This window comes from Aromatoleum tolulyticum, assembly GCF_900156155.1.
In the GTDB taxonomy this organism is placed as follows: domain Bacteria; phylum Pseudomonadota; class Gammaproteobacteria; order Burkholderiales; family Rhodocyclaceae; genus Aromatoleum; species Aromatoleum tolulyticum.
Genome location: NZ_FTMD01000008.1, coordinates 1 through 57671 on the forward strand (window position 1 = coordinate 1; position 57671 = coordinate 57671).

50 protein-coding genes, 1 tRNA gene and 2 rRNA genes (1 of these 53 running past the window's edge) are annotated in these 57671 nt (G+C 64.2%); 39 read left to right on the forward strand and 14 right to left on the reverse strand.

Annotated features, from left to right (window positions below; all coding sequences use genetic code 11):
- The 10 genes from BW991_RS12815 to BW991_RS12860 all read left to right on the forward strand — a co-directional run.
- Positions 1-79: ribosomal RNA gene (locus BW991_RS12815) — 23S ribosomal RNA — on the forward strand; the annotation flags it as partial.
- Between the two features lie 89 nt (positions 80-168).
- A 5S ribosomal RNA gene (gene rrf / locus BW991_RS12820) occupies positions 169-282 on the forward strand.
- Between the two features lie 156 nt (positions 283-438).
- Positions 439-1398, forward strand: coding sequence for an alpha/beta hydrolase (locus BW991_RS12825; protein ID WP_084205073.1), 960 nt, complete (start codon positions 439-441; stop codon positions 1396-1398).
- Positions 1399-1583: 185 nt separating this feature from the next.
- Positions 1584-2969 carry a TIGR03013 family XrtA/PEP-CTERM system glycosyltransferase gene (locus BW991_RS12830; RefSeq protein ID WP_076602516.1) on the forward strand — a complete coding sequence of 462 codons (1386 nt, stop codon included), beginning with the start codon at positions 1584-1586 and terminating at the stop codon, positions 2967-2969.
- 92 nt (positions 2970-3061) lie between these two features.
- Positions 3062-5143 (forward strand): XrtA/PEP-CTERM system histidine kinase PrsK, encoded by a 2082-nt coding sequence (prsK, locus tag BW991_RS12835; protein ID WP_076602517.1) that lies wholly within the window; start codon positions 3062-3064, stop codon positions 5141-5143.
- The gene (gene prsR, locus BW991_RS12840) at positions 5140-6498 is read left to right on the forward strand and encodes a PEP-CTERM-box response regulator transcription factor (protein ID WP_076602518.1); all 1359 of its coding nucleotides are present in this window, start codon (positions 5140-5142) and stop codon (positions 6496-6498) included. The genes prsK and prsR overlap by 4 nt, the downstream gene beginning before the upstream one ends.
- A gap of 1 nt (position 6499) precedes the next feature.
- Positions 6500-9295 (forward strand): XrtA/PEP-CTERM system TPR-repeat protein PrsT, encoded by a 2796-nt coding sequence (prsT, locus tag BW991_RS12845; RefSeq protein WP_076602519.1) that lies wholly within the window; start codon positions 6500-6502, stop codon positions 9293-9295.
- A gap of 52 nt (positions 9296-9347) precedes the next feature.
- The gene (locus BW991_RS12850) at positions 9348-10628 is read left to right on the forward strand and encodes a nucleotide sugar dehydrogenase (protein ID WP_076602520.1); all 1281 of its coding nucleotides are present in this window, start codon (positions 9348-9350) and stop codon (positions 10626-10628) included.
- Positions 10629-10669: 41 nt separating this feature from the next.
- Positions 10670-11629 (forward strand): lytic transglycosylase domain-containing protein, encoded by a 960-nt coding sequence (locus BW991_RS12855; RefSeq protein ID WP_076602726.1) that lies wholly within the window; start codon positions 10670-10672, stop codon positions 11627-11629.
- 35 nt (positions 11630-11664) lie between these two features.
- The gene (locus BW991_RS12860) at positions 11665-12414 is read left to right on the forward strand and encodes a S1 family peptidase (RefSeq protein WP_076602521.1); all 750 of its coding nucleotides are present in this window, start codon (positions 11665-11667) and stop codon (positions 12412-12414) included.
- A gap of 3 nt (positions 12415-12417) precedes the next feature.
- On the opposite strand, the gene BW991_RS12865 is transcribed toward BW991_RS12860, so the two are convergent.
- Both BW991_RS12865 and BW991_RS12870 read right to left on the reverse strand, forming a co-directional pair.
- Positions 12418-12492, reverse strand: a tRNA-Arg gene (locus BW991_RS12865).
- A 63-nt stretch (positions 12493-12555) separates the two neighbouring features.
- Positions 12556-14610: a site-specific recombinase gene (locus BW991_RS12870; RefSeq protein WP_076602522.1), complete on the reverse strand. Its 2055-nt coding sequence runs from the start codon at positions 14608-14610 to the stop codon at positions 12556-12558.
- A 115-nt stretch (positions 14611-14725) separates the two neighbouring features.
- Here BW991_RS12870 and BW991_RS12875 point away from each other — a divergent pair, with 115 nt between their 5' ends.
- A complete protein-coding gene (locus BW991_RS12875) occupies positions 14726-16633 on the forward strand; it encodes an ATP-binding cassette domain-containing protein (protein ID WP_076602523.1) in 1908 nt (635 codons plus the stop codon).
- Positions 16634-16642: 9 nt separating this feature from the next.
- Here the strand turns inward: BW991_RS12875 and BW991_RS12880 are convergent, their stop codons facing one another.
- The 3 genes from BW991_RS12880 to BW991_RS12890 all read right to left on the reverse strand — a co-directional run bounded on the left by BW991_RS12880 (position 16643) and on the right by BW991_RS12890 (position 19083).
- Positions 16643-17554, reverse strand: a complete 912-nt coding sequence (locus tag BW991_RS12880) for a hypothetical protein (protein ID WP_076602524.1) — start codon at positions 17552-17554, stop codon at positions 16643-16645.
- 19 nt (positions 17555-17573) lie between these two features.
- Entirely contained in the window at positions 17574-18149 is a 576-nt protein-coding gene (locus BW991_RS12885) for a LemA family protein (protein ID WP_076602525.1), read from the reverse strand.
- Positions 18150-18228: 79 nt separating this feature from the next.
- A complete protein-coding gene (locus tag BW991_RS12890) occupies positions 18229-19083 on the reverse strand; it encodes an HDOD domain-containing protein (protein ID WP_076602727.1) in 855 nt (284 codons plus the stop codon).
- 159 nt (positions 19084-19242) lie between these two features.
- Here BW991_RS12890 and BW991_RS12895 point away from each other — a divergent pair, with 159 nt between their 5' ends.
- The 3 genes from BW991_RS12895 (at position 19243) to BW991_RS12905 (ending at position 23478) form a co-directional block, all read left to right on the forward strand.
- Positions 19243-20241, forward strand: a complete 999-nt coding sequence (locus tag BW991_RS12895; RefSeq protein ID WP_076602526.1) for an oxidoreductase — start codon at positions 19243-19245, stop codon at positions 20239-20241.
- A 23-nt stretch (positions 20242-20264) separates the two neighbouring features.
- A complete protein-coding gene (locus BW991_RS12900) occupies positions 20265-21446 on the forward strand; it encodes a GGDEF domain-containing response regulator (RefSeq protein WP_076602527.1) in 1182 nt (393 codons plus the stop codon).
- A gap of 139 nt (positions 21447-21585) precedes the next feature.
- The gene (locus tag BW991_RS12905; protein ID WP_076602528.1) at positions 21586-23478 is read left to right on the forward strand and encodes a propionate--CoA ligase; all 1893 of its coding nucleotides are present in this window, start codon (positions 21586-21588) and stop codon (positions 23476-23478) included.
- A 107-nt stretch (positions 23479-23585) separates the two neighbouring features.
- Here BW991_RS12905 and BW991_RS12910 read toward each other — a convergent pair whose 3' ends face one another.
- Positions 23586-24353: a PEP-CTERM/exosortase system-associated acyltransferase gene (locus BW991_RS12910; RefSeq protein ID WP_076602529.1), complete on the reverse strand. Its 768-nt coding sequence runs from the start codon at positions 24351-24353 to the stop codon at positions 23586-23588.
- Positions 24354-24591: 238 nt separating this feature from the next.
- Between BW991_RS12910 and BW991_RS12915 the strand changes: the two genes are divergently transcribed.
- The 5 genes from BW991_RS12915 (at position 24592) to BW991_RS12935 (ending at position 29770) form a co-directional block, all read left to right on the forward strand.
- Entirely contained in the window at positions 24592-25482 is an 891-nt protein-coding gene (locus BW991_RS12915) for a ThiF family adenylyltransferase (protein WP_076602530.1), read from the forward strand.
- Positions 25475-26548: a nitroreductase family protein gene (locus BW991_RS12920; protein ID WP_076602531.1), complete on the forward strand. Its 1074-nt coding sequence runs from the start codon at positions 25475-25477 to the stop codon at positions 26546-26548. Before BW991_RS12915 ends, BW991_RS12920 begins: the two co-directional genes overlap by 8 nt.
- Positions 26549-26613: 65 nt before the next feature.
- The gene (locus BW991_RS12925; protein ID WP_076602532.1) at positions 26614-28263 is read left to right on the forward strand and encodes a GMC oxidoreductase; all 1650 of its coding nucleotides are present in this window, start codon (positions 26614-26616) and stop codon (positions 28261-28263) included.
- Entirely contained in the window at positions 28260-29060 is an 801-nt protein-coding gene (locus BW991_RS12930; RefSeq protein WP_076602533.1) for an SDR family NAD(P)-dependent oxidoreductase, read from the forward strand. Before BW991_RS12925 ends, BW991_RS12930 begins: the two co-directional genes overlap by 4 nt.
- A 38-nt stretch (positions 29061-29098) precedes the next feature.
- Positions 29099-29770: a DapH/DapD/GlmU-related protein gene (locus BW991_RS12935; protein ID WP_076602534.1), complete on the forward strand. Its 672-nt coding sequence runs from the start codon at positions 29099-29101 to the stop codon at positions 29768-29770.
- A gap of 71 nt (positions 29771-29841) precedes the next feature.
- Here the strand turns inward: BW991_RS12935 and BW991_RS12940 are convergent, their stop codons facing one another.
- Positions 29842-30846: a PEP-CTERM sorting domain-containing protein gene (locus BW991_RS12940; RefSeq protein ID WP_084205076.1), complete on the reverse strand. Its 1005-nt coding sequence runs from the start codon at positions 30844-30846 to the stop codon at positions 29842-29844.
- A gap of 620 nt (positions 30847-31466) precedes the next feature.
- Here BW991_RS12940 and BW991_RS12945 point away from each other — a divergent pair.
- Positions 31467-33113, forward strand: coding sequence for a hypothetical protein (locus tag BW991_RS12945; protein ID WP_139335932.1), 1647 nt, complete (start codon positions 31467-31469; stop codon positions 33111-33113).
- Positions 33114-33296: 183 nt separating this feature from the next.
- Here BW991_RS12945 and BW991_RS12950 read toward each other — a convergent pair whose 3' ends face one another.
- Positions 33297-34298 (reverse strand): glycosyltransferase, encoded by a 1002-nt coding sequence (locus BW991_RS12950; protein WP_139335933.1) that lies wholly within the window; start codon positions 34296-34298, stop codon positions 33297-33299.
- 228 nt (positions 34299-34526) lie between these two features.
- Positions 34527-35294: a lytic transglycosylase domain-containing protein gene (locus BW991_RS12955; RefSeq protein WP_084205077.1), complete on the reverse strand. Its 768-nt coding sequence runs from the start codon at positions 35292-35294 to the stop codon at positions 34527-34529.
- Between the two features lie 243 nt (positions 35295-35537).
- Here BW991_RS12955 and BW991_RS12960 point away from each other — a divergent pair, with 243 nt between their 5' ends.
- From BW991_RS12960 to BW991_RS13005, 10 genes are read left to right on the forward strand one after another with little or no spacing between them, the layout of a single operon-like run.
- Positions 35538-36713 carry a type II secretion system F family protein gene (locus BW991_RS12960; RefSeq protein WP_076602538.1) on the forward strand — a complete coding sequence of 392 codons (1176 nt, stop codon included), beginning with the start codon at positions 35538-35540 and terminating at the stop codon, positions 36711-36713.
- The gene (locus tag BW991_RS12965; protein ID WP_076602539.1) at positions 36710-38383 is read left to right on the forward strand and encodes a GspE/PulE family protein; all 1674 of its coding nucleotides are present in this window, start codon (positions 36710-36712) and stop codon (positions 38381-38383) included. The genes BW991_RS12960 and BW991_RS12965 overlap by 4 nt, the downstream gene beginning before the upstream one ends.
- The gene (locus BW991_RS12970) at positions 38364-39092 is read left to right on the forward strand and encodes a hypothetical protein (protein ID WP_076602540.1); all 729 of its coding nucleotides are present in this window, start codon (positions 38364-38366) and stop codon (positions 39090-39092) included. The genes BW991_RS12965 and BW991_RS12970 overlap by 20 nt, the downstream gene beginning before the upstream one ends.
- Before the next feature lie 11 nt (positions 39093-39103).
- On the forward strand, positions 39104-39631 hold the full coding sequence (locus tag BW991_RS12975) for a hypothetical protein (protein WP_076602541.1): 528 nt from the start codon (positions 39104-39106) through the stop codon (positions 39629-39631).
- On the forward strand, positions 39631-40302 hold the full coding sequence (locus BW991_RS12980) for a hypothetical protein (protein WP_139335934.1): 672 nt from the start codon (positions 39631-39633) through the stop codon (positions 40300-40302). The genes BW991_RS12975 and BW991_RS12980 overlap by 1 nt, the downstream gene beginning before the upstream one ends.
- Positions 40299-40811, forward strand: a complete 513-nt coding sequence (locus BW991_RS12985; RefSeq protein ID WP_076602543.1) for a hypothetical protein — start codon at positions 40299-40301, stop codon at positions 40809-40811. The genes BW991_RS12980 and BW991_RS12985 overlap by 4 nt, the downstream gene beginning before the upstream one ends.
- A 53-nt stretch (positions 40812-40864) precedes the next feature.
- Complete coding sequence (locus tag BW991_RS12990) at positions 40865-43222, forward strand: secretin N-terminal domain-containing protein (protein ID WP_076602544.1); 2358 nt, start codon at positions 40865-40867, stop codon at positions 43220-43222.
- A gap of 7 nt (positions 43223-43229) precedes the next feature.
- Positions 43230-43697: a type II secretion system protein gene (locus BW991_RS12995; protein WP_076602545.1), complete on the forward strand. Its 468-nt coding sequence runs from the start codon at positions 43230-43232 to the stop codon at positions 43695-43697.
- Between the two features lie 7 nt (positions 43698-43704).
- The gene (locus BW991_RS13000) at positions 43705-44088 is read left to right on the forward strand and encodes a type II secretion system protein (protein ID WP_076602546.1); all 384 of its coding nucleotides are present in this window, start codon (positions 43705-43707) and stop codon (positions 44086-44088) included.
- Positions 44075-44662, forward strand: a complete 588-nt coding sequence (locus BW991_RS13005) for a type II secretion system protein (protein WP_244551687.1) — start codon at positions 44075-44077, stop codon at positions 44660-44662. Before BW991_RS13000 ends, BW991_RS13005 begins: the two co-directional genes overlap by 14 nt.
- 108 nt (positions 44663-44770) lie before the next feature.
- On the opposite strand, the gene proB is transcribed toward BW991_RS13005, so the two are convergent.
- From proB to rplU, 4 genes are all read right to left on the reverse strand, one after another.
- Positions 44771-45886, reverse strand: coding sequence for a glutamate 5-kinase (gene proB, locus BW991_RS13010; RefSeq protein WP_076602729.1), 1116 nt, complete (start codon positions 45884-45886; stop codon positions 44771-44773).
- Between the two features lie 62 nt (positions 45887-45948).
- The gene (cgtA, locus tag BW991_RS13015) at positions 45949-47136 is read right to left on the reverse strand and encodes an Obg family GTPase CgtA (RefSeq protein WP_076602547.1); all 1188 of its coding nucleotides are present in this window, start codon (positions 47134-47136) and stop codon (positions 45949-45951) included.
- An 86-nt stretch (positions 47137-47222) separates the two neighbouring features.
- Positions 47223-47486, reverse strand: a complete 264-nt coding sequence (rpmA, locus tag BW991_RS13020; RefSeq protein WP_076602548.1) for a 50S ribosomal protein L27 — start codon at positions 47484-47486, stop codon at positions 47223-47225.
- A 22-nt stretch (positions 47487-47508) separates the two neighbouring features.
- A complete protein-coding gene (rplU, locus tag BW991_RS13025; RefSeq protein WP_076602549.1) occupies positions 47509-47820 on the reverse strand; it encodes a 50S ribosomal protein L21 in 312 nt (103 codons plus the stop codon).
- 206 nt (positions 47821-48026) lie between these two features.
- Here rplU and BW991_RS13030 point away from each other — a divergent pair, with 206 nt between their 5' ends.
- From BW991_RS13030 to BW991_RS13055, 6 genes are all read left to right on the forward strand, one after another.
- Complete coding sequence (locus BW991_RS13030) at positions 48027-48848, forward strand: FadR/GntR family transcriptional regulator (RefSeq protein ID WP_076602550.1); 822 nt, start codon at positions 48027-48029, stop codon at positions 48846-48848.
- The gene (locus BW991_RS13035) at positions 48845-50356 is read left to right on the forward strand and encodes an FAD-linked oxidase C-terminal domain-containing protein (RefSeq protein WP_076602551.1); all 1512 of its coding nucleotides are present in this window, start codon (positions 48845-48847) and stop codon (positions 50354-50356) included. The genes BW991_RS13030 and BW991_RS13035 overlap by 4 nt, the downstream gene beginning before the upstream one ends.
- Positions 50356-50538 carry a hypothetical protein gene (locus BW991_RS13040; protein ID WP_076602552.1) on the forward strand — a complete coding sequence of 61 codons (183 nt, stop codon included), beginning with the start codon at positions 50356-50358 and terminating at the stop codon, positions 50536-50538. Before BW991_RS13035 ends, BW991_RS13040 begins: the two co-directional genes overlap by 1 nt.
- Complete coding sequence (glcE, locus tag BW991_RS13045; RefSeq protein WP_076602553.1) at positions 50535-51608, forward strand: glycolate oxidase subunit GlcE; 1074 nt, start codon at positions 50535-50537, stop codon at positions 51606-51608. The genes BW991_RS13040 and glcE overlap by 4 nt, the downstream gene beginning before the upstream one ends.
- 2 nt (positions 51609-51610) lie before the next feature.
- Positions 51611-52855, forward strand: a complete 1245-nt coding sequence (glcF, locus tag BW991_RS13050) for a glycolate oxidase subunit GlcF (RefSeq protein ID WP_076602554.1) — start codon at positions 51611-51613, stop codon at positions 52853-52855.
- A gap of 196 nt (positions 52856-53051) precedes the next feature.
- Entirely contained in the window at positions 53052-53813 is a 762-nt protein-coding gene (locus tag BW991_RS13055) for a PP2C family protein-serine/threonine phosphatase (protein ID WP_076602555.1), read from the forward strand.
- Here the strand turns inward: BW991_RS13055 and corA are convergent.
- On the reverse strand, positions 53802-54899 hold the full coding sequence (gene corA / locus BW991_RS13060; RefSeq protein ID WP_076602556.1) for a magnesium/cobalt transporter CorA: 1098 nt from the start codon (positions 54897-54899) through the stop codon (positions 53802-53804). The genes BW991_RS13055 and corA overlap by 12 nt on opposite strands.
- Before the next feature lie 272 nt (positions 54900-55171).
- On the opposite strand from corA, the gene BW991_RS13065 reads away from it, so the two are divergent.
- The 3 genes in view from BW991_RS13065 to BW991_RS13075 are tightly spaced (at most 14 nt apart) and all read left to right on the forward strand, a layout consistent with a single transcriptional unit that may run on beyond the window.
- Positions 55172-56296 (forward strand): NAD(P) transhydrogenase subunit alpha, encoded by a 1125-nt coding sequence (locus tag BW991_RS13065; RefSeq protein WP_076602557.1) that lies wholly within the window; start codon positions 55172-55174, stop codon positions 56294-56296.
- Between the two features lie 14 nt (positions 56297-56310).
- Positions 56311-56607 (forward strand): NAD(P) transhydrogenase subunit alpha part 2, encoded by a 297-nt coding sequence (locus BW991_RS13070; RefSeq protein WP_076602558.1) that lies wholly within the window; start codon positions 56311-56313, stop codon positions 56605-56607.
- Positions 56604-57671, forward strand: the 5' portion of a protein-coding gene (locus BW991_RS13075; RefSeq protein ID WP_076602559.1) for an NAD(P)(+) transhydrogenase (Re/Si-specific) subunit beta. Its footprint extends 306 nt past the window's final position; 1068 of the gene's 1374 nt are visible here — the first part of the coding sequence; its start codon is at positions 56604-56606; the stop codon falls past the right edge of the window. The genes BW991_RS13070 and BW991_RS13075 overlap by 4 nt, the downstream gene beginning before the upstream one ends.

A 57671-nucleotide genomic window follows, 5' to 3' on the forward strand; every position in this document is an offset into this window, starting at 1 on the left:
ACAACGTTGATAGGTCGGGTGTGGAAGCGCAGTAATGCGTTAAGCTAACCGATACTAATTGCCCGTGAGGCTTGATCCTATAACCCTGGATCGACAGCGAACTCAACACGCAAAAATACAATCACACCCCCACACACTCTACTTCCCCCACTTTGTGACCCTTTACAGTCTGACGACCATAGCGTCCTGGAACCACTCCTTCCCATCCCGAACAGGACAGTGAAACAGGTCCGCGCCGATGATAGTGCTCTTCGTGAGTGCGAAAGTAGGTCATCGTCAGACTACCTACTCCCAAAAAAGCCGCTCTTCCTACTCAGGATCAGCGGCTTTTTTGCGTCTACCGCGTGCTGGATGTCGGGTAGGCCAGTTCATTCTGCTAGGATTTGGCGACCCCCGCTGCATGGGGATTGCGATCGTTTCTGTTGTAGGTATCAGTCAATGGCTCTCACGGACCAAGCGCAAGCGTTGCTGGACATGGTGTATCGGGTCGGTGCCCCGCGGTTTCACGAGCTTACGGTCGCTCAGGCGAGGCATTCGTTCGAAAAGCTGCAATTTGTGTTCGGCGGCGAGCCGGAGGCGGTCGCTTCGACGCTGGAAGTTCCAATGGCGCGCCCCGACGGCAGCGCTCTTCTTGCTCGTCTTTATCGGCCGCTCGAGGCAGATCCGGCCGAGGCGCTGCCCTTGCTGATCTATTTCCATGGTGGTGGATGGTGTGTCGGCAGCGTGCAAAGCCATGACTCACTGTGCAGGCAGCTCGCGAATCGGGCTGGATGTGCGGTGCTGTCGGTCGATTACAGGCTGGCGCCGGAGCATCCTTTCCCGGCTGCGGTTGAGGATGCGCTGTTCGCGGTCGAGTGGGCACGGGCGAATGCCGAACAGTTGTTGGTGGATCCGGGGCGGTTCGGATTGGGCGGGGATAGCGCAGGAGGGAATCTTTCGCTGGTGACGGCCCTCATGCTCCGCGATCGGGCGGCGGCTGCTCTGCGTGTCCTGTGTCTGATTTATCCCTGCACCGAGATAGAGAGCAGTCGCCCCTCACGCGCCCTTTTTTCGTCCGGTTATTTTCTTGATCGCGAAAGTCTCGTGTGGTTTTTCGAGCGCTACCTGCCGGGCGGGCAGGCGAACGACTGGCGGGCCTCGCCCATGAAGGCCCGCTGGCTGGGTGATCTGCCGCCGATGCTGTTGGTAACGGCGGAGTGCGATCCGCTGACGGACGACAGCGTGGCGTTTGCCGACCGGGTCCGCGCGGAAGGTGGAAGCGTCGAGCATCTGAGCGTTGACGGCATGGTGCATGGCTTCGTTACCTTGGGAAAGTGGTTTCCCGAGGCGTCACAGGTGGTCAACCGGATCGCAGTGCATCTGCGCCAGCGGCTCACGCCGACAGTAGACGCCGCCTAGGGCAGGACCCATTCGTGGGGATACGGTGCTCCACGAAAGTTGAGTTCGGAACGGCGTGACCTGTTTAACAACGACGGCAAGCGTAAAGCGCTAGAGTTTCCCCGACGTACCACGGAATGTGGCGGCCCGCCGCGGCGTGCGATCACGCACGATCAAGGGTAGGCCGTGTGGCGGGGAGATGCGCGATGTTGAAGGTGCTCAAACAATATGTACCGTCGCACGCGCTGCAACAAATAGTCTTCGACGCGTCGATCCTGTTCCTGGCTGTTCTGCTTGCGACCGCCCTCCCATTGCGCGGCAGCGCGGTGGACTGGAGGGTGATCGTTCCATCTGCATTGCTCTTTGCCGTGCTGATGATCATGTTGAATGGCGCTCTTGGCCTTTACCGCGGGGGGGCAGTGGAGGGGGGCGTTGGGCGCGCCGTCTCTCGTATTCTGGTGTCGGTCATTGTGAGTGTCCCGGTTGCGTTTGCCGTCTTCGCGGTTCTGCCGTGGACATACTTCGAGTCCGAGGCGGTGCAGATTTCCGTTGTTCTGCTGTTGGGAGCGCTTCTCGTCTTGCGCGGCTTGGCGAACCGGCGCGGTGCGACGTCCGCGTTCGACCCGCGAGTGCTGATCATTGGAACAGGTGCTGAAGCGCAGGCTGCTGCCCGGTCCTTGGGGGCACGAGGAGCGAGTGCGGATATCGTCGGATTTTATCGATCGGTTGGAGAGGACTTGCCCGCCGTTGATCCGGAACAGATTTTTTCGGAAGGGGAAGGTCTTCTCGAGATGGTCAGGCGGCTCCATGTGAGCGAAGTCATCGTCGCCGTTCGGGAGCGCAGGGGGGGGGTGCTTCCGATCCGGGAGCTGCTCGAATGCAAGCTAAGGGGGGTGAAGGTTCTTGACCTGTCGTCATTCTTCGAGCGCACGCATGGGCAGGTACCGATTGATTCATTGAAGGCGAGTTGGCTCATATATGGCGACGGGTTTCGCCAGGGGGCCGCGCGCAGGACCGTCAAGCGGTGCTTCGATTTGTTTGCGGCGTCGATCCTGCTGATTCTTGCGCTGCCCGTCATGTTCGTGACCGTGTGCTCCATTCTGCTGGAGGACGGGCGGCCGGTACTGTTCCGGCAGGAGCGTGTGGGGCGGGGGGGGCGAGTATTCAAGGTGATCAAGTTCCGCAGCATGAGGCAGGACGCCGAGGGGGATGGAACACCGCGGTGGGCGCAACTGGGCGATGAGCGCGTGACCCGTGTCGGACGTGTCATCCGACGTCTTCGGATCGATGAACTGCCGCAGCTGTTCAATGTGCTGTCGGGTGAGATGAGTCTGGTCGGACCTCGACCGGAGCGTCCGTATTTCGTCGATCAGCTGACGCGGGAGATCCCGTTCTATTCGGTGCGTCACAGCGTCAAGCCGGGGGTAACGGGCTGGGCCCAGGTACGTTATCAGTACGGTGCTTCTGTCGACGACGCTATGCAGAAATTGCAGTACGACCTGTATTACGTGAAGAACCACAATCTGGCCCTGGACATCCTGGTCCTTTTCGAAACGGTCCGGGTTGTGCTGACGGGCGAAGGAGCGCACTGAACCGTTGCCGATCAGGGGCGCTCGGTTGTTGTGTGCATTGGATGATCTCCCGCAAGTGTGAAGCTTTGCGCCGCTAAGGTCAGGGGACTGATTTGTCTGAATTGGCAGGGGTGGCATACAGCATCGCTTTCAGTGCATATGCGCTGTTCGGGCTTTACCTGCTTCCTGGCTGGCGCAAGCGGCCGCGCGGTGGCTTCCTCTTGTTAGCTGTCGGGGCGAGTGCCCTGTGGGCTCTTGCCAACGTCTTTGTCGTCCGGAACCCCTCATCGATGGCGCATACGCTGGCCTGGGTGAGTGACACTGCTCGTCAGGTCTGCTGGTTGGCGTTGGTCATCACGCTGGTACAGACGGTCAGCAAGGGCACCGTGCGCTGGCCGATGGTCGTTGCGGCCATCGTTGCATTCGCCCAACTGCTCGGTGTCTTCGGTATCGAGGCGGGCTTTCTCCCGCTCACTTCCTTGCATTTGGGCAGCTTCCTTGCGGGAGCGGTGCTGGGGCTGGTACTGGTCGAGCAGCTCTTCCGGACCGTACCCGCGGAATCGCGCTGGGCCGTGAAGCCGCTGTGCCTGGCGTTATCGGCTGGTTATGTCTTCGAGTTGTACCTTTTTGCGGACGGGTTCCTGTTCGGCATTCTGGATGCAGATGTATGGGCAGTGCGCGGCATCGCTCATGTATTGACGTTACCGCTCATCGCCGTGTCGGCGGGCCGCAATCCCGATTGGGTTTTCCGCATCACGGTTTCGCGCCAGGCGGTGTTCCATTCGACTGCACTGGCTCTGTCCGGCGCCTACCTTCTTATCATATCTGCCGCCGGGTATTACGTCCGCTTTGTCGGCGGCGATTGGGGGCGGGCTCTCCAGCTGACCCTGCTATTTGCCGGCCTGCTGCTTTTGAGTGTGTTCCTGGTCTCAGGGGCGCAACGAGCACGACTGCGCGTTTTCTTGAACAAGCACCTGTTCCCGTATCGCTACGACTACCGAAGCGAGTGGTTGAGATTTACGCAAGCCCTGTCCTCGGCAGACGGTGCGCTTGATTTGGGGGAGTCAGTGATCAAGGGGCTGTCCGATCTCGTCGAGAGCCCCGGAGGCGTGCTGTGGCTTCGGGAGTCGGGTGGGCATGGCTATTCCGTTCATTCTCGGCTCAATCATCCGGCGATTGCCGTGATGGAAGACGAGGGCAGCGCATTCTGTCGCTTCCTTGCGGAACGTGAATGGGTAATCAACCTCGAGGAGTACCGATCCGGGGCGACCAACTATGAAACGCTGGTTCTTCCGGTGTGGTTGTCGGAGATTTCCAGCGCGTGGCTGGTTCTTCCGCTGAAATCCGGGGGTGTCCTGGTGGGTTTCGTGGTGCTTAGTGCGCCACGGACGCCGGTGGACGTGAATTGGGAGGTTCTCGATTTACTGAAAACGGCGCAGGCCCAGGCGGCGAGTTATCTGTCGCGCATGCAGGCGATGGAGGCGCTGATCGAGTCGAGGAAGTTTGATTCGTTCAATCGCATGTCCGCATTCGTTGTCCACGATCTGAAGAATCTGGTTTCGCAGCTCTCCCTGATGTTGAAGAACGCGGAGCGTCACAAACACAACCCGGCGTTTCAGGAGGATATGCTGGAGACGGTTGCGAACGTCGAATCGCGCATGCGCGGCCTGATGGCGCAGTTGCAGGAGAAGCGTTCGATCGATCCGCCGCGGCGTGTGGAGCTCAATGCGCTGGTAGAACGCCTGAGGCAGGCAAAGCGTCACCAGCGTCCGACGATCGACTTTGAGGCGGGCGACGGGACGGCGGTCGAGGTGATCGCGCACCCCGACCGACTTGAACGTGTCATCGGCCATGTGTTGCAGAATGCGCTGGAAGCGACAGCAGGCGATGGTAGGGTGACGGTGAGCATCATGCCGACGGGAGACGGTTCGGTGGTCTTGAGCGTCGATGACAATGGATGTGGAATGTCGAAGGAATTCGTTCGGGAACGCTTGTTCCGTCCGTTCCAGTCGAGCAAGACAGGAGGAATGGGCATCGGTGCATTCGAGGCTCAGCAATACATTCGGGAGATTGGCGGTAGCATCGCGGTCGATAGCGAACCCGGGAAGGGGACTCGCGTAGCGATTACGTTGCCGGTGGTTGCCCGCGAAACGCGGGATGAAGTACAGGCGGCGGTAATGACGCAGGGATCATGAACGACAAGAGACGTACGCTTCTGGTTGTGGAGGATGATCCGGCACTGCAGAAGCAGATGCGATGGGCATTCGATTCATTCGAAACCGTTGTCGCTGACGACAGGGAGAGTGCGCTCGCCCAGTTGCGTCGTCATGAGCCCGCAGTCGTCACGATGGACCTCGGCTTGCCGCCACGCCCGGACGACGTGAGCGAAGGTTTCCGGCTCTTGGGGGAGATGCTGGTGCTGGCTCCGGAAACGAAGATAATCGTCCTGACCGGGCAGCATGATCGCGAGAATGCGGTGAGGGCGGTCGCGATGGGCGCTTATGATTTCTTCGGCAAGCCTTTTGAGTCGGAGTTGCTTGCTCTGACGATCGATCGTGCGTTCCGTCTGCATGATCTGCAGGCCGAGAATCATCGTCTCACTGCCCAGCAGTCCAGCCCGCTTTCCGGAATCATCACGCGCGATGCCGGTATGTTGAAGGTCTGCCGGACTGTGGAGAAGGTTGCATCTGCGAATGTCACCGTAGCCTTGCTTGGCGAAAGCGGGACGGGTAAGGAGATTCTGGCGCGCGCCTTGCACGCGTTGTCTTCACGTTCAAGGGAGCGATTCCTCGCGATCAATTGCGCGGCGATTCCCGAGAATCTGCTGGAAAGCGAGCTGTTCGGCTACGAGAAAGGAGCCTTTACCGGGGCGGCCAAGCAGACACCGGGAAAGATCGAGACGGCGCACAAGGGGACGTTCTTTCTAGACGAGATCGGTGACCTGCCGATGGCCCTGCAGGCGAAGCTGCTCCGCTTCCTGCAGGAACGCGTCGTCGAGCGCATCGGCGGGCGCGAGGAGATTCCGGTCGATGTGCGCGTCGTATGCGCGACGCACCGGGACCTCAAGGCGCAGATCCACGCAGGGCTCTTTCGGGAAGACCTCTACTATCGGCTTGCCGAGATCGTCATCGATATCCCCCCCCTGCGGGAGCGAGACGGCGATGCCGTGTTGCTGGCACATGCGTTCGTACAGCGCTTCGCGAAGGAAAACGGGCGAGGGGCCATGCATCTCGGTGAGGATGCGCTTGCCTCAATCGAGACGCATCCCTGGCCGGGAAATGTGCGGGAACTGGAGAACTGCCTCAAGCGCGCCGTAATCATGGCGGAGTCCAACCGGATCACGGCGGAGGATCTCGGGCTCGATGCGGCGGAGGCCGAGTTGATGGAGCTAAATCTGCGTCATGTCAGGGACGAGGCCGAGCGAAGGGCGGTGATCAGGGCGTTGGCCAGAACCAACGGCAATATAGCGCGTGCGGCCGATGCGCTTGGCATCAGCAGGCCATCTTTGTACGACTTGATGAACCGTTTTGGATTCAAGAAGGAGAGTTGACGTGTCCCGTCCGTTGGTTTCACCTCGGTCCAGACGGCAGGTTGCGCTGGCCGTCCTGTTTGCCGGTTTACTTGCCGGCTGCGGCGCGAGCCCTGATTCCATGGTGGGTTCGGCCCGCGATTATCTGGCGAAGAACGATCTCCAGGCGGCGAGCATCCAGCTCAAGAATGCCTTGCAGGAGAATCCGTCACTCGCTGAAGCTCGATATCTGCTTGGAACCGTAAATCTCAGGCAGGGGAATGCGACTGCCGCCGAGAAGGAGTTTCGCCGCGCGCTTGAGTTAGGTACGCCTGCGGAGCAGGTGATCCCGCTTCTGGCGCGTGCGCTGGTGAAGATGGGGCAGTTCGAGCAGGTCATCAAGGAATTTGGAGACGCCACCCTACAGGATCCGGCGGCGAACGCACGACTCAGGGTGAGTGTCGGCGATGCCTATCTCGAACGCAGGGATTTTCCCAAGGCACGCAAGGCGTTCGAGGGGGCGTTGACGTTGAACGACGATGACGTTCCGGCCCGCATCGGTCTCGGTCGTGTCAAATTCATCACGGGCGACGTCGACGGTGCGTTCGGAGAGGCCGAGGCCGTGCTGGCTCGCGGCGTGGTGGGGGAGGAGGCCGGCGATGCCCATGCATTGCGCGCTGACGTGCTGCTTGCGCGAAAGCAGGCCGACGACGCACTCGCCGCGCGGCACGAGGCTGTGAAGTTTCATCCGTCATCGGTTGCGTATCACTTTGCGCTGATCACGTTACTGCTCGAACGCGGCGACATGAATGGCGCTGCGGAACGGCTCGTGGCGATGGAAAAGATCGCTCCGAAGCATCCGCTCACCCACTATCTGTTCGCGTTGCATGATCTCCGAAGCGGTAAGGCTGCCACCGCTCGCGATCATATTGCGGAGACTGTTCGTCTGGCTCCCGAGTACCTGCCGGGCCGCCTGCTCGCGGGTGTGATTCACGCCAGCCTGAACGAGCATGTCGTTGCGCGTGAACATCTGGCGATGGTGGTCGGTCGAGCTCCTCAGAACCGGAATGCCCGGCGGGCGCTCGCACGGTCGGAACTTGGTTCAGGTAACCCCGACAAGGCGATGGAGACACTCAAGCCACTCCTTTCGGTAAAGCCCCCCGACTCCGACACCCTGCAACTGGCCGCGCGCATTCAACTGGCTCAGGGCAAGCTGGATGCGGCTTCGGAGACTTACGAAAAACTCGTCGCAGTGCGACCATCCGACGACCTCGCACGTACGCAACTCGGGGTCGCTCGTCTGCTCGAGGGTGACGCAGCGGCCGGTCTGAGCGATTTAGAGGCCGCTTCGACGCTCGAAGGTAGTTCCGGAGCTGCCGATTTTGCGTTGGTGATGGTGCATTTGCGACAGGGGGAGCTCGACAAGGCTGCGGCTGCGCAACGGCGGCTTGAGGCAAAGCGCCCGGATGACCCCCGTACCTACATGCTGCAAGGCGGAATCGCACTTGCCAAGCGGAATGTGGCCGACGCACGGCTCTCGTTTGAGAAAGCGCTTGCACTCAGGAGCGATTACCTGCCGGCTGCAGTGAATCTCGCACGCATGGATCTGGCGGAAAAGAAGCCGAAGGATGCGCTCGACCGCGTTGAGGCAATCGTCGCCAAGCATCCTGATAACGTTGCCGCTTCTCTCCTGTTGGCGAACCTGCAAAAGGCGACCGGTGCGAACCCGGACAAGGTGCGTGAAACCCTCGAGCGCGTGAGCCGGGCGACGCCCACGGAAGCGACGCCGAAACTGGCCTTGGCCGCGGAGGCGTTGGGACAGCGGGATGCGAAGAAGGCGATTTCGCTCGCTCAGGAAGTCATTGCCGCTCATCCGGATGATCCTCGTGCGTACGAGATGATGGGCCGAGCCCAGTTGCTGGCGGGTGATCTCCAGCAGGCGATCACGGCATTCAACAAGCAGGTGAGTCTGCAGCCGAAACTGCCGGCACCGCTGATTCGGCTTGCGGATGCACAACAACTGGCGAAGGACTCCTCCGCCGCGGAGCAATCCTTGCGACGCGCGCTTGTTCTCAAACCGGATCTGATCGAGGCACAGCAGCGACTCGCTGCATTGCTCGCGGGTACCAAGCGATCGACGGAGGCGCTTGGGATCGCCCGCACGGTCCAGAAACAAAGACCGAAAGTGCCGGTAGGGTGGAATCTCGAAGGAGACCTGCATTTGCTCGCCAAGGACTATCCATCTGCCATCGCGGCCTTTCGCAAGTCATTGGGTGTCAGACGGGTGCCTGAGACCGTGATCAAGTTGCATGGGGCACAGATACAGGCAGGCAGGCCGGACGACGCGGAAAAGTCCGTTGCGGATTGGTTGCGCCAGGAACCTAAAGATTTGAGGGTGCGCAGTTATCTTGCCGAACGGGCTTTTGCTGAGCACAAGCTGGAAGAGGCTGAGCGGCTGTACCGCAAGCTTGACGAGATCAGGCCCGATGCGCCCCAGATTCTCAACAATATGGCTTTGATCGCAGGCCAGCGCGGGGATCCCCGGGCCATGAACCTGGCAGAGCGGGCGGTCAAGTTGGCTCCTGAAAATCCTGCGATTCTGGACACGCTTGGCGTACTGCAGATCGATAACGGCCAGACGGAAAAGGGAATCGAGAATATCCGCAAGGCGGTTTCCCTTGCTCCCACCGCTCCAGCCCTGCGTTTGAGCCTGGCGAAGGCCTATGTCAGGCTTGGTCGGAAGGAGGATGCTACGAAGGAAGCCGAAGCCCTGTTGAAGGCGCTGCCACAGCACAGTCCCCTGCGGGCCGAGGTGACGGCGTTGAGGGAAAAATTGTGATTCTGTTCCTTCTTTCGTTTATGCCAATTATCCGTTTCCAAAGAGTGCAATCATGACTACGGTCGCCGTTATCGGTCTGGGCTATGTCGGCCTGCCGCTTGCCGTTGAGTTCGGCAAGAAGTTCAAGACGCTGGGGTTTGATCTTTCGGCCCCCAAGGTCGCTGCATATCGTGAGCATTACGACCCGACCGGAGAGGTTTCGGGGGATGACTTGCGCGCCGCGACGATGCTCTCATGCCATGCAGATGCGAAGGTGATTGCCGAAGCCGATTTCGTCGTCGTTGCGGTACCAACCCCCGTGGATCTGGCGCATCAGCCGGATTTTTCACCGCTGGTCGGCGCATCGCGGACCGTCGGACAGAACCTGAAGCGAGGGGCGATCGTCGTATTCGAGTCGACGGTGTATCCCGGCGCAACCGAGGAAGTCTGCATCCCGATCATCGAGCGCGAGTCCGGCCTCAAGTGGAAGGAGGACTTTTTTGTCGGCTACTCGCCGGAGCGGATCAATCCGGGCGACAAGGAACGCACGGTCACGAAGATCGCGAAAGTGGTGTCGGGGGATACCCCCGCGACACTGGCGAAGGTTCGCGAGGTTTACGGGGCGATCATCACCGCGGGGGTCTATGCTGCAAGTTCGATCAAGGTCGCGGAGGCCGCGAAGGTCATCGAGAACACGCAGCGGGACCTCAACATTGCACTGATGAACGAACTGGCGGTGATCTTTCACAAGATTGGAATCGACACGCTCGAGGTGCTCGAAGCCGCAGGGACGAAGTGGAACTTTCTGCCATTCCGCCCGGGCCTTGTCGGCGGCCACTGCATCGGCGTCGATCCCTACTACCTGACGCACAAGGCCGAAATGCTGGGTTACCACTCGGACGTGATATTGGCCGGGCGGCGCATCAATGACGGGATGGGCAAGTATGTTGCCGAACAGACGGTCAAGCAGATGATTCAGGCGGGACATTCGGTGCGTGGCTGCGACGTCATCGTTTTGGGGCTCACCTTCAAGGAGAATTGCCCCGACCTTCGCAACAGCAAGGTCATCGACGTGATCCGGGAATTGCGCAGCTTCGGTTGCCGGGTGCACGTCCATGATGCTGTCGCAGCGTCGCCCGAGGCTGAGCACGAGTATGGCGAATCACTTGTGTCCTGGGAGGACCTGCCGCGCGCGATGGCCGTGGTTGCAGCTGTTTCGCACAAGGCATACCTCGAAATGCCGCTCACGCGGATTACCGAAAAGATGTTGCCGAACGGTATCTTCGTCGATGTGAAGTCGGCGTATGACCGGGATGCGTTGGCCGCTTCCGGTATAACTGTGTGGCGGCTCTAGCTGGAGAGATCTGCGCTAGCGATGCTATGCGGGAGGTCGTGATGGGATGTCGGCTGTCCGTAGGCAGAAGCGCTTGCTTGTTGGGGGCCGCATTGCTTGCCGCCGGATCGCACGCGTCGATTGCCGCGAATGATGAACCTGCGGCGGCGGAGCGGGCGGCCGTTGGAGTAATTTTCGCAGATCACGCGCGCTATTTGGCGGGGGTTGCCGTTGCCCATGAGCACGGTGAGGGCGTGGCTCGAGAACCTGCAAGGGCTGCCGCGCTGTACTGCGAGTCTGCACGTCTGGGCAACGTCGACGCGATGTATGCGCTCGGTTGGATGTACGCCAACGGACGAGGCCTGGAGCGCAACGATGCCTATGCCGGGACTCTGTTCGCGATGGCGGCGTTTTTCGGACATCCGCAGGCGGATCAGATGCGCCGCTACACCGGCGATTATGTGGGGGCCGTGCCCGACTGTCTGCAGCCGCCTCCGGACGAATCACTGGATCCGGGGTGGAGCGCCGAAGCGCACATCGCGGCACTGTCGGCGCAGCGCAAGCAACTGGCGCGACTCGTGGTCGATCTCTCCGCCGAATACGCGATCAGCCCGAGACTCGCGCTCGCAATCGCCCTGACCGAGTCGAACCTCGATGCGGACGTTGTCTCGCCGAAGAATGCGATGGGAGTGATGCAACTGATCCCGGATACCGCGGCGCGCTTCAACGTACGAAAACCCTTCGATCCCGAGGACAATATCCGGGGCGGTCTGGCGTATCTGCGTTGGCTCCTGGCCTATTTTCGCGGGGACATCGCCATGGCTGCAGCCGGATACAACGCTGGCGAGCATGCCGTCGATCGCTATCGAGGAGTGCCGCCATACGCCGAAACGCAGGCCTACGTTGCACGTATCCTGGCGTTCATGCAACGGCGAAAGCATGCATACGACAGCCGTATCACGGAGCCGAGCCCGGTCGCTCCTGCGTTGCAGCTGGTAAGTGAGCGCGGGGGAGGCTCGTGAAAGGAGGTTGGTGTCCGGCGTTGCGTGGTGCGTGGATGTGGCTTGTCGTGCTCTGCGTTGCCATTCCTGTTCCGCGCCCGGCGGTAGCGGGTCTCGTCGAAGTGCTGCCGCGACTGAAGCCCTCGGTGGTTGCCGTGGGAACGTTTCAGCGGGCCCGCTCGCCGCAATTCCGATTCCTTGGCACGGGATTCGCGGTCGGAAGTGGTCGCCTCGTCGCGACCAATGCGCATGTCGTATCGGTGCCGGTTTCGGATGATCAGTTGGAGTCCCTGGTCGTCGTCGTGCCGGGGGCCCCGCAAAGCGCCATCCGCAGGGTTGCGAAGGCGGCGGTCGATCCGAATACCGATCTTGCACTTCTGCGGCTCGACGGCGAGCCTTTGCCCGCCTTGCCGCTCGCCGAGGCAAATTTCGCTGCCGAGGGGCAGCCGATCGCATTCATGGGGTTCCCGATCGGCAGCGCACTGGGACTCACGCCAGTCACGCACCGGGGTATCGTCGCAGCAGTAACCCCGATCGGGATACCGCAGGCGAATTCCCGCCAGCTCAACCCGGCATTGATCCGTCGACTCTCAGGGGAAAAGCTTCGCGTCTATCAGCTCGATGCAACGGCATATCCGGGCAATAGCGGCAGCCCGTTGTTCGATCCGGACAGCGGGGAAGTGCTGGGCATCATCAATATGGTCTTCGTGAAAGGCACGAAGGAGAACGCATTGAGCGCCCCGTCGGGAATTACCTATGCGATTCCCGTTTCACACCTGCGCGCCCTGTTGATGGATGTCCGGTGATGGTGGTCCCCCCGGCGAGAATCGAACTCACATCTAGCGCTTAGGAGGCGCTCGTTCTATCCATTGAACTACGGGGAGGGGCGCGCAATTCTATCCGGTTGCGCGTCGCGCACCAAGCGCGGTGCGTAACCGTATGGGCGTTCAGGGATCAATCGCATTGTGAGGCTTCGGCTCGATATCGGGTCCGGGCGTCATGTCGGGACGCCCGTTGCGTGGCGGAAACAGGAAGTCGCGAGGGCTGGAGACGAAGCGTCGCAGGGTCATCCACACGAGGGTGCGGCCCTGCGCGAAGGTGATTCGGCGCGCACGCATTGCCACGTACAGCGTGAGGGAGAAACTGACGCCCAGATTGGTGAGGCCGATCAGCGCGATGCCGCACGCGGCGAGGGCGGCAGCCTGCCAACCCGGCGCGAAATCGAGGCCTGCGCTGGCGAATCCGACATAGGCGGACGAGAAGGCGATATGGCGGATGTCGAGGGGGAGGCCGAACAGTACGCCCACTGCAGTGACGCCGCCGAGCAGGAAACCGAAAAAGAAGTTGCCGGCGAGCGCTCCGAGGTTGTTCTCGACGTAGCGGGCGATGCGTTCCATGCGTTGTGCGCCGAGAAGGCGACGCGGCCATCGCAGCTGCAGGAGACGCTCCGGAATGCGTGCATAGGCGCAAAGGTTGTCGTAATAGCCGGCGATGAGACCGGAGAGGAAGAGGCAGACGCCGGCGATTGCGGCGAAGAACAGGGCGCCCCCGGCCGGATCGATCTCGTCCTGCAGCGCATGCGCCTTTTCCGGCGACACGAAATGGGTGCCGGTGGTGGCGTGAACGATCAGTGCGATCACCATCGCGGCGGGGATCGCCACACCGACGTTGCCGACAATTGCAGCAAGCTGGCTGCGCACCGTTCGGGCAATCAGGTCGACCAGGTTGTCGAGATCCCGGCTCTTCCCTTGCGTCTCGCCGATTGATGCGGCGATCGCGTTGGCCGTCATGGCCGGCTGCTTGGTGGCAACGGTGCCGCCGATGATGTGGATGATGACGAAGCCGATACCGTAGTTCAGGCAGAAGCTCAGAGCGGACGTGAGCGGCGCGTGGCCGAGCGTTGCGAGCACGAGCTTGAAGGCGGCCATGCAGGCGATGATCAGTCCGCCGAATGCGGCGGACTGCAGCATGCCGAAGTACTCGCGGCGGGTGGTCGTGATGTAGCGTTCGCCGGTCTTGCCTGCGCTCTCGGTCATGCGCAGCGAAAGCAGTTCCACGTTCTTGCCGACATAGTCGGAGAGGCGGTGTTTGCGGCATTCGGAGCGGACAAGCTCCTTGAACAGATCGACGATCTCGGGGGCCACGTCCGCGAGCATGCGGCGTTGCCGCAACCCTGCAAGCAGGCGCAGCAGGCGGCCGATGCGTCGGAGGTGCTGGCGCAGGCGCTCGAGCTTGAAGGTCAGGGTGAGGCTGGTGCCGAGCTTCGCCGCGCGCCGGCGGATGCGCAGCAGGGCTTCCTCGCATTGGTCCAGCATGACCTGGACGTGCCGTTCGTCCTCCACGAGCGTCGTCGGTGTTTCCCACCACTGTGCGTAATTGCGGATGTAGGCGACCAGTTCGGCGTTTTGCGCGAGAAAGGCCGATTCGTGTTCCTCGAGTTCGGGGTCGATGCGGATGAACTCGGGGTCGAGGCCGATCGCGCTGGCGTGATAGGAGAGCACGCGGAGGGCCTCGAGGATCTCCGCGATCGCTTCGGGCAAGGCGCGGCTGTCGGCCTCAGACGCCGGCGCTTCGTCCCCGAGGACGGTGCAGATCAGCTCGCACCACAGTTCATCGGAGATGGCGTTGACCCACACTTCGTCGTCGTTGCGCCATAACAGGACGGCGAGCACGTCCTTCATGTACGCGGTGTCGAGGTAGTCGGGCAGCAGCCGTCCGGTGAGGCGTCGCGCCGTTTCGGAAAAGAATCCGGTCGAGGGTAACAAGCCGGACGAAGCGTAGAGCGATACCTGCTTGCGTTCGCGGAACAGCCTGCGGAACGCCGAGTTCAGGCGTCGGCGCAGGTCCGGACGCGTCTTGAGCGTAGCGATGAGCTGCCGTAGCCGGAATTCAGCGCCCGCGGCGTCGCCGGCCCTGGGCGGGCGCAGCTGGCCGATCAGGTCTTTCCACTGTGCGAGTTCGTCGCATTCGGGGGTATCCAGGCGTTCCAGCAGTCGATCCATCCGGTCTCCATTCGTGTGGTCGCTGTCAGCCGATGTTGCAGTGCGCAAAAATCGGGTGAGCCTGGCATCTTAACAGACCGCTAAAATGCGAATCCTTTACCGCGAGTAACATCCCATGCCGCTCCTTTCCGTCGACAACGCTTGCCTTGCCTATGGTCACGTCGATCTGCTCGACCGTGCCGAGTTTCAGCTCGATGCGGGGGAAAGGGTTGCGCTGATCGGCCGCAATGGTTCGGGCAAGTCCAGTCTGTTGAAGGCGCTGGCCGGCCAGGCGACGCTGGATGACGGCACGGTGTGGCGTCAGTCCGGCCTCAAGGTCGCCTATGTGCCCCAGGAAGCGGACTTTCCCCGCGATCGCGACGTGTTCGCGACGATCGCGGACGGCTTGGGCGAGGCGGCGCGCCTGCTCGTCGATTATCACGATGCGATGCATGCCGTGGCCGAGTCCGCGAGCACGGAGGCCTTGGCGCGGCTCGACGCCCTGCAGCACGAGGTGGATGCGACCGACGCGTGGCGGCTGAACCAGCGCGTCGACGAGATCATCGTCCGCCTTGCGCTTCCGGGCGATGCGCTGGTGTCCAGCCTTTCGGGCGGCGGGGTCAAGCGGGTGGCCCTGGCCCGGGCGTTGGTCTTGGAGCCGGATCTGTTGTTGCTCGACGAACCGACCAACCATCTTGACCTCGACGGCATCGTCTGGCTCGAATCGCTGATCCGGGAGTTCCGTGGCGCAGTCGTCGTGATCACCCACGACCGGGTGTTCCTCGACAACATTGCAACGCGCATCATCGAGCTCGATCGCGGGAAGCTGAGCAGCTACCCGGGTAAATTCGGCGACTACCAGCGGCGCAAGGTCGAAGAACTGGAGGCCGAGGCGAAAGCCAGCGCGCGCTTCGACAAGGTCCTGGCGCAGGAGGAGGTGTGGATACGCAAGGGCGTCGAGGCCCGCCGCACGCGCAATGAAGGGCGCGTGCGACGGCTCGAGGCGTTGCGGCGCGACCGCGCTGCCCGGCGCGACCGTCTGGGGAACGTCAAGCTCGCGGTGGAGAAGGGCGAGCAGAGCGGCCAGATGGTCGCGGAACTGACCGACGTGACCAAGCGCTTCGGCGACCGCGTGGTGGTGCGCGATTTTTCGACGCGCATCATGCGCGGCGACCGTGTCGGCCTGATCGGCCCGAACGGAGCGGGGAAGACCACGCTGCTCAAGCTCATCCTCGGCGAGATCGCTCCGGATTCGGGCACCGTGCGCCGCGGCACGCGCCAGACAGTCGCCTATTTCGACCAGCTGCGCGCCCAGCTCGACCCGGAACTGCCGTTGACCGAGGTGATCAGCCCGGGATCGGACTTTGTCGAGATCGGGGGCGAGCGCAAGCATGTGATCGGATATCTCGGCGATTTCCTGTTCGCGCCGCAGCGCGCACGCTCGCCGGTGAAGTCCTTGTCGGGCGGCGAACGCAACCGGCTGCTCCTCGCACGGCTGTTCGCACGGCCCGCGAACGTGCTGGTGCTGGACGAACCGACCAACGACCTCGATATCGAGACGCTCGACCTGCTCGAGGAGCTGCTGGCGGACTACGACGGCACGCTCTTCCTCGTGAGCCACGATCGGGCGTTCCTGGACAACGTCGTGACCCAGGTGATCGCTGCCGAGGGTGACGGGCGTTGGGGCGAGTACGCCGGCGGTTATGCGGACTGGCAGCGGGTGAAGCAGGCCGCGGCGGAGCGCGAGGCCGAAATGTCGAGGGCGGCGGCACCGAAACCGGTTGCGCCGGCCGCGCCCAAGCCAGCGGCCGCGAAAGGCGGGAAATTGTCGTTCAACGAAAAGCGCGAGCTGGAGTCCTTGCCGGACCGCATTGCCGCGCTCGAGGCTGAGCAGACGGCATTGCATGCAAGGATGGCCGACCCGGCGCTTTATCAGCAGGCGCCACAGGAGGTGGCGCGCATCAAGGGGCGTCTGGAGGAGCTCGACACGGAAATCGACAATGCGCTGGCGCGCTGGGAGGCGCTGGAGAGTCGCGCCGGCTGACGTCGGCACTCAGCGGGCAAGGCCGCCGACGTTGTTGAACCAGGCCGCCGCGCCGGCGGCGGACGCCAGGAATACGGCGATGTGATACATCGACCACCAGCGATAGCGCGTGGCGAGCCGGTGCGGGTCGAGGTCGGAAACGAGGAACAGCGACTTCGATGCGGGTTTGCGCACGACATGCGCTTCCGGGGCCGAGAGGACCTCGTCGCGCAGTTTCGTCACTTCGCGGCGGGCCTGGCTTCGCGCCAGCTCCCATTCGCGGAGATCGATTTCGCCGTCGCCGTCGAGGTCGAAGCGTTCGAGCAGGCGTTTGCGGTCCGATTTCCAGTGATCCAGCAGGTCGCGCGTCTGGCGCCCGATGTCGAAATCGGGGGCGACGCTGCCGAGCGTGGCGAATTCTCCGAGCACGTAGATGCGGTCCTGGTTGATCAGGCACCATTGCGTGTGTCGCGTATCGCCCTGTGTGTAGGTCTCCTTGCGGCTGACCATCATGTCGGCGCCTTCGGGATCCACCGCGCATACGCCGCTGCCGTCATCGAGCAGGAACGACGCGTCACTCTCGTAGGTGGAGACATGGCGCCATTTGCCGTCGCTCTGCCGGCGTTCTGTCTCCACGCGATACCAGAGCACGGGGAGCCCGTTTACCGGCGACAGCAGGGGGGTTCCATCGACGGGGCGGCCGCGGCCGGTCAGTTCGACGTAGCCCTGGGCTGCGGAAGCGATGCGCGAGGTCGGAGTGTCGGAGATTGCGCGCGCCGTTCCGAGCGAGCGCAGCCAGCCGGCGAGTCCGCTGGCGGCGAGAACACCGATTCCGAGACCCCACCCCTTGCCGGGTGCGGCCTTGAGCATGATCGCGACGGTGAAGAACTGCAGCGTCGGCAGTGTGACGTGCGCGATGTCGCGGCGCAGGCGGGTCAGCATACGGCGACTGGCCGTCCGGTCAGGTGCTGAACAGGGCCTTCAGGTCGACGTCCGACTTTTCGGCGCTTGCGAATTCCAGCAGGGGCTTGGCCTCGAACTGGAACATGCGGGCGACGAAGACATCGGGGAATTGCTCGATGCGGACGTTGAGCAGATTGACCGATTCGTTGTACCACTCGCGGCGGTCGGCGATACCGTTTTCCAGGGCCGTGATGCGCGTCTGCAACTGCATGAAATGTTCGTTGGCGCGCAGTTCGGGATAGGCTTCGGCGACCGCGAAGATCTGCCCCAAGCCGGTCCGCAGCATCCCTTCCGCCTTGCCGAGCGCGGCGATGTCCTGATGTTCGCGCGCGCTGGCGACGCGCGCGCGCGCTTCGGTGACCCGCTGCAGCGTTTCCTGCTCGAACTGCTTGTATTGTTTGCAGACTTCGACCAGTTTGGGCAGTTCGTCGTGGCGTTGCTTCAACAGCACGTCGATGTTCGCCCATGCCTTGGCGATGTTGTGCTTGAGCCGAACGAGGCCGTTATAGACGACGATCGCATACAGCAGGGCAATGACCAATGCGCCCAGCGCGACGGCAGCGGACATGCTCATAGTTCTATCTCCCCTTGTTGCCGCAGCATGATATACGCAATTTGCGGCAAGCCGGCGGTGTCGTTGGTACGCGGGCGACTCAGGTCGCCGGCGGGAAGAAGCGGTGGAGCTCCTCGGCGGGGGTGCCAAGGCGTGCAAGCAGCTGTTCCAGGCTCATGTGGACAAGCTTGCCGACTTCCGCGATGTCGTCGGGAAGGGCGTCGTTGTCCCAGCCCGTCTGCAGGTGCCGCGCGAGGTCGGCCGCCAGCCGCACGTTGCGCACGCGCGGATTGTCCGCCTGGTCCGCATCCATCAGAGTGATGAGCAGTTCGGGCAGGTTCCAGGCGCGCACCAGCGCTTCCTGAATCTCCAGCGCGGTGGCGCCGAAAACGGTGCGTTGCGCCTCGCTGCGCCGCAACCAGCGGTTTGCGCGCTGCATTTCGAATACCCGCAGGGTCATCACCGGTGCGAAGGTCCAGCACATGATCTCGACGGCGTCGGCGAGCAACGCCGCTACCATGATCTCGTCGACATCGAGGTCGTGGCGGAGAATGGCCCAGTCGCGCGCGAAGTGCGCCGCGCGGCGCGCGCGGCCGATGGTCTTGAGCACGCCGACCAGTGCCTGCGGATGCTCGGCGAGGCGCTCTTCCACCGTGCTCATGCCGGAGAAGGTTTCGAAGAACGGCGTCAGCCCCATCATCATGATCGCCCGCTCTACGGTCGTGATGTCGTGATTCTGCCGGGCGCCGCGCCGGGCCTGCAGCGTCGTCAGCAGCTTCATCGTCATCAACGGATCCGCTAGCACGGCGGCCGCCACGTGCCTGGCGCCTGTCGAGTCGCGCGCCGCGAGGATCTCGAATTCCCTGACGGTCCGGCGCAGCACGGGCACATCCCGTGCCGACACGAATTCGACATAGGCGTCGACCGATGCGAGCGGGGTGTCGATGAAGGCCATGAGCGTCGGGTCCAGGCTGATGTCGGAATTATCGGCAGCCGAGCGGGCGAAATGAAGAGCGGATGCCATTTGCCGGGGTGGCGTGCGGCTATTTGGCTATAATCGGCGCAAAAAGCGCGGCACGGTGTCGCGTCCCGACGAGAGAGGAGTAGAGCGCAAGTGAATACACCCTTCAAGGCTTTTCTGATCGATCAGGACGAGAACAAGAAGATCGTCAGCGGGATGGCAACCCTCGACGCGGCGAATCTGGATGCAGGCGAAGTCCTGATCCGCGTCCATTACTCCAGCATCAACTACAAGGATGCCCTCGCCGCGACCGGTGCCGGCAAGATCATCCGCCGCTTCCCTTGCGTCGGCGGCATCGACATGAGCGGCGAGGTCGTCGAGAGCGCCGATGCACGCTTCAAACCCGGCGATAAGGTCATCGCCACCAGTTTCGACATCGGCGTGGCGCATCACGGCGGGTATGCCGAATACGCCCGCGTGCCGGCGGGCTGGGTCGTGCCCCTGCCGCGGGGCCTGGACCTGTTCGAGTCGATGGCGCTGGGCACCGCCGGGTTTACGGCGGCACTGGGCATCGTGCGCATGGAGGACAACGGCCTTGCTCCGGCCAACGGGCCGGTCATCGTGACCGGCGCCACCGGCGGCGTAGGCGGCCTCGCCATCGACATGCTTGCGCGGCTCGGCTACCACGTCGTCGCGCTCACGGGGAAGGAAGTCGAAAGCGACTATCTGAAGATGCTCGGCGCGGCGGAAGTGAAACTGCGCAGCACGATCGACCTCGACAAGGTGCGTCCGCTCGAAGGCGCCCAGTGGGCTGGCGCGGTCGATAATGTCGGCGGGCAGATCCTGCACTGGGTGCTGGCGACGATGAAGCAGGCCGGCACCGTCGCGAGCATCGGCAATGCGGCGAGCTTCAACCTGAATACGACGGTGTTCCCCTTCATCCTGCGCGGCGTGAGCCTGCTCGGCATCGACTCGGGCTACATCGGCTTCCCCATCCGTCAGCGTGTGTGGGATCGTCTCGCGACCGACCTTAAGCCGCGCCATCTTGCAGCCGTGACGCGCACCATCGCGCTCGACGAGCTGCCGGACGCCTTCGACGCGTATATCAAGGGCGCGATCAAGGGGCGTACGGTCGTGCGGATCGGCGCCTGAAGCGGCAAGGGGAGATTCCGGCCATGAGCGAACAGGAAAATCAGCCGCTACCCAAGGTGCTGATCGTCGACGACTCGCGCATGGTGCGGGCCTCCATCGTCAAACTTATCCGCGGGCGCTTCGAATTCCGCGAGGAGGCCGACGGCGAAGCCGGCTGGCAGGCATTGCTCGTAGACCCGTCGATCCAACTCGTCCTCAGCGACATCGGGATGCCCCAGCTCGACGGTTACGGGCTGCTCCAACGCATCCGGTCCTCCAAGCTGTCGCGTGTCCAGGAGCTCCCGGTGATCGTCATTTCCGGCGAGGAAGACGATGCGGTGCGCGAACGCGCGCGCCAACTGGGGGCCAACGATTTCATCACCAAGGGCATCGGTGCGACCGAGCTTCTGGCGCGCCTCGACTCCCTGACGCGTCTTGCCCAGACGCGGCGCGAACTGGAGGAGAGCAGGGCTGCACTGGCCAAGCAGAGCCCGGTCGACCCCGTGTCGGGACTCGTCACCGAGTCGTACATGAACTGGCGCGGGGAGCAGGAGCTGGCACTGGCCCGCCGGCATCAGGCTGACCTCAGCGCGATGCTCGTCGAGATCGATCGCTACGACCAGCTGATCACGACCTACGGCGCCCACGTCGCCCAGCTCGTCGGGCGCAAGCTGTCGGGCATCCTCGCGACGCGCGTGCGCAAGGAGGACACCGTCACCCAGATCGCGCCCTCGCAGTTCGTCGTGTTGTCGCCCAGTACCGATCTCGGGGGTGTCTGCGCCTTCGCCTTGCGCATGCAGCAGGCGATGGAAAAGCTGGTGATGACCTACCGCGAGGATCGCATCCGCATCAGCGTGACGATAGGCGTTGCAAGCTCGTCCGTCGACGAGGCGCAAAGCGTCAGCGAGCTGATCGGCATGGCCGTGAAGCGTGCCCAGGCGGGACGGCAGGCAGGCGGAAACCGTGTGGTGGGCGACCAGGGCGAGGTCACCCAGGAGTCCGTCGATCGGCTGCTCAGGCAGGTCGTGAGCATCGACCAGCTGCTCGGCCAGATCCGCGCCGGAGACGCTGCGGAGATCGACGCGCAGCTGCCGGCAGCGGTCGCCGCGTTGATGCCGCTGCTGCAGCTGATCGAGGCCCGCCTCGGTTGCGGGATTCCGCTGGACCGCCTTAGTAACTACAATTCCGCCTCTGGGGCCGGCACGCAAGGCACGCAGAAGGCTTGAGCAGCTGCCCCGGGAAAAAATCAATAACAACAAAGCTGTGAAAGGTGGCGCCGCTGTCCCTTGGAGGAAAGGGGCCGGCGGTGCCGGAACGCATATCTAAAGCAAGAAGTGCAGGGATCAAAGTAGGGAGAGGAAGCTTATGACCGCGTACAAGGAGTTCCACCGCCGTTCCATCGAAAAGCGCGACGAGTTCTGGGCCGAGCAGGCCGGGCTCATCGACTGGAACAAGCCCGCAGAGCAGATCTGCGATTTTTCCAATCCGCCGTTCGTGAAGTGGTTCAAGGGGGGGGAAACCAACCTTTGTTTCAATGCCGTAGACCGCCATGCCGCGATCCGTCCGAACGACCGCGCGCTGGTCTACATTTCGACCGAAACCGACGAAGAGAAGGTCTATTCGTTCGCCGAACTGCAGCGCGAAGTCGAGCGCATGGCGGCGATCTACCAGGACCTCGGCGTCAAGAAGGGCGATCGCGTACTGATCTACATGCCGATGATCGCCGAAGCGGCGTTCGCGATGCTCGCCTGCGCGCGCATCGGCGCGATCCACTCGGTGGTGTTCGGCGGCTTTGCCGCCGGTTCGCTGGCGACCCGCATCGACGACGCCAAGCCGGTGCTGATGGTGAGCTCCGACGCCGGCATGCGCAACGGCAAGCCGGTGCCGTACAAGCACCTCGTCGACGAGGCCTGCAAGCTGGCCGAGTTCCCGCCGCAGAAGGTCCTGATCGTCGATCGCGGCCTGGACAAGGGCTTCCCGAAGGTTGCCGGCCGCGATGTCGACTACGGCGAACTGCGCGCCAGGCACATGGACGCGAAGGTTCCGGTGATCTGGCTGGAGTCGTCCGAGCCGAGCTACATCCTTTACACGTCCGGTACGACCGGCAAGCCGAAGGGCGTCCAGCGCGACACCGGCGGCTATGCCGTCGCACTCGCCGCGTCGATGAAGCACATCTTCACCGGCGATGCGGGCGAGACGATGTTCTCGACCTCCGACATCGGCTGGGTCGTCGGCCACAGCTACATCATCTACGGCCCGCTGCTCGCCGGCATGGCCACGATCATGTACGAAGGCACGCCGCTGCGCCCGGATGCCGGCATCTGGTGGCAGATCGTCGAAAAGTACAAGGTCACGGTGATGTTCTCGGCACCGACCGCCGTACGCGTGCTGAAAAAACAGGATCCGGCCTTCCTCAAGAAGTACGACCTGTCCTCGCTCAAGCACCTGTTCCTCGCCGGCGAGCCGCTCGACGAAACCACGCACAAGTGGATCATGGACGAGCTGGGCATTCCGGTCATCGACAATTACTGGCAGACCGAGACGGGCTGGCCGATGCTCTCGGCGATCCGCGGCATCGAGAAGACGCCGATCAAGTACGGCTCGCCGAGCTTCCCCGTATATGGCTACGACCTGCGCATCTTCCGCGAAGACGGGACCGAGTGCGGGGCCGATGAGAAGGGCATCGTCGGTGTCGTGCCGCCGTTGCCGCCGGGTTGCCTGTCGACCGTGTGGGGGCAAGACGACCGTTTCGTCAGCACCTACTTCACGTTGTTCAAGGATCCGGTGATCTTCTCGTCGTCCGACTGGGGTATCAAGGACGCCGACGGCTATCACACCATCCTCGGGCGCATGGACGACGTGATCAACGTCGCTGGTCATCGTCTCGGCACCCGCGAGATCGAGGAAGCCATCCAGGCCCATTCGGCGATCGCCGAGGTCGCCGTCGTCGGTGTGGCCGACCAGCTCAAGGGCCAGATGCCGATGGCCTTTGCGGTGGTCAAGGACGCCTCGCGCGTCGATAATGCCGAGAAGCGTGCCGCGCTCGAGAAGGAGGTCATGAAGACCGTCGACAACCTCCTCGGTGCGATCGCCCGTCCGGCCCGCGTGCATTTCATCTCGGGCCTGCCGAAGACGCGTTCCGGCAAGATGCTGCGCCGCTCCATCCAGGCGCTGGCGGAAGGCCGTGACGCTGGCGACCTGACGACCATTGACGATCCGAGCACGCTGGATCAGATCAAGGTCGCTCTGGCGGGTTGAGTCCGGGCTTTGTGAGAAAAAACGCGCCGCGAGGCGCGTTTTTTTTGCACGCAGTCAGGGGAAGGACCTTTCCGTGACGGCGGGTGCCACCTCGGCACAGGGCTTCTTCAGGTCGGGCGTCCCGCCTGGGCCACTCCTTCGTAGGCGGCTTCGATCTCGTCGTGAATCGTCCGCCACATCGGTTTGAGCAGAAAACGCATGCCCTTGATGATGCCTTGAACGTCCATCATCGACGGAATACGGATGCCCCGATGTTCGACAGGTCCGCCGATCTGGCGGACATCGACGCCGAGCTTCGCAAAATGCGAGGCCAGACGCGGTTCGGTGAGGATGAATAGGGTTTCGATTCCGGCGCGCTCGGCAAGAGCGATTGCGCCCAGGTACAGGCCGATGGGAATGTACGGGAAGCGCGGATGGATCGTGGTGCCGAAGTCCTCGTCGTGGATGGGTGCGTCGGCCGGTGATTCGCCGCGGCGGCGGCGATAGCTCGACCGTACCGCCAAGCGGGAAACCTCGGCGATCGTGTCGCGCGGCAGGCGGGCCGGATCGACGATCGAGCGGTCCAGTGTCGCAGCGCACGTGCGCTCGAACGGAAGCGGGAAATCGGGATCGTCGGGTCGCGCGAGCACGACGCGCGTGCAGCCAACCGGCCTCGACGGCTCGGTGCTGGTGCGCAAAAGGCAATGCACACTGTGTACATCGTACTCGTCGGTTTCACGACGATCCGGACGCACCGGCTCGAAGCCGAGTTCCTCGCAATACACCTCGTGCCGAATGCGATACACCGAGTCGCGCAGCGCGTCGTCGGTTGCCGGATGGATCTCGAAGTACTTCCTGAATCCGTGGCCGAGATTGAATCGGTCGAACAGGAGCAACGCGATCTCCTTGTCGGGGGACGGTAACGTGACCGGATTACCGGGCGACGTCAGGATGCGGGCAATGAGCGTCCCCTGCAGCACTTCGGTGCAGTGACTCTCACCGCGTAATCATAGTCCAACTTGCGCGTACGCGGGGTGTGGAAAAATCCGCGAGCAGGTCCGCAGATAGGTCTTTTTCGCGGTTTCTCTCACCGTGCGAATTCACTATGATGAATGACGAGTACGGAGAGGGTGTATGGTAGGTACATTATTTGATTACGATGCCGCGTTCGCTCGCAATATCGGTTGGGTGACCACTGACGAGCAGTCCGTATTGCGTGGCAAGCGCATCGCGATCGCCGGGATGGGCGGGGTCGGCGGTGTTCATCTGCTGACTCTTGCCCGGCTCGGCATCGGGGCGTTCAACGTCGCCGACTTCGACACCTTTGATCTCGTCAACTTCAATCGCCAGGCCGGCGCGATGATGTCCTCGGTCGGGCGGCCGAAGGTCGATGTACTGGCGGAGATGGCGCTCGATATCAACCCCGAACTCGATGTCCGTCGCTTCGCCGCCGGTTTGTCGGATGCCAATCTCGATGAGTTCCTCAAGGATGTGGATCTGTACGTCGACGGCCTGGATTTTTTTTCCTTCGGCATTCGGCGGGCGACCTTTGCGGCATGCCACCGCCTGGGAATTCCCGCCGTGACCGCGGCGCCACTCGGGATGGGGACCGCCGTGCTGGTGTTCCTGCCCGGGCAGATGAGCTTTGAGGACTATTTCTGCCTCGACGGATGCGACGAGGAGGAGATGTCGATCCGTTTCCTGCTGGGGCTGTCGCCCGGTATGCTCCAGCGCTCATACCTCGCCGATCCTTCGCGGGTGAATCTCGCCGAGCGGCGCGGCCCCTCTACCATCATCGCGTGCCAGTTGTGCGCCGGCGCCACCGCTGCGGAGTCGCTGAAGATCCTCCTCGGACGGGGCAGGGTCCTTGCCGCGCCATGGGGCTACCAGTTCGACTCGTACAGGAACCGGATGGTCCGCACCTGGCGCCCGGGCGGCAATCGGAACCCGCTGCAGCGACTGGGACTGTGGATTGCCCGCAAGCAGTTGCGCCGGATGCGCGATCAGGGGGCGAACGGTGGCTGAGCGTGAAACGCTGCTGAAGATTCTCGACCTCGCCCGTTGGGCGCCGAGCGGGGACAACACCCAGCCGTGGCGATTCGAGATCGTTTCGGACGACCACATCGCAATCCACGGCTTCGATACGCGCGACTGGTGCCTGTACGACTTTGATGGCCATCCGAGCCACATGGCGCACGGGGCTCTGCTCGAGACGCTACGGATCGCTGCGACGGGATTCGGACTGGAGGCACGATGGACGATCCGTCCCGGATGCCCCGACACGGCGCCGATCTACGACGTCAAGCTGCAGGAGGCGCCCGGGCTCGCGCCTGACCCGCTGTTGCCGCATATCAAGACACGGGTCGTCCAGCGCCGGCCGATGCGCACTACGCCGCTCACGGACGCGCAGCGCGAGCGCCTCGCCGGGGCGCCTGGTCATGGGTTTCAGGTGCAGTTTTTCGAGTCGTTTGCGGAGCGATTTGCGGTCGCAAAGCTCCTGTGGGGCAACGCGCAGGTCCGCCTGACCTGCCCGGAAGCCTACGCTGTGCACAAAAAAATCATCGAGTGGGGCGCGCGCTTCAGCAAGGATCGTATTCCCGAGGAGGCCGTGGGCGTCGATCCTCTGACTGCCGGACTGATGCGATGGGTGATGCAGAGTTGGGGGCGCGTGGAGTTCTTCAACCGTTACCTGCTCGGTACCGTCGCGCCGCGCATCCAACTGGATTTCTTGCCGGCGATGGCGTGTTCGGCGCATGTGCTGTTGCGCCCGCTTAGATCGCCAAAGTCGCTCGGCGATTGCGTCGCGGCAGGGGTTGCGATGCAGCGCCTGTGGCTGACGGTCGCGGACCTCGGTCTGTACCTTCAGCCACAGATGACGCCGGTGATCTTTCGGTGGTATGCCCAGTCCGGGAAGCCGGTGTCTGCTAGCCCGGGAATGAATCGTGCTGTGGCGTCGCTTGCGGGACGTTTTGATTCGATCGTCGGGGCTGACATACAAGCTCCGTTTGCATTTTTTTGCCGGCTCGGCTTCGGACCCGCTCCGCGGTCTCGATCGCTTCGCAAGGACCTCCAGGACCTGATGCAGGTCTGAGGTCACGGAATGGCAATTGGCTAAGCTGTCTGCGTACGAGTGCATCCGCCGAGGAGAGACTGCGAATGAACGAGACGGCTGCAAGCAGTCGTGAATGGGATGCCGTGATCGTCGGTACCGGGCCCGGGGGAGCTACGCTCGGCCATGCACTGGCGGCAGCGGGTTGGAGCGTGCTGTTCTGCGAGATGGGGAAGTCGTCGCTGACGGACCTCAAGACGCTGCGCGGCGGGTATCCCGAGATGTCCGCGGTGGCGTCGACCCTGCCGGTTTCCGAGCGATTGCTTTCGGGGGGGCGCTATCCTCGCGTAATCAACGATTTGTCGGGTGATAGGGCGAAGCAGTTCGTTCCGTTCATCGGGGCGGGTACCGGCGGATCAAGCGCCTTGTACGGAATGGTTCTCGAACGCTTCTTTCCCGCCGATTTTGAGCCTGGTGGGCAGTATCCGGAGGCCATAGGGGCGTCGCTTCCCGGTCGGTGGCCGATAGGCTACGCAGATCTCTTGCCTTACTACGAAGTTGCCGAGCGCTTGTATCGAGTGAGGGGAGGCGGCGACCCCTTGCGGGGGGAGGCTCCTCGAGAGCGGGTTGGGGTATCTCCACCGATGTCGGCTGCTGCGCGCGAACTTGCCGACGGTCTTGCCCGGCAGGGACTGCATCCTTATCAATTGCCGCTCGCCTGTGAATTCGTCCCCGGCTGCAGGGGGTGCCAAGGGTTTCTCTGTGGCGCCAACTGCAAGAACGACAGCGCCCGAGTCTGTCTGGAGCCCGCTGTCGTGCGTCATGGGGCGCATCTGCTGGATGAGTGTGAAGTGGTGAGAGTGGAGGCGGACCGCGAGCGGGTGACCGGCCTCGTCTGCTCCCGCGGTGGCCGGGAGTTCCGGGTCGCGGGGCGCGTCGTCGTGCTGGCCGCCGGTGCGCTGTCGACCCCGTCCTTGTTGTTGCGGTCGCAGTCCGCAGCATGGCCGAACGGAGTGGGCAACGGCTCGGGCCTCGTCGGTAAGAACCTGATGCGGCATTTTATCGATCTCTACGCGGTTTTTCCGCGTGCCAGACCTGCGCCTGGCGGAAACGCGAAGGAGTTCGGCTTCAACGATCTCTACCAGACGGACACGGGCAAGCTCGGCACCGTCCAGTCTTTCGGCGAATTGCCTCCTGGCGCAATGATCGCGGATGATCTCCAGCGCGACCTGCGCCATGCGGTTCACCCCTTTGTCGCGGCGGCTTTTGGCGTCGTGAAGCCCGTGGTTCGACCCGTTCTGGATCGGATCTTCTCGCGTGCAACGATCCTTGCGACGATGATCGAGGACTTGCCCTACCCGGACAACTGCGTACTCCCGCCATCCGTGGCGAGCGGAGCCGCCCCTGTGACAGTGTCGATCAGATATACCGTACGCAAGCCGGAGGCTCGACGGATTGCCGCAATGCGGTCTCGCATGAAGGCGCTGTTAGCACCGTGGCGTTATCTGCTTATCAAGCAGGCAGAGAATAATGAAAGAATCGCGCACGCATGCGGCACATGCCGGTTTGGTGACGATCCCCGGTCGAGCGTGCTGGATGCGAACAATCGGTGCCATGAGCTGAGGAACCTGTATATCGTGGATGCATCATTCTTTCCTTCCAGCGCCGGGACCAATCCTGCACTGACGATAGCGGCCAATGCTTTGCGCGTGGCAGACCACCTGCTGGGCAGGCCTGCGGCGAAGGTGGCGGCATGAAGCTTGACGACCTGCGCGGCCAATGGGCGCTCGTTACTGGGGCATCGTCGGGGATTGGTCACGAGTATTGTGTTCAGCTCGCGTCCCGGGGGGTGAACCTGATTCTGGTTGCCCGGCGCAAGACGCGGCTCGACGATATCGCAAGGGAGCTTGAACGAGACTCCGGGATTCGCACGGTCGTGATCGTGCAGGATCTCGGTACGCCGGAAGCGCCCGATTTGATCCGTGCACGGGTGAACGACGCGGGCATAGGCATCAGGCTGCTGGTGAATAATGCCGCCTTCGGGCATTGGGGGCGATTCGAGGATTCCTCGTCGGCGAACTATCAGGCGATGCTGCACGCGAACGTCTGCAGTCTTGTGGGACTCACGCGCGTATTTCTTCCCGATCTGGAACGGGCTGCGCCTAGTGCCGTCGTCAATGTCGCTTCCGCCGCAGCCTATCAGCCGGTGCCATATATGGCTGTCTATGCCGCATCGAAGGCGTTCGTGATGAACTTCAGCCTCGCCTTGTTTGGCGAACTGAGCAGTCGCGGTATTCTCGTTCAGACCCTCGTGCCGGGGGCGACCGAAAGCGAGTTCGATCAGGTTGCCGGTGCCTATCCGAGCGCCATCACGTCTCGGGGAATTCCCGCCGAAGTCGTGCGCGATTCACTCTTGGCGCTCGAACGGGAGACGCCTGTCGCCTTGAATGCGCGAGGGACGTTCAAACAACGCCTGTTCGCGGGCTTGTTTTCGCCCAGATTTGTCATTGGCGAAGTCGAAAAGATGTTCCGGCCGCCCGCCGGGCGGTCCTGAGGCTTCCGACATCCCGCTGCACTCTCCCGGAGGCTCTGATGCGCAAGATTTCGCTCGCCCAGACGTTGTGTTTTCTCGTCCTGCTTTCGGTCGCCTGCGCCCTCGGCATTGCCTCGACGGTGCTCCTTCTCGGGCGCTTGCCGCTCGGGGATTTTCGTGGCGTGGTGCTGTTCACGGCAGGTGTCGTCTTCATCTATGCCTGGGCAATTGCACTCAACCGCACATTCCTGCTGTTTTTTCCCCTTCGTGAAGGGTATGTCGTGCCGGGCTCGCGCGAGGAGTTTCGATATCATGTGTATCTGCTCTTCTATCTCGTGTTGTTCCAGTCGCTTACGCGCAGCCTGGCGATACCGGTGCCGCTCATGCGGGCGATTTACCTCGCACTTGGTGCGAAGCTCGGGAAGAATAGCTACAGTGCAGGCGTCATCCTCGATCCGCCGCTCACAGTGGTCGGTGACAACTGCATCATCGGACACGACGCCGTATTGTTTGCCCATGCCGTCGAGGGTGCTGACCTGGCACTTGCACCGATCACGATCGGAAACAACGTGACAATCGGTGCCAAAGCAGTCGTGCAGCCAGGGGTTGTCATCGAAGACGATGCCATCGTTGCGGTGAGCGCGGTCGTCAAGAAAGGTACTCATATCCGTCGCGGCGAGCGCTGGGGCGGAATTCCTGCACGTCCGATTCGCGTTGAGGCAAAAAAGTAGGGGGGGAACGAAGTTCCCCCCCTACGGAGTCGGCTGCTGGCGATGCGGTAACTAACGCTGATCGCGTCCTCTCAAGCGGCGGTGTGCGCGCGGCGGCGCATGAAGCCCAGTGCGCCGAGGGCGATGCCGATCAATGCCAGGCTGCCCGGCTCCGGTACCGCCTGACGCTCGAACGAACTGTTCGCGTCAGCCTGGAACTGGAAGTTCAAGTCTTCTGCACCCTGCAGGCAGCCGTTGCAGGTACCGATGTTGGCCAGCGTACCGCCATCGGCAAGGCCGTCGATCGAGAACTCCGCGGACGGGTTGATCTGCTGGAACGGTGTGATCAGCGAGGAGTTGATCGCGGTGGTGATGATCATGTTCAGCAGGTTCATGTCGGTGAAGTAATTGGAATCGACAAAGGTGATCAGCCACGAGAGGTCGGTTGAGCCGGTTCCGACGATCGTCGTGATGCCCGGGTAGTCATTGGTGCCAAAGTTGTCGAAATTAGCGGTCGCAGGGGCATCAGGGATGCCGTCGCCGTTGGTGTCCACCAGTGGCGCACTGAAATTCGAGCCAGAGATCGAGAGCAATGACCCGGCCAGGATGATGTTGTCGTCTCCCGTGCCGATGATGCCGTCGCCACCCGCGCCAGTCGCGAAACCCGTGCCGTCGAGGTTGTTGCCGGAGGATGTCGTCGCATAGATATAGAAGAAGCTGCTGGATTGATCTGCGGCCATTGCGAATGACAGCGATCCGTCGGTCTCATCGACCTGAACGACTTCTTTGAAACCTGCGACCGCGGTAAAGAAGAATCCGCCGTCCCCGTTGCTGAACAACGAGTCCCCATTTTCGTTGTTTACGTCCGCGAGGTTGGCCTGATACAGGAGTGTAATTTCCTGGCCATCGACAAGGCCGCCGGCCGGATTCCCTGTGATTGCCAGTGCATTGCCCTGTACCCAGTCGAGCGACATCGCTTCGGTAGTTATTGCGGTTCCGGACCCGCTCGGGTCGAAGCTGAAGCTCGTGGCCTGTGCCTGCGCAAGACCCGCTGCCGCACTGAGCACAGCTGCTGCCACTAATTTTTTCACCCACATGATCGTTCTCCCAGTGTGCCGCCAAGGTGGATCAACGGTATCGAAGCTGATGACGCCACGACGCTCCTGAGCTCTTTTAGCAGGAGCTGTGCCAGGTGCTCATATGTGTTGAAAAAACATGTGGTTAAGAAAAAACGGGCGATATCGGATCGGGGTGCTCAAGGTGGGTTGTAAAAATTCCCGACACGTTCGTAAGACGAGTGCGGAGATCTCGACTTGGTCCGCTTCGATGTGAATCGGCCGCCTGCCGCTTCCTTAGATAGTCGGTTGGCTGGCGGATGTTTCAATTTCAGGTCGTTCAGGACGAATTTGGTGAAATTACCCAGTTGCTAGAAAGCTTGCGTTGAGTGTGAATCGCAACACGGATAGGCGATTGTTGTGAGCGGATAGGTGTGACTTATGTCTGCGACAGAGCGCCTGAGCTTGTTCGGAATTTTTTACATTTTTCCCCGGCGTGATTCGTTCTGGCGGCTCCTGGTTTTGGTAAGTATATGATTTTATGCGCATAGTTGTTGTGTGGTGTGTTTCGTGCTTGTATCAGTGTGTCCCTTGGGGCTTAGGAGCCCTTGCGTTCGCGACCAAGGGGGGTTTTCAAATTTAACCGCGTTCGGGAGGCCATCATGAAACCCAGAAAGTGTTTTGTCCGGACCGCGCTCGCGCTGGCTGTGTCGTCGCTAGCGTTGCCGGTCTTTGCCGCCGAGGCGATAAGTTTCGACCCGGATGGTCCTGGGACGAAGCTGCCGATTTCGGTTCTGGCATTCGACTGGACGCAGAACAGTGCGCTTGCCGTCGGAGGGAATCCGTCGGGAGGTTTGACGGCCGGCGACGTGGTGCACCTGTTGGCACATGCCAAACTCGCGAAGGTCATCAATCAGGATGGCGTTGCGATCTCTCTTCCGTCCGGGATCGAGGTCACCTTCGTCGCCGGGTTTGCCGAGAACGTCACGGCTCCGGCGGCACCGGGTGCCGGGCCGGCCGGCTTCGAGTTTGCAGCCGGATCGTCATTGCCGAACTTCTTCGAGATGTGGGTCAGCACTCCGGACCACAATGCGCTCGCCGGCACAAACTACAACAACGGCAAGCGTATTCTTTATGGTGTGGTGACCAGTTCGATCGGCAACTACGCCGGCGGGGCGCCGATACAGGCGCTCGATCTCTTCGGTATCAATAATTATCCGGGCATTTCCACGATTACCGGCGTCGGCAGCACCCAGCTATCCGGTGTGATCGTCACCGCCGACGAGGACTACTTCCCGGGTTTGACGCCGACGCAGTTGGCGAACCTCAAGGTCTTCTTCAATACGTCGACCGTTACGCCTTATCGGCAGATCAATCCGTCTGCACGGTTCGTCGGCGATGCAGCAGATCTCGATCCCAATACCAATGAGTTTGTGGGTCCTGCGCCGAACGTGCTGGCGAACATCGGCACGACAAATGGTGGGCCTCATGGAGCGCGGGACGGCAATGCGACGAACGATCTCAACTTCGAACTGCAGGCGGACTCGAACCAGTCGTTTGAACCGGGTCAGGAAATCCCCGGAACCTGTCGCGTCACGTATGGCGGCAACGACAGGAACGGCAACATCGACCTGAAGAAGTTCGGGGAAATCTGCTCGAGCAACCCGCATAACGACGACAACTGCTACACGTTCGGCGGTCAGGTCGGTGCTCCGACGGCCAATCCGAACGACGGTGGGCCGTTCGGCGAGCATACGCATCATCAGGTCCAGGGGCCGGCGGGCGATTTCGTGTTCCGGGCTGGTACGCATAGCGCGCCGCAAAACACCCGTATCGATGCGGTGGTATGCAAGGACGAGGGAGCGATTCAGCCTGCGGCGGCGAATGCCAGCTTCAAGCAGATCGATTTCGAGGGAACCGGTTCGTTCAGGACGCTCAGTAGCACGGCGAAGACGTATCTTGAGGCTAACGGCGGTACCGACATCGACACTGACAACGTGAGCGATGCGCGCTACTACTTCCGGGTTGACATGGTGGATACGGGCGAGCCAGGAAACGGCGCCAAACAGCAGGACAAGAAGGCCTGTGAGGATTTCCTTGCAGCAGACTTGAACCTCCCGCTCGCGACGCCTGATCCGAGGTACCTGGAGGGTGATGGTGGATTCGCTGAAAGTGGTGCCTCGTGTGCGGACGTGTATCAGTTCTTCATCTGCCCGACCGAAGCCGCGTGTGAGGAAGCCGATGCGATGTATGCCGTCCGCGGATACTTGACCGGCGGTAATATCCAGCTGCACAAGGTGGTCAAGTAAGCAGATGTGGCGGTAAGCTGCGCCGTGGAAGTTGGCAAAAATGGTGCGCCCGAACGGGCGCACTTTTTTTTGGGGGGGGGGGAAATCGCTCGCGCGAAACCGGACGACGCGGTACGTAGCCCGCTATGCATCCGATCGCGTATCCGTTCGACTTTTTGGGCGCATGATCGGGCGCGGGACGGTTCAGGGCAGTGAACCGATTGCGCGTTCCAGTTCCCTCGCCGGATCGTACGTGCCAAAGATTCGGCTCAACCGTTCGGCTTTGTCCTTGTAGCCGTGGTCGCGCAGCAGGCGTACAGCGAAGCTGCGCACATTCGCTACGCAGGCATGCTCGGGGCGGAGTGACAACCCCGCTCCCGATGCTGCTACGTGCTCCATGTTCAGGTGCTGGTCCAGATTAAAGGGTATACCCAGCACTGGCACCCCGCGGGCGAGTGCCTGATGACTCGTCGGGCTGCCTCCGTTGCAGATGACAAGACTCGCCGACTCGCAAAGTCTGTCGCCGGGAAGGTAGTCCGCCGCCGTGACGTTGTGCGGAAGATGCGGAAGTGGCGTGCCTGCCGTAGCCACGGCGACGTGGCACTCCACAGTCGCCAGTGCGTCGAGAATTGTCGGAAGCAGCCCGCCGGTCCCTGAACTGCCCAAGGTGACGTATATCAGCGGGCGGTCGGGGGTGCTCACGGGCAGTTCGGGGACAGGGATGCAAGGCGCCCACTCCACCGGGCCGATGTACCGGTGATTCGGCGGCAACTGACAGGTGGGAACAAGCTCGGGGACGTCGGCATAGAGCGTGATGTCCGCATCGGTATACACGCGGCGCAGATCGAGTCCCAGTACCGGCAGGCCGAACCCCTTGCGCAGAAGGTTGAGCGGCAATGCGTGCCAGGCGAAGGCAACCGGGCGTGCCAGGGCGAACAGTGTCGACGCGATCGGGACGCCGACGTAGCGGGTCATCGGAAGACTGGGGGTGGGGACGCGCCGATGCAACGCGTAGGGGCTCCAGTAGGCATTGGTCAGCGCGACATAGGGTACGCGGGCGATGCGGGCACTTGCGGAGAGCGAGAGACGGAAGTCTCCGACGACGACGTCGGGGCGGACCCGGTCGAGCAGGCGGAGATCGTCCGCCGCATATCGTTTCAATTCGGCAAGGGAGTAAAGTCGATTTCCCCGGGCCAGGCGATTCATGAATGTTCGGGGGGGGAGCGAGTGAATCGGTTCTCTTGGCCAGGGCCACTGCGGAAACAACTGTAAATAACTGTCGGCGCAGGCGAAAACCACGTCCCATTTGGCTGCGTCGAGGCCGCGCGCGAGCGCATAGGGGCGAGCGACGTGAGCCAGCGTCGCGGCCTCTGCGATGAAGAGAATGCGCCTTCGGCGGCTTGTTGCCGCACTATGCCGATCGTCTGTCATGGGCTAGCAGCAGCGCGCTCTTGCGCGTGTGTCAGGCGGCAGCTCGGTGGCATTCCATCCGTACCCTGCTCCCGGGGGGCGGTTACGAATGATCGAGTAATGAGCCAATACTTTCGGAACGTAGGAGGTCGTTTCCGCATACGGCGGTATCGACTTGCCGTACCGTTCCACCGCTCCCTCGCCGGCGTTGTACGCGGCGATGGCGAGCGGGAGCGAATCGAAGCGGTCCAGCAATTCGCGCAGATAGCGGGCGCCGCCCGCAAGGTTCTGGCGTGCATCGAGGGGATCGCTGACGCCGAAGCGGGTTGCGGTGCCGGGCATCAACTGCATCAGGCCGAGTGCGCCCTTGGGTGAACGGGCCCGTTCGTCGAAGCGGCTCTCGACGAAGGCGACGGCTTCTACCAGTGCCGGATCGAGGCGGTTCTGCCTCGCGGCGTCGCGTATCAGGGGCGATAGCTGTCCGGGACTGCGGCGCAGACTGGTTGCAGCCGCTCGCGCTGCGGTGCTGCCAGTCACCGGGCGTGGCGGCCGTATTTCCAGGATCAGGCGATGGCGGGGGTCGCTGGGTGCGTCGCTGAAGTTGAACACTCCGCGGTCGTCGGCATAGCCGTAGAGGCGGTCCGCCCAGCACGGTCCGTTGCTGCAGAGCATGACGAGGGCGGTCGCGACGAATCCCGCGCGGCCATTGGCCCGGGTTCCCGAGCGACGTGCGCAGTCGGCCGTTTGCGGCAATCGAGCGGGGTCGTTAGGTGATGGCGTTGGTCTTTTCATGGGACCTCATCCGGACTTTCGGTGCCGCCTGCTGTCCTTTCGGACCGCTATGAGGAGCGATGCCACGAACGTAGCCCAGTATGTAGGAATTTCGTGATGCTTTCTATGCTAATGTTGGTGCAGACCAGTCCGTAGAGACTATCCATGCAGCCGGGATACGCGCCGCGCGGGGCGTGGTCCCTGCGGGGGAGTGCTGGCGTCGTGAGGATGCTGGGCATGCAGCTAACGATTCATTGGTGATCCATGCGTTATCGTGTCAGGGCGCTCGGGGCGAACGCATCGGTCGTCGAAACCGAGCTTGAGGCCGGGTGCGAGGCGGATGTCCGTGCGTTGGCCGAGGCACGGGGCTTGTCCGTACTTTCGCTCAAGGCGCTGGAGCGTGGCCGAGGTCGCAGCCGATTCCCGCTGCTGCTGTTCAATCAGCAGCTGTTGGCTTTACTGCGAGCAGGTATTCCGCTTGCCGAGGCGATCTCTGCTCTCGCCGAGAAGGAGCGTTGGCCGGCGATCAGGTCGGTGCTGCAGGGGCTCCGCGATGCGTTGCGAGAGGGGCGCAGCCTGTCGAGTGCGCTCGAGTCGGCGCCGCAGGTCTTCCCGACCCTGTATGTCGCACTGATTCGCGCGGCAGAGCGTACCAGCGATCTGGAGCGGGCCATCGCGCGATACATCGCTTACCAGGAGGACGGTGAGCGCCTGCGCGACAAGCTGATCAGCGCGGCCATCTACCCTTTGCTGCTCGTTGGCGTGGGTGGCTTGGTGGTGCTGTTCCTGCTCGGCTACGTCGTGCCGCGTTTCTCGCACATTTACCAGAACGTGGGCACCAATCTGCCGTGGATGTCCCGCCTGCTGCTCGAATGGGGGCAGTTCGTCGAGGGCCACGCCGTATTCCTCGGGGTGATCGTGTTGGCGATCCTGGGGGCGGGGGTCTTGGTGGTACGCAGCCCCGCGTTGTGGGCGACGGTCGGGCGCTACATGTGGCGGATGCCGTTCGTTGGCGAGCGCATGCGGGTGTTCCAGCTCGCACGCTTCTACAGGACCGTGGGCATGCTGCTTTCGGGAGGTATCCCGGTCGTGACGGCGCTGGGCATGGTGTCGGGGCTGCTCTCGCCGTCGCTCCAGGCGAGTCTGGCGGCCGCGATCGTTGCGATTCGCGAGGGGCGCAGTTTCTCCTCGATGCTGGCGGCACGCGGCCTGACGACGCCTGTTGCATTGCGCATGCTGGAGGTCGGCGAACATGCCGGGAATCTGGGTGAAATGCTGACACGCGCGGCGGAATTTCACGAAGAGGATACGGCGCGGCAGGTAGAGTGGTTGACGCGCCTGTTCGGTCCGCTGCTGATGCTGCTGATCGGTTGCGCAATCGGCCTGATCGTCGTGCTCATGTACATTCCGATATTCATGCTTGCAGAGAGCATTCGATGAGCGAATCGTTGACGGTGGAGCCTGCTGCCGCCCCTTTTACCGCAGCTGAGATGGCGACGGTGGTCGCCGGCGGCGAGCGTGTCGTCGACGGACTTGCGAAGCTGGAAGCGGATCCCGTCGTTCGCGTCGCACGGCTGGCCCGCACCCTCGGGCTTGCGTCGATGGGGCACGGGCGCCTGATGACGCTGGAGCCCGACTTCGACGCCATTCCGTTCGAGATGGCCCTGAGCCGCGAATGCGTGGCGCTGCGCGACGAAGACGGCGGATTGCTGGTGGCGATCGCCGATCCCTTCGACACCGATCTGCTCGACGGTTTGGGGGGGCGTCTCAGCGAAGCCTATGCGCTGGTGCTTGTGGACCACGACGATCTTGCGGCCTGCCTGGCGCGGCACGAGGACGAGGTCCGCCGGGCGGCCGGGATGATCGAGTCGCGCGAGGAGGGTGGTGAGGGGGACGGAGTCGAGGACCTTTCGCTCAAGCGCATCAGCGCCGATGCGAGTCCCGTCGTCAAATTGGTCAATTCGACCCTCTACGATGGCTTGAAGCAGCTCGCGAGCGACATCCACCTCGAGTCGATACCCGGCGGGCTGGTCATCAAGTACCGCCTCGACGGCGTGCTGGTGCGCGTCGGCAGCGCGCAGGGCAACGAGTTCGCGGAGCAGGTCATCTCGCGCATCAAGGTGATGGCGGAACTCGACATCGCCGAGCGCCGGGTACCGCAGGACGGGCGTTTCAAGGTCCGCTCGGGCGGGCGCGAGATCGACTTCCGTGTCTCGATCATGCCCAGCATCCACGGCGAGGATGCCGTGTTGCGGATCCTCGACAAGGAGCACCTGAGCCGCGAAATGAGCGGACTGACGCTCGAGACGCTGGGGTTCGACGACGAGGCCCGGGCCGCGCTACGCCACCTCGCGAGCGAACCCTACGGCATGCTGCTTGTAACCGGGCCGACCGGTTCGGGCAAGACGACCACGCTGTATGCGACGCTCGCGGAGACCAACCAGGGGCTCGACAAGATCGTCACGATCGAGGATCCGGTCGAGTACCAGCTCAGCGGCGTATTGCAGATCCCGGTGAATGAGAAAAAGGGACTGACCTTCGCGCGCGGCTTGAGATCCATCCTGCGGCACGACCCGGACAAGATCATGGTCGGCGAGATCCGCGACGGTGAAACGGCGGAAATCGCGGTGCAGGCGGCACTCACCGGCCATCTCGTGTTCACCACCGTGCACGCGAACAATGTCTTCGACGTCATGGGGCGCTTCATGCACATGGGGATCGATCCGTTCAATCTCGTCGCCGCGCTCAACGGCATCGTCGCCCAGCGCCTGCTGCGCATCAATTGTCCGCACTGCACCGAGGACGTGCCGCCCGACGCACAGCTGATCGCGCGCTCGCGCATCGGCGATGCGAGCCGTTTCCGCTTCCGCGCGGGACATGGCTGCGGTCAGTGCCGCGGGACGGGTTACCGTGGACGGCGCGCGGTCGCCGAGGTGTTGCTGCTCGATGACGAGATCCGCGAGCTGATCGTTGCCCGTGCCCCGATCCGGACGGTCAAGGACGCCGCCCGGCGCAACGGATTCCGCGGTTTGCGAGACGCGGCGCTTGCGGTGGCCGCCGCCGGGGAAACCACGCTGCAGGAGGTGAATCGTGTCACGCTTCTCGGCTGAGGTCCGCAGCCTGCTGATCGAGCACGATGCGATCCGCGTCGGGCGCGGCGCGACGCAAAAACGCCTGGGCTACCAGTGGGCGCCCGATGCTGCCTTGACGGCGCTGGCTGCGGCACCGGATGGCGGGGTGCAGCGCGGGTCGCGCTGGGACGTGGTGTTCGCCGATGCAGTGGTACGCTATCTGATCGTCCACTGGCCGCCCGGTCTGCGTGGCGGGCCCGAGTGCGAGGCCTTCCTTGCGCTCCGTTTCAGGGAGGTGCACGGGGTCGGGGCGCCCGAGTGGCGCATCGTCGTCGAGCGTGGAGCGACAGATTTTCCCGTGATCGCGTGCGCCGTACCTGCGGCGCACGTCGAGGCGGTGGCCGCGTGGGGACGGGAGCACAGGCTGCGCTTTGGTAGTGTGACGGGCGAGTTCGTCGCCGCCTATAACCGCGTGCGTCCCGAGCTGGACAACCCGTTCGGCGCGCTGGCGGTGCAGCGTGACGGGCGGGTTACGCTGGGATTCTGGCGCGACGCACAGTGGCAGTCCTTGCGCAGCCAGCCGCTGGGTCCGGCCGGGGATGCGTCCCTCGCCCTGTACCTGGAATCCCGGTCGCTGCGCTCGGGCGTTCCGGGCGAAGCCGGGGTCCTGTATTGCATCGGGGAGGGGCCGCGGGTTCCTGCCGGATGGCGCAAGGTTGCACTGCACGCCGAAGGGTGGGAAGGATGAGACGGGTTCCGTTGCCGGTCGATCTCGATTTTCTGCAAACGCGCCGACGCGTGAGCGCCGCGGGGTGGGGACTGCTCGTGGCCGGTCTTCTCGCCTGTGCGCTCCAGTTTGCGGAGTACCGTCGTGCAAGCGCCGAAATCGATGCGCGCGAGGCGGCGCAAACGCGTGCGCACGAGGCGGCGCGGCGCGCACAGCCCCTGGCCGCAGCGCAGGGCAACCCGGTGGGCAGCGAGGAAGCGAAGGCGCTGCGCGGTGTTGCGGCACGCCTCAACGCGGACTGGGGGGCCATGCTCGGGGGTGTGGCGGGTGCCCAGGGCGAGGGTGTCACATGGCTTAGCCTGCAGGCCGATCAGACGCGGGGCAGGATCGCGGTCGCGGGGCAGGCCCGTTCGCTGGCGGAAATGTTCGAATTCGTGGCGCGACTCGGGGCGGTTCAGGGGATACGCGAAGCGCAGTTGGCGAATTACGAATGGGTGCAAGTCGGTGCCAGGGATGCGGTGCGATTTACCGTGAATGCGAAATGGAGCGGACGTCCGTGATGCCCGGCGCTGGCCTTTTGATGCGGTACTGGTGCCTCCTTCGCGTGGTGGCGATTGTGCCTGCAACGGGCGGTGGCGAGGCTGCCGGGGTGGCTGCGCCGCAGGGAAGCCCGCCGCGTAGCGGCGGGTCGTCGTTCCGCCTTGTCAGGGAATACATCGGACGTCTCGCGATGAATGCCGGTTTTCCCGGCGCGTTCGGCGTCGTTCTGCTGGCGGTGGCCGTGCTGGGCGGATATGCCGGCGGTGCGGACAACGATCGGCGCGCCGCCGCGCTGACCGAGGAGCAGGGGCGGATGGAGCGCAACGCAAGCGCGCCGCCCCCGGGCGCCGACGAGCGCACCCGCGTCGCGGCCTTTTCCGCGCGTTTTCCGCCGCTAAGCGCGCTGCCCGACAGCCTGCGTCGCCTGAATGAACACGGTGCGGCGCATGGCATCCGTGTGCAGCGTACCGACTACGGCAGCACCGCCGTGGCCGGCACGCCGCTGACCCTCGTCAGCCTCACGATTCCCGTGCAGGCCGAGGCGGAGGCGCTCTACGTCTGGCTCGGCGCGCTGCTGCGGGAAATGCCCGAAATCGCGCTGGAGTCGGTGAGTCTCAAGCGCGACACGAGCGATGCGGCGACGGTGGAGGCGGATATCCGCCTGCAACTCTATCTGCGGGGACGCTCATGACAGGGCGCCACGTTCTCCTGGCCGCCGTCCTGCTGGCAACGCTGGCCGCGAGCTGGTGGGCGGTGAATGAGGATGCGGGCGAGCTCGCGGTCGTGCAGCCCGTCGAGCGCGCAGCCCGGCCGCAGTCCGCCTCCGGGCAGGGGGCATCGGCCGAAGTGCCGGCGTCATCGGGGGGAGGTCTGGCCATACTCGATGCAGAGCGGGCGCCGTGGCCCGAGCTTGCCGATCCTCTGGCACGTATCGTCAGTTTTGCTCCGCCACCGCCGCCATCCGTATCGATGGCCCCCGCCGCGCCGCAGGCGCCGCCGCTGCCGTTCCGCTATGTCGGCGCGATCGACGACGCGCAGGGCAGGGCCGTGTTCCTGCTCGAGGGTACGCAGGTCCGCCTGGCGCGTCCGGGAGAGGAAATTGCCGGCCGTTACCGTGTCGAGCGCATTACCCCGTCCGCGGTCGAATTCACTTATTTGCCGCTCAAGAAATTGCAGACTCTCAATCGCCAGAATCCATGAAAAAGAAGACTTCGACCTTATCGCGATACAGGGATTGCCAGGTTTTTCGCTCGATGCGCGTCTGCGGTCCGGCATGCCGCGTTGCTCCGGCGCAGAACGAATTCCCGCTCGCAGGGGCGCTGCGGAGAATCCTGCTCCCGGCACTTTCGGTCCTTCTTCTCGCGGCGTGCGCGACCAATGCGGCGCTGGAGCAGAGCCGGCGCGATTTCGCCGCCGGCGATAGGGTTGGGGCGCTGTTGCGGCTCGAGCAGGCCGTGAAGAAGGACCCCGAAGACCTCGAATTGCGCAGCTATTACGTGCGCCAGCGCGATCAGGTCGTAACCGAGAAGCTCAGTGTGGCAGAGAAGACGCATGGGGCGGGGAAGCTGGACGAGGCGGCGTCGCTGTACCGCGACGTGCAGAAGATCGACCCGGAAAACGCCCGGGCGCGGCTCGGACTCGAGGACGTCGAACGTGCGCGCCGCCGCGCCGAGCGGCTGGGGCAGGCAAGGGCCGCGCTGGCGGCTGGCGACACGTCGACAGCCGGACGTATCGCGCGTGGCGTGTATGCCGAGGCGCCCGGGGACCGGGTGGCGCGCGAGCTGGTGCTGGAACTGGATGAACGTGCCGAACGCACGAGCAAGCCGCGCGCCGAATCCCTGCAGGGGGCGATGGCCAGGCCGGTGACGCTGGAGTTCCGCGATTCGCCGCTGCGCGTTGTGTTCGAGGCGCTGTCGCGCGCGAGCGGGCTCAATTTCGTGTTCGACAAGGACGTGCGCGCCGACAGCCGCGTGACGCTGTTCGTGCGTGAGAACTCGGTCGACGAGGTGTTGCGCCTGTTGTCGGCGACGCAGGGCATCGAACGCAAGCTGCTGAATGCCAATACCGTCCTGATCTATCCGGTGACGACCGCCAAGCAGCGCGAGCACGTCGAGCTGGTGACGCGCAGCTTCTACCTCGCCAACGCGGAAGCGAAGGCGGCGCAGACGCTGATCAAGCAGCTGGTGAAGAGTCGCGACGTGTTCATCGACGAGAAGCTCAACCTGCTCGTGATGAAGGACACGCCCGAGGCGGTGCGCATGGCCGAGCGGCTGGTCGCGACGCTGGACGTGCCCGAGCCGGAGGTGATGCTGGAGCTGGAGGTGCTGGAGGTCAGCCGCAACAAGCTGCTGGACCTCGGGATCGATTTCCCGGATCAGATCGGTTACGGGCTGCTGACGCCCGACGTGCCGAGTACAGTCGGGTTCGTGAACGGGGTTCCGGTTCCGGGCACGACGCAGCTGGGCGGCAAACTGCTCGATGGCAACATCGACCTGCGTCACAACCGCAAGGATCTCGTGCCCTTCATCGCCAATCCCGGCGCGGTGCTGCGCCTGCGCAGCGAGGACGGCGATTCGCGCATGCTCGCAAACCCGCGCATCCGCGTGCGCAACCGCGACAAGGCGAAAGTCCATATCGGCGACAAGCTGCCGGTGTTCACGACGACCTCGACAGCCAACGTCGGCGTGTCGGCCTCGGTGTCCTACCTCGATGTCGGTTTGAAGCTGGAGGTGGAACCGTCCATTTATCGCGACGACGAGGTCGGAATCAAGCTCAGCCTGGAGGTGAGCAGCATCGTCAAGGAGGTGCCAGGCCCCTCCAGTTCGCTGGCCTACCAGGTCGGTTCGCGCAGCGCATCGACGTCGCTACGCCTGAGGAATGGGGAGACGCAGGTGCTCGCGGGGTTGATCAACGACGAGGAGCGCTCCTCGGCACAACGCCTGCCCGGCCTGGGCAATCTGCCGGTGGTCGGCAGGCTGTTCTCGGCTCAGCGCGACAGCAACAACAAGTCCGAGATCGCCCTGCTGATCACGCCGCGAATTGTGCGCAACGTGCTGCCTCCCGTCGCGCTGCTGGCCGAAATGCCCGCAGGTACGGAATCGAACATCGGTGCCGAGCCGCTGCGCATCGGTCCGACCGCGCCGCGCAGCCTGGGGCTGGTCGGTGACTCGCGGGCGGCCGCCGCGCCAGCTGTTCCCGCCGCGCTGCCGCGCCCGGTTCCCGAGGAGCGCCCGGCTGCAGTTGAGGCGCCGGAGGCCAAGGAGGAACAGGAGGCGCCCGAAGTCGTGCTGATCGTTCCCGAATCGGCTCGTCGCGGAGAACCGTTGAATGTCGTGATGCGTGTGACCGGGGCCGCGGGAGCGACCAGTGCGGAGGTCACGATCGCCTACGATGCCAATCGTCTGGACATGGACGGGGCGACGACGCCGGGGTCGGTCCAGTTGCCCGTGACCCTCAGCGACGGCAAGGCCGAGGTGCCGCTGCGCCTGCGCAGCAAGCCTGACGCATCCGGCGCCGCGACGCTCGTCGCGACCGGCATGAAACTGCGGCGCGAGACCGGCGAGGAGACCGTGCCGCTGTCGGCCGGAGGCGCGGTGCGCATCGTCGAGTGAGAGCCAGGTGGTGCGCGGATTCACCCTGATCGAGCTGGTCGTGACGGTGGCCATCATCGGAATCCTCGCGGCCGGGGCGATGCCGCTCGCCGAACTGGCGGCACAGCGCGAACGGGAATCCGAGCTGCGCATCGCCCTGCGCCAGATCCGTGCCGGGCTGGACGCCTACAAGGCAGCGTACACCGAGGCGCGAATCGAGCAGCGCGTCGATGCATCGGGCTACCCGCCGGATCTTGCGTCCCTCGTAAATGGCGTACCGGACGTCAGCACGCCCGCGGGCAAGCGCATCTACTTCCTGCGTCGCCTGCCGCGGGATCCCTTCCATCCCGATCCGACCGTGCCTGCGGCGGCGACGTGGGGGCTGCGCAGCTATGCGAGCCCGCCCGACGAGCCGGCGGAGGGCAAGGATGTGTATGACGTCTATTCGAAATCGACCCGCACCGGACTCAATGGCGTGCCATATCGTGAATGGTAGCGGCGGCATGAAGATCGGGAAGGTGGCCACCGGCTTCACGCTCATAGAGCTGCTGGTGGTCCTGGCCATCATCGCGACCCTGATGTCGATCGCGGCGCCGCGCTATTTCGATCACCTTGATCGCAGCCGCGAGGCGTCGCTGCGCCAGACGCTGTCCGTCGTGCGCGACGCGATCGACCGCTACCACTCGGACATCGGCAAGTGGCCACCCGACCTCGACACCCTCGTGACGAAGCGCTACCTGCGCAGGGTTCCCGTAGATCCGCTCACGGAGCGCAGCGATTCGTGGCTGCTTGTGCCGCCTCCGGGCGAGGATGAGGCGGGGGTGTGGGACCTGCACAGCGGGGCCGACGGCGCGGCAAAGGACGGGACGCGCTTTGCCGAGTGGTGAGCTCGCGCGCGACCGTGCGCGTACTGACGGCACGACTGCTGCGCCCCGTGCAGTCGGGGCGCCGCAGTCCGGTTACACCTACCTGCTCGTGTTGTTCATTGTCGCGGGGCTCGGCCTGCTGGTGGCGCAGACCGGACTGGTCTGGCACCAGGCGGCACAGCGCGACCGCGAGGCCGAACTGCTGGTGATCGGCGTGGAGTTCTCGCACGCGTTGTCGAGCTATGTGAAGGCCGGCGCGGATCAAAGCCTGCCCGAAAGCCTGCAGCAGCTCGTCGAGGATCGACGCGGTCCGGTGCTCGTCAGGCATCTGCGCCGGATCTACCGCGATCCTTTCACGGGGCGGCCCGTTTGGGGGCTCGAAAAGGCGGGTGGCCGAATCTCGGGAGTCTACAGCCTCGCCCAAGGCGTGCCGATCAGGCAGCACGACCTGCCCAAGGAGCTGGGCGGGCTCACCGGGGAGGTCAAAAGCTATGCGGAGTGGGTGTTCAGGCCGCTCGAGGCGGGCGGCGGCACGGCGGCGGCGACTGCGCCCCGCGCGGGAGGCGGTGCAGCCGTACCGCCGTCAGCGGAGTAGCTGTCAAGACAGCGAGCAGATTGCACCGTTTGCCCTGAGCCCGTCGAAGGGCAAACGCAGCGCTCCGACAGCCTCGGCCCGAACGCCGCTTCGTTGGGGCCCCAAGACCTAGCGCAACACCAGGTTGTCGCGGTGGATCAGTTCCGGCTCGTCGATGTAGCCGAGCAAGGACTCGATCTCGCTGCTGGGTTTGCGCGCCACGCGACGACATTCCGTGCTGCTGTAGTTGACCAGCCCGCGGCCGATCTCCTCGCCGGACGGTGTACGGCAGGCGACTGCCGAGCCGCGCTCGAAGTCGCCGCGCACCTCGATCACGCCGACCGGCAGCAGGCTGCGTCCGCTGCGCAGCGCCGACGCCGCGCCGTCGTCGATGACGAGGTCGCCTGCGAGCTGCAGGTGGTCGGCGAGCCACTGCTTGCGCGCCTGCAGCGGCGAGCTGGTGGCGTAGAGCAGGGTCCCCAGCGGCTCGCCCTTGCCGAGGCGCACGAGCGCGTCGGCCTCGTGGCCGCTGGCGATGCAGGTGTGGGCCCCGCTGCGGGCGGCACGCTGGGCTGCGCGGATCTTCGTGATCATGCCGCCCTTGCTGATGCCGGTACCGGCGCCGCCTGCCATCGCCTCGTAGGCGCGGTCTTCGGCACGCCCCTCGGCTACCAGCGTCGCCGCCGGATCCTGGCGCGGGTCCGCGGTGTAGAGGCCCTTCTGGTCGGTGAGGATGACCAGCGCATCGGCTTCGATGAGGTTCGCGACCAGAGCCCCCAGGGTGTCGTTGTCGCCGAACTTGATCTCGTCGGTGACGATGGTGTCGTTCTCGTTGATGATCGGCACGACGCCGAGTTCGAGCAGCGTCGTCAGGGTCGAGCGCGCGTTCAGGTAGCGCTTGCGGTCGGCGAGGTCGTCGTGCGTGAGCAGGATCTGCGCGGTGCGGATGCCATGGCGCGAGAAGGCGTCCTCATAGGCTTGGACGAGCCCCATCTGGCCGACCGCCGCCGCAGCCTGCAGCTTGTGCATCTCGTGCGGGCGCTTCGTCCAGCCCAGGCGCTGCATGCCGGCTGCGATGGCGCCCGAGGATACCAGCAGGACCTGCTTGCCGGAGTCGCGCAGGGCGGCGAACTGGCGCGCCCAGTCCGCCATCGCTGCCTTGTCGAGGCCGGCGCCGTTGTTGGTGACGAGGGCGCTGCCGACCTTGACCACCAGGCGGCGCGCGTTGCGGATCTTGTTTCGCATGATCTGTGACGGCAAGCGTGGGCTAACGGGGAGGAAGATCCGGCGCGAGGCCGGAGTCGGGATCAGCTGCCGGATTTCTCCGGGTGGTCCTCATCGTCTTCGTCCTCTTTCTCATTCTCTTCTTCGGCGAGGATCGTCTGCAGGCGGGCCTGATAGGCCGCCTCGACGCGGGCCTCCGCTTCCGCGGCGAGCCGGGCTTCCTCGGCGGCGCGGGCTGCACGCTCGGCTTCGGCCTGGGCGCGGTCGGCATCGAGGAAGTCCTGGATCGCGAAGATCAGCGGACGGCAGCCGTCGCCGGTGAGGGCGGAAATCTCGAAGTGGCGTTCCACCGGGCCATAGGCCTCGAGGAAGGCGGCGACGCGTTCGGCGCGCTCGTCCTCGGGGATCAGGTCCAGCTTGTTGAGGGCAAGCCAGCGTGGCTTGTTGTAGAGCGAATCGTCGTACTTGCGCAGTTCCTCGACGATCGCCTTCGCGTCTTGCACCGGATCGGCCTCCGGATCGAAGGGTGCGAGGTCGACGAGATGCAGCAGCACGCGGGTGCGCTGCAGATGGCGCAGGAACTGGTGGCCGAGGCCGGCACCTTCGGCCGCACCCTCGATCAGGCCGGGGATGTCGGCGATGACGAAGCTGCGGTTCTCGTCGGTACGCACGACGCCGAGGTTGGGCGCGAGCGTCGTGAAGGGGTAGTCGGCGACCTTCGGCTTGGCGGCCGAAACGGCGCGGATGAAGGTCGACTTGCCGGCGTTGGGCATGCCCAGCAGACCGACGTCGGCGAGCACCTTGAGTTCCAGGCGCAGCATGCGGCGCTCGCCTTCCTCGCCGAGCGTGCGCTTGCGCGGCGCGCGGTTCACGCTCGACTTGAAGTGCAGGTTGCCGAGGCCGCCCTTGCCGCCGCGGGCGATCAGCGCGCGCTTGCCATCGACGTCGAGGTCGGCGATGAGTTCGCCGGTCTCGTAGTCGGTGATCACGGTGCCGACCGGCATGCGCAGGGTGATGTCCTCGCCGCTCTTGCCGTAGCAGTCCTTGTTGCCGCCGTTTTCGCCGCGCTCGGCGCGGTGCATGCGCGTGTAGCGGAAGTCGATCAGCGTGTTGAGGTTGCGGTCGGCCACCGCAAAGATGCTGCCGCCGCGGCCGCCATCGCCGCCGTCGGGACCGCCGCGCGGGATGAATTTTTCGCGGCGGAAGGAGGCCGAACCGTTGCCGCCGTCGCCGGCGATTGCCTCGATGCGCGCTTCGTCAATGAACTTCATGGGTGCTCTGTGCCGAGTTGTGCTTATGGCAAAAACAAAAAAGCCCTACCGCAAGGATAGGGCTTTTCGAACCTTGATGCCGGAACTCAGGCGGCTTCGGGCACGATCACGACCGTGCGGCGACGCGAGGCGCCCTTCACGGTGAACTGCACGGTGCCGTTCTTCAGCGCGAACAGCGTGTGGTCCTTGCCGATGCCGACGTTCTCGCCCGGGTGGTATTCGGTGCCGCGCTGGCGAACGATGATGTTGCCTGCGAGCACGAACTGGCCGCCGTAGCGCTTGACGCCAAGTCGTTTCGATTCCGAGTCGCGGCCGTTACGGGAACTACCGCCAGCTTTTTTGTGTGCCATGACGAATTACCTCCTTGGCTAATCAGGCCGAGATCGCTTCGATGCGAAGCTCGGTGTAGTTCTGGCGATGGCCCTGATGCTTCTGGTAGTGCTTGCGGCGGCGCATCTTGAAAATCTTGACCTTGTCGTGACGGCCGTGGGAAACCACGGTGGCCTTCACTGCGGCGCCGGAAACCACCGGGGTGCCGATCTTGACCGACTCGCCCTCGCCGACCATGAGAACCTGGTCGATGGTGATTTCGGAGCCCACGTCTGCCGGTATCTGTTCTACCTTGATCTTTTCGCCGGCGACGACGCGATACTGCTTGCCGCCGGTTTTTATCACCGCGTACATGGTGTTGCTCCAGTTGATGGGTTTGCAAAGGAATCGCGCACTTTATACGACGAGGCCGGGAATAGTCAAGAAAATCAGCGCTTAGGCGCATGCGACGGAACATCGCCCGGTGTGCCGCCGGATGCGGGTATTCCCCAATGCTGACATCGGGTCGATGTGGATCTATGATTCGGATGTTGTCAGACAACTTTGGGGCGGCCGGGTAAATGGTGGCAAGTGAGGGATCGCGGCGCGGACCGCGGCTGAGCGTCGTCGTCGCAGGTCAGCTCGAAGCCTGGATCAGCGAGCAGGGGCTGAAGGCGGGCGCGCTGCTGCCGACCGAGAAGGTCTTGTGCGAGCGCTTCGGCGTGAGCCGGGCGGTGATCCGTGAGGCGATTTCGCGCCTGAAGGCCGACGGCTGCGTGATGACGCGGCAGGGTTCGGGCGCATACGTCGCGGCGCGGCCGGGGCAGGGTACCTTCCGGTTGCTGCGGCGGGACGGCAATGGCGAGGGGGCGGCGGACAACTCCGTCTCCGACCGCGAGATATCGGACATCTTCGAGTTGCGCTACCTCGTCGAGGCCGGCGCGGCCGAATTGGCTGCCCTGCGACGCTCGCCGCAGGAGCTGGAGCGTATGCGCGGGGCGCTGGAGCGCATGGCTGCCGCGTTGGAGACCGGCACCGACGCGCACACTGACGACGACGCCTTTCACGTCGCGGTCGCGGCGGCGACGCATAACCCGCAGATCGAGCGTTTCCAGGCGTTCATGGGGCAGCAGTTTTCCGATTCGCGTGTGCCGACCTGGAACGAGGCGGGGCATCGTTCCGGCCGGGCGCGCGATTCGCAGGCCGAGCACGTGCGGATCTTCGAGGCGATTGCGGCGGGCGATGCCGCGGCCGCACGGGCGGCCGCGACGGAGCACCTCGCCGGAGCGGTGCTGCGCCTCGGGCTGGACGAGCGGCGCTGGGGCGCGCTGCTTGAGATGAAGAGGGAGCGCGCGGTGGACGCGCGCAACGAGGAATTGCACGGCGTGGAGGAGGGGCGATGAATAGTGCGACGGACCCGGTGGTCCTGGGCGAGCAGGAGGCGGACTTCTCTGCCGTCGACAAGGCTCGCGTGGTGGAGGCGCTGGCGCGGGTGCTGCCCGCGGGCGCGCTGATGTACGACGCGGAGGAGCTGCGTCCGTACGAATGCGACGGCCTGTCGGCGTATCGGCAGATGCCGATGGTGGTGGCGCTGCCGACGACCGAGGAGCAGGTGGTCGCGGTGCTGAAGGTGTGCAGCGAGATGGGCGTGCCCGTCGTCGCGCGCGGCGCGGGTACCGGCCTGTCGGGCGGTGCGTTGCCGCACGCGTTCGGTGTCGTGCTGTCGCTGGCGCGCTTCAACCGCATCCTGCATCTGGATCCGCATGCGCGCACGGCGGTCGTGCAGCCGGGGGTGCGCAATCTCGCGATCTCCGAGGCGGCTTCGCCGCATGGGCTGTATTACGCGCCGGACCCGTCGTCGCAGATCGCGTGCACGATCGGCGGCAACGTCGCGGAGAACTCGGGTGGTGTGCATTGCCTGAAATATGGCCTGACGGTACATAACGTGCTGCGCGTGCGCGGCGTCACCATCGACGGCGAGATCGTAGAGATCGGCAACCATGGCCTCGATGCGCCGGGCTACGACCTGCTGGCGCTGGTGATCGGCTCCGAGGGCATGCTCGAGGTCGTCACCGAAGTGACCGTCAAGCTCACGCCCAAGCCGCAGCTCGCGCAGTGCGTGCTGGCGGCCTTCGACGACGTCATCAAGGCGGGCGAGGCGGTGGCCGAGATCATCGCCGCCGGCATCATCCCCGCCGGCCTCGAGATGATGGACCAGCCCGCGACTGCGGCGGTCGAGCAGTTCGTGCGCGCGGGCTATCCGCTCGACGCGAAGGCGATCCTGTTGTGCGAGTCGGACGGCACGCCCGAGGAGGTGGCCGAGGAGATCGAGCGCGTACGCGCGGTGCTGGAGCGCAGCGGCGCGACCGAGATCCGCGTGTCGCGCGACGAAGCCGAGCGCATGAAGTTCTGGGCCGGCCGCAAGGCGGCCTTCCCGGCGGCCGGACGCATCTCGCCCGACTACTACTGCATGGACGGGACGATTCCGCGTAAGCGCCTGGGCGAGATGCTCACCGCGATCCAGGAGATGGAGGGCAAGCACGGCCTGCGCTGCATCAACGTGTTCCATGCCGGCGACGGCAACCTGCACCCGCTGATCCTGTTCGATGCGAACCAGGAAGGTGAACTCGAGCGTGCGGAGGCCTTCGGCGCGGACATCCTCGAACTGTCGGTCGCGTTGGGCGGCACGATCACCGGCGAGCACGGGGTCGGCATCGAAAAGATCAACCAGATGTGCAGCCAGTTCACACGGCCGGAGCTGACGATGTTCTTCCGCGTGAAGGGCGCATTCGATCCGCGTGCGCTGCTCAATCCGGGCAAGGCGATCCCGACGCTCAACCGTTGCGCCGAATATGGACGCATGCGTGTGAGCAACGGGCATGTCCCGTATCCGGATATCCCCCGTTTCTGATGGATCGGGGCTGGATCCAGTTTCTTCTGGTAGCGGTGCCGGTCGTGTCGCTGATCGGCTCGTGGCTCGCGTTGCGGGCGATTGCCGAGCGGTACGACCGGAAACCGGGCACGCCGAAGACGCGGGCGCAGGCGGGGCGTGGCACAAAGGACAGGGCAGGGAACAAGGCGGAGAACGAATGAGCGATTTGACTGAACAGTGGCGCGAGCGGGTGTGTGCCGCCGCCGCGGCGGGAACGGCACTGCAGGTACGCGGGGGCGGGACCAAGGACTTCTATGGACGCACCCCGGTCGGCGAGGTATTCGATACCCGCGGTCATGCGGGCGTCGTCAGCTACGAGCCGACCGAACTGGTCGTAACCGTGCGGGCGGGCACGCCGCTCGCGGAACTCGAGGCGCTGGTCGCCGGCAGCGGACAGATGCTCGCGTTCGAGCCGCCGCATTTCGGCGCCGGCGCGACGGTCGGCGGCTGCGTGGCGGCCGGACTGTCCGGCCCGCGGCGTGCGACGGCCGGGGCGCTGCGCGACTTCGTCCTCGGCGTGCGCGTTCTCGACGGACGCGGTGAGGTGCTCTCCTTCGGCGGCCAGGTGATGAAGAACGTCGCCGGCTACGATGTGTCGCGCGCCATCGCGGGCAGCCTCGGGACGCTGGGCGTCATCCTCGACGTGTCGCTGAAGGTGCTGCCGCGACCGGTCGCGGAGACCACCTTGCGCTTCGCGATCGGCGAGAAGGAGGCGATCGATCGTCTCAACGACTGGGGCGGGCAGCCGCTGCCGGTCTCGGCTTCGGTCTGGGCGGACGGTGTGCTGCAACTGCGCCTGTCGGGCGCCGAGGCGGCGGTGCGTGCGGCCGAGCGCAAGCTGGGCGGCGAGGTGCTGGCGGACGAAGCGGCGGACGCCCTGTGGCAGGGCGTCCGCGAACAGACTGACGGGTTCTTCGCGGATGCGGCGCCGGGCGAGGTGCTGTGGCGTCTGTCGCTGCCGAGTTCGGCCGCGCCGGTGAAGCTCCCGGGCAAACAGCTGATCGAATGGGGCGGTGCGTTGCGCTGGCTGCGCTCGGATGCGCCCGCGGCGGCGATCCGCGAGCGTGTCGCCGCATTGGGCGGCCATGCGACGGCCTTCCGCGGGGCGGACCGTGCGGGCGAGGTCTTCCAGCCGCTCCCTGCTCCGGTGATGGCGATCCAGCGCCGCCTCAAGCAGGCCTTCGATCCGGCCGGGATCTTCAATCCCGGCCGCCTCTACGACGGAATCTGAACATGCAGACCCAACTTGCCGATTTCATCAAGGACACGCCGGAAGGGCGCGAGGCCGAGGCGATCCTGCGCGCGTGCGTGCATTGCGGCTTCTGTACCGCGACCTGTCCGACTTACCAGCTCCTCGGCGACGAGCTCGACGGGCCGCGCGGGCGCATCTACCTGATCAAGCAGCTGCTCGAAGGTCATGACGTCACCGAGAAGACGCGGCTGCATCTCGACCGCTGCCTGACCTGCCGCTCCTGCGAATCGACCTGTCCGTCGGGCGTGCAATACAGCCGTCTCGCCGACATCGGTCGCCATATCGTCGAGCAGCGCGTACCGCGCAGCGGCGCGGAGGCGGCCAAGCGCTGGGCGTTGCGCGAGTTCGTGCCGCGCGCCCAGGTGTTCGGCGTCGCGATGAAGGCCGGCCGCGCGGTGCGCGGCTTGCTGCCCGATGCATTGAAGGAGAAGGTGCCCGACGTGCGTCCCGGCGGACCGTGGCCGAAGCCGCGCCATGCCCGGCGCATGATCGCGCTGGCGGGCTGCGCACAGCCCGCGATGGCGCCGTCGATCAACGCCGCGACGGCGCGCGTGCTCGACGCCGTCGGCATCTCGCTGGTCGAACAGCCCGGCGCCGGATGCTGCGGCGCCGTGCGCTTCCACCTCAACGACCAGGAAGGCGGTCGCGACGATGCGCGGCGCAACATCGACGCGTGGTGGCCGGCGGTGGAGCGCGGCGAGGTCGAGGCGATCGTGATGACGGCCTCGGGCTGCGGGGTGCAGGTCAAGGACTATGGGCACCTGCTGGCGCAGGATGCGGCCTATGCGGAGAAGGCAGCCCGCATTTCCGCCATGACCCGCGACGTCAGCGAGATCGTCGCGGCCGAGGGCGAGAAGCTGCAGGAATTGCTCAAGACGCGGCGCGGCGAAGCCGTCGCAGTGGCCTTCCAGTCGCCCTGCACGCTGCAGCACGGCCAACAGATCCGTGGGGTGGTCGAGAGCCTGCTGACAACGGCCGGCTTCACGCTCACGCCGGTGCGCGATGGGCATCTGTGCTGCGGTTCGGCAGGCACCTACTCGCTGCTGCAGCCGGAACTCTCCAAGCAGCTGCGTGCGAACAAGCTTGCGGCGCTGGGCGAGGGCGGGGCGGCGATGATCGCTTCGGCCAATATCGGCTGCATGACCCACCTTCAGGCCGGTACGATGACGCCGGTGCGGCACTGGGTCGAACTGGTCGATAGCCGGCTCAACGGCTTCCCGCTCTGAGCACTCGCGGCGCACTCCGTCCGGGGTGCGCCGGTTCGCTTCGCAGGCCTTGCGGATAGCTCACCATGGATGCAGCCCCGGCGTCCCGGTCGGGGTGTGATTCTCGTCACGAGGGCCTGCAGTCCGGTGGCGCATGCCCTACCGCTAAATAGATATGCACTGTAATATCGGCGCAAAAGTACGAGCCTTGTCGTCCATGCCGATTACAGTAGAAACCTGCGTTGCGAGCCATATCGGAGATCGGCGCGAACAGCAGGACCGGGTGGGCGTCTTCGCGCATCCGCGCCAGCCCGGAATGCTCATGGCCGTGCTTGCCGACGGGATGGGCGGGCATACCGGTGGCGCCATGGCGGCAGAGCAGGTCTTGCTCAAGGCCCGGCAGAACTTCGATGATTATTCTCCGCGTTCGGAGGATGCCGGAAGCCTGCTGAGCACCATCGTCAACGAGGCTCACCTGATCATCCGCCTCACGCGTCTGACGAGCGAGAAGGAGCCTCACAGTACCGCGGTCGTATTCGTGCTGCAGCCCGGCGAGATACGCTGGGCGCATTGCGGAGATTCCCGTCTATATCACTTTCGTGATAATTGCCTGTTGACTCGCAGCGAGGACCATTCCCTCGTGGGTGACCTGCAGCGCAAGGGACAGCTCAACGACGCCGGAGCCCGCATTCATCCCAAGCGCAATGTCCTGCTGTCCTGCCTCGGAAGCGAGAGGCCTCCCGAGGTGGCTCTCGGGCAGGCGGTCAGGCCGCAGGCCGGCGACAGTTTTCTTTTGTGTTCGGACGGACTGTGGGGGCTCCTCTTCGACGCCGAGATCGCCGCGGAAGTGTGCTCGCGCGGCGCGCGCGACGCCGCCGAAGTGCTCATCGAGCGGGCGCGCAAGCGCGGGGCGGGCGCCGGCGACAACATCTCCCTCGCCCTGATCAAGCTCGTCGAGTCCCCCGCCTCACAGTCTTAGCCAGTTGCGCCGCCAGAAGGCCGCGGCCATCGCGGCAGCGACTGCGGCCATGATCGCCAGCGCGACGTAGAAGCCCTGTCCGTCCGCGATCAGGGGCATCCGTTCGAAGTTCATGCCGAAGATGCCGGTGATGAGCGTCGCCGGCAGGAACAGCGTCGTCAGCACCGTGAGGATGCGTACCTCGACGTTCAGCCGGTTGCTGACGGCCGACAGGTAGATGTCCATCAGGTCGCCGAGCAACTCGCGCACGGCATCCAGCGTCTCGATCACATGGATGGTGTGGTCGTAAACGTCGCGCAGGTAGAGGCGGGTATCCTGCTGGAAGAACGCGCTTTCTCCGCGCAGCAGGCTGTTCAGGACCTCGCGCAGCGGCCAGATCGCCCGTCGCAGCAGCTGGGTGTCGTGCTTGACCAGGTTGATCGTGCGCAGCAGTGCCGGGGTGGGGCTGGCGAGCGCATCGTCCTCGAGCTGTTCGGCCGTGTCGCCGAGCTGGTCGACCACGATGAAATACCGGTCGATGACCGCGTCGAGCAGCGTGTAGGCGAGGTAATCGGTGCCGCGTTTCAGCACGGGCGCCAAGGGCGCGCGCAGACGGTCGCGAATCGGCTCGAAGATGCCGGTGCGCCGTTCCTGGAAGGTCAGGACGAAGTTTTCCCCCAGAACCACGCTGATCTGGTCGGAACCGAGCGTGCGCGACGCCGCGTCGTACTCGAACACGCGCAGGACGCAAAACAGGTAGCTGCCATAGTCCTCGATCTTCGGTCGCTGGTGCGTGTTCAGGATGTCTTCGAGCACCAGCGGATGCAGCTGGAAGCGCCGCCCGATCTCGCCGAGGATCTCGGCATTCTGCAGACCGTGCACGTTGAGCCACAGACGCTCGTGTGCCGGCGTGTATTCGCGCGATTCGACGATGCTCGCGAAGCGCCTCTCCTCGATCCCGTTCTCGTCGTAGGCGATCAGCGTGATCTCCGGGCGATCGGTCTTCACTGCGCCGACGTGGACCAGCGAACCGGGTGGAAGACCGGCCTTCGCCGTGGTGATGGCCTTTGTTTTGCGGCGTCGGGTGCCGTTGCGTGACGTCTTCATCGGGAACTTTCTTGCATGAACAGGTTGCGCTGCAAACCGCAATCGGTATTATCCGTCAAGCGCCCAGCGCAAATTGCAAGAAATTTGCAGTTTGCATCGAAACAATAGAACAGGTGATGGCGCCAGCACCTGCAAATTCAGTCGCGGATCATCGGAGAGTCGAAAACGGAAATTGCGCTGCGGAGCGGTCGGCCGCGGTGTTTCTATGTCCGCCGTCGGAGTTGGCCCGCGCAAGCGTACACATTTACCAACCCAGTCTGGGAGGACAGCCAATGGCTCTGTTGATCGGAGTTCCAGCGGAAGTGATCGCGGGCGAGCGACGTTTGTCGGTCGTTCCCGATGTAGTGAAGAGATACCTCGGCCTCGGTGCCAAGGTCGTGATTCAGTCAGGTGCGGGCATGCCCGCGCATCTGCGCGACGACATGTTCGCGGATATCCAGGTCGCGTCGAGCGGCGTCGAGGTGTGCGCCGCGGCCGACGCCGTGCTGTGCGTGCAGCCGCCTTCGGCCGAACTGATCGCGGCGATGAAGCCGGGCGCCGTGCTGTTGGGCATGTTGCAGCCCTGGTTCAGCGTCGAGCGCGTACAGCAGCTGATGGAAAAACAGATCACCAGCTTCGCGCTGGAGCTCCTGCCGCGGATCTCCCGCTCGCAGAGCATGGACGCCCTCTCCAGCCAGGCCGCCGTTGCGGGCTACGAGTGCGCGCTGATCGCCGCCGACCACAGCCCGAAGTTCTTCCCCATGCTCACCTATGCAGCCGGCACCATCCGCCCGGCCAAGGTGCTCGTGATCGGTGCGGGCGTCGCAGGCCTGCAGGCGATCGCGACCGCGCGCCGCATCGGCGCGATGGTCGAAGCCTACGACGTGCGCCCCGAGACGCGCGAGCAGATCGAGTCGCTCGGTGCGAAGTTCGTCGACACCGGCGTGTCCGCAGCCGGTACCGGCGGCTACGCGCGTGAGCTCACCGACGAGGAGAAGGCCAAGCAGGCCGAACGCCTCGCCAAGGCCGTGGCGCAGTGCGATGCGCTGATCACCACCGCGGCGATCCCGGGCAGGAAGGCGCCCAAGATCATCACCGCCGACATGGTCGCACGCATGAAGCCGGGCGCAGTCGTCGTCGACATGGCGGCCGAATCCGGCGGCAACGTCGAAGGCACGGTCGCCGGCGAGAAGACCTGGATCAACGACGTTCTCCTCATCGGCCCCACCCACATTGCCAGCCGCATGCCGGTGCATGCGTCCGAGATGTACGCCAAGAACCTCTTCAACTTCATCTCCCCCTTCATCAAGGACGGCGAGCTCGTGCTCGACTGGGAGGACGAAGTGATGGCCGGCTGCTGCCTCACCCATGCGGGCGAGCTGCGACACGCCGGCGTCAGGCAGGTTCTGGGACTGTAAGGGGAGGACGCAAAGTGGAAGGCATTACCGCGCTGTATATATTCATGCTGGCCGCATTCACCGGATATGAGGTGATCTCGCGCGTGCCGGTGATCCTGCATACCCCGCTGATGTCGGGGTCGAACTTCGTGCATGGCGTCGTGCTCGTGGGCGCGATGGTCGTGCTCGGTCACGCCGATCCGGCAGACCCCGGACAGCTGGCCATCGGCTTCGTCGCGGTGTTCCTCGGCGCGGCCAACGCCGCCGGCGGCTACGTCGTGACCGAGCGCATGCTCGCGATGTTCAAGTCCAAGACTGGAGGTGCGCAATGAACGGCGTCATCCAGCTGGCCTATTTCGCGGTTGCCGTGGTGTTCATCCTCGGCCTCAAGGCGATGAGCTCCCCGGTCACCGCGCGCAAGGGCATCGTGTGGGCGGGCTACGCGATGATCGCTGCGACCCTCGTCACCTTCTACACGCCGGGCATGCAGAACTACGGCCTGATGATCACGGCCATCGTGCTCGGCGGCGGCGTCGCGTGGTGGAGCGGGCGCGTCGTCAAGATGACCGACATGCCGCAGATGGTCGCCATCTACAACGGCATGGGCGGCGGCGCGGCGGCCGCGATCGCGGCGCTCGAGTTCGCGCGTGGCGGCTCGCACGGCGTGGCCGGCACCACGCTGGCGGTGCTCGGCGCGCTGATCGGTTCGGTCGCCTTCTCTGGCTCGTGCATCGCCTTCGCCAAGCTGCAGGGCATCATGACCAAGGCCTGGCGGCTGCCGGCGCAGAACATGGTGAACGTCGGCCTCGCTGCGTTCGCCGTGGTGCTGGGCCTGGCCATTGTCGTCGTCGAGACGCCGCCGTCGGCCCTCGTGATCGCCTTCTTCGTCGTCGCGCTGGCGCTCGGTGCGATCCTCACCAGCCCGATCGGCGGTGCCGACATGCCGGTGGTGATCTCGCTGCTGAACGCCTTCACCGGTCTGGCGGTGGGTCTCGAGGGTTATGTGCTCGGCAACCCGGCGTTGATCGTCGCGGGTATCGTCGTGGGCGCCTCCGGTACGCTGCTCACCCAGCTGATGGCGAAGGCGATGAACCGGCCGATCCGCAACATCATCTTCACGCCGCTCTCCGGTGCGGCCGCGGGTGGTGGCGAGGCGATCGAAGGCTCGATGAAGGAACTCTCCGCGCTCGATGCGGCCTCCGTCATGCGCTACGCCTCCAAGGTCATCATCGTGCCGGGCTACGGCATGGCGGTGGCGGGCGCGCAGCACAAGGTGTGGGAGATGGCGCAACTTCTCGAAGAGGGCGGCGTCGAGGTGGTGTTCGCGATCCATCCGGTCGCGGGCCGCATGCCGGGCCACATGAACGTGCTGCTCGCCGAAGCGGGCGTGCCCTAC

Coding starts and splice junctions, on each gene's coding strand:
- BW991_RS12825 (WP_084205073.1), top strand. CDS start 439: ATGGCTCTCACGGACCAAGCGCAAGCGTTGCTGGACATGGTGTATCGG.
- BW991_RS12830 (WP_076602516.1), top strand. CDS start 1,584: ATGTTGAAGGTGCTCAAACAATATGTACCGTCGCACGCGCTGCAACAA.
- prsR (WP_076602518.1), top strand. CDS start 5,140: ATGAACGACAAGAGACGTACGCTTCTGGTTGTGGAGGATGATCCGGCA.
- BW991_RS12850 (WP_076602520.1), top strand. CDS start 9,348: ATGACTACGGTCGCCGTTATCGGTCTGGGCTATGTCGGCCTGCCGCTT.
- BW991_RS12855 (WP_076602726.1), top strand. CDS start 10,670: ATGGGATGTCGGCTGTCCGTAGGCAGAAGCGCTTGCTTGTTGGGGGCC.
- BW991_RS12860 (WP_076602521.1), top strand. CDS start 11,665: ATGTGGCTTGTCGTGCTCTGCGTTGCCATTCCTGTTCCGCGCCCGGCG.
- BW991_RS12870 (WP_076602522.1), bottom strand. CDS start 14,610: ATGGATCGACTGCTGGAACGCCTGGATACCCCCGAATGCGACGAACTC.
- BW991_RS12875 (WP_076602523.1), top strand. CDS start 14,726: ATGCCGCTCCTTTCCGTCGACAACGCTTGCCTTGCCTATGGTCACGTC.
- BW991_RS12880 (WP_076602524.1), bottom strand. CDS start 17,554: ATGCTGACCCGCCTGCGCCGCGACATCGCGCACGTCACACTGCCGACG.
- BW991_RS12885 (WP_076602525.1), bottom strand. CDS start 18,149: ATGAGCATGTCCGCTGCCGTCGCGCTGGGCGCATTGGTCATTGCCCTG.
- BW991_RS12890 (WP_076602727.1), bottom strand. CDS start 19,083: ATGGCCTTCATCGACACCCCGCTCGCATCGGTCGACGCCTATGTCGAA.
- BW991_RS12900 (WP_076602527.1), top strand. CDS start 20,265: ATGAGCGAACAGGAAAATCAGCCGCTACCCAAGGTGCTGATCGTCGAC.
- BW991_RS12905 (WP_076602528.1), top strand. CDS start 21,586: ATGACCGCGTACAAGGAGTTCCACCGCCGTTCCATCGAAAAGCGCGAC.
- BW991_RS12915 (WP_076602530.1), top strand. CDS start 24,592: ATGGTAGGTACATTATTTGATTACGATGCCGCGTTCGCTCGCAATATC.
- BW991_RS12925 (WP_076602532.1), top strand. CDS start 26,614: ATGAACGAGACGGCTGCAAGCAGTCGTGAATGGGATGCCGTGATCGTC.
- BW991_RS12930 (WP_076602533.1), top strand. CDS start 28,260: ATGAAGCTTGACGACCTGCGCGGCCAATGGGCGCTCGTTACTGGGGCA.
- BW991_RS12935 (WP_076602534.1), top strand. CDS start 29,099: ATGCGCAAGATTTCGCTCGCCCAGACGTTGTGTTTTCTCGTCCTGCTT.
- BW991_RS12940 (WP_084205076.1), bottom strand. CDS start 30,846: ATGTGGGTGAAAAAATTAGTGGCAGCAGCTGTGCTCAGTGCGGCAGCG.
- BW991_RS12945 (WP_139335932.1), top strand. CDS start 31,467: ATGAAACCCAGAAAGTGTTTTGTCCGGACCGCGCTCGCGCTGGCTGTG.
- BW991_RS12950 (WP_139335933.1), bottom strand. CDS start 34,298: ATGAATCGCCTGGCCCGGGGAAATCGACTTTACTCCCTTGCCGAATTG.
- BW991_RS12955 (WP_084205077.1), bottom strand. CDS start 35,294: ATGAAAAGACCAACGCCATCACCTAACGACCCCGCTCGATTGCCGCAA.
- BW991_RS12960 (WP_076602538.1), top strand. CDS start 35,538: ATGCGTTATCGTGTCAGGGCGCTCGGGGCGAACGCATCGGTCGTCGAA.
- BW991_RS12965 (WP_076602539.1), top strand. CDS start 36,710: ATGAGCGAATCGTTGACGGTGGAGCCTGCTGCCGCCCCTTTTACCGCA.
- BW991_RS12980 (WP_139335934.1), top strand. CDS start 39,631: ATGCCCGGCGCTGGCCTTTTGATGCGGTACTGGTGCCTCCTTCGCGTG.
- BW991_RS12985 (WP_076602543.1), top strand. CDS start 40,299: ATGACAGGGCGCCACGTTCTCCTGGCCGCCGTCCTGCTGGCAACGCTG.
- BW991_RS12990 (WP_076602544.1), top strand. CDS start 40,865: ATGCGCGTCTGCGGTCCGGCATGCCGCGTTGCTCCGGCGCAGAACGAA.
- BW991_RS13000 (WP_076602546.1), top strand. CDS start 43,705: ATGAAGATCGGGAAGGTGGCCACCGGCTTCACGCTCATAGAGCTGCTG.
- proB (WP_076602729.1), bottom strand. CDS start 45,886: ATGCGAAACAAGATCCGCAACGCGCGCCGCCTGGTGGTCAAGGTCGGC.
- cgtA (WP_076602547.1), bottom strand. CDS start 47,136: ATGAAGTTCATTGACGAAGCGCGCATCGAGGCAATCGCCGGCGACGGC.
- rpmA (WP_076602548.1), bottom strand. CDS start 47,486: ATGGCACACAAAAAAGCTGGCGGTAGTTCCCGTAACGGCCGCGACTCG.
- rplU (WP_076602549.1), bottom strand. CDS start 47,820: ATGTACGCGGTGATAAAAACCGGCGGCAAGCAGTATCGCGTCGTCGCC.
- BW991_RS13030 (WP_076602550.1), top strand. CDS start 48,027: ATGGTGGCAAGTGAGGGATCGCGGCGCGGACCGCGGCTGAGCGTCGTC.
- BW991_RS13035 (WP_076602551.1), top strand. CDS start 48,845: ATGAATAGTGCGACGGACCCGGTGGTCCTGGGCGAGCAGGAGGCGGAC.
- BW991_RS13040 (WP_076602552.1), top strand. CDS start 50,356: ATGGATCGGGGCTGGATCCAGTTTCTTCTGGTAGCGGTGCCGGTCGTG.
- glcE (WP_076602553.1), top strand. CDS start 50,535: ATGAGCGATTTGACTGAACAGTGGCGCGAGCGGGTGTGTGCCGCCGCC.
- glcF (WP_076602554.1), top strand. CDS start 51,611: ATGCAGACCCAACTTGCCGATTTCATCAAGGACACGCCGGAAGGGCGC.
- BW991_RS13055 (WP_076602555.1), top strand. CDS start 53,052: ATGCCGATTACAGTAGAAACCTGCGTTGCGAGCCATATCGGAGATCGG.
- corA (WP_076602556.1), bottom strand. CDS start 54,899: ATGAAGACGTCACGCAACGGCACCCGACGCCGCAAAACAAAGGCCATC.
- BW991_RS13065 (WP_076602557.1), top strand. CDS start 55,172: ATGGCTCTGTTGATCGGAGTTCCAGCGGAAGTGATCGCGGGCGAGCGA.